This is a genomic window from Marinobacter lipolyticus SM19, assembly GCF_000397065.2.
Classification (GTDB): domain Bacteria; phylum Pseudomonadota; class Gammaproteobacteria; order Pseudomonadales; family Oleiphilaceae; genus Marinobacter; species Marinobacter lipolyticus.
Genome location: NZ_KE007317.1, coordinates 464,165 through 521,835, shown reverse-complemented (window position 1 = coordinate 521,835; position 57,671 = coordinate 464,165). Strand labels below are relative to the sequence as shown.

The 57,671-nt window shown below is 51.5% G+C and carries 41 protein-coding genes (2 of these 41 running past the window's edge); 22 read left to right on the top strand and 19 right to left on the bottom strand.

The window, feature by feature from the left end; genetic code table 11:
* The 14 genes from prpC to MARLIPOL_RS08640 form a co-directional block, all read left to right on the top strand.
* Window positions 1–1,056 carry the 3' portion of a bifunctional 2-methylcitrate synthase/citrate synthase gene (gene prpC, locus MARLIPOL_RS08705; RefSeq protein WP_012137689.1) on the top strand. Its footprint begins 75 nt before the window's first position, so only the last 1,056 of its 1,131 coding nucleotides appear in the window; its start codon lies off the left edge, out of view; it ends in the stop codon at window positions 1,054–1,056.
* Window positions 1,053–3,650 (top strand): Fe/S-dependent 2-methylisocitrate dehydratase AcnD, encoded by a 2,598-nt coding sequence (gene acnD / locus MARLIPOL_RS08700; protein WP_012137688.1) that lies wholly within the window; start codon window positions 1,053–1,055, stop codon window positions 3,648–3,650. The genes prpC and acnD overlap by 4 nt, the downstream gene beginning before the upstream one ends.
* 120 nt (window positions 3,651–3,770) lie before the next feature.
* Window positions 3,771–4,949, top strand: a complete 1,179-nt coding sequence (gene prpF, locus MARLIPOL_RS08695) for a 2-methylaconitate cis-trans isomerase PrpF (RefSeq protein WP_012137687.1) — start codon at window positions 3,771–3,773, stop codon at window positions 4,947–4,949.
* Between the two features lie 79 nt (window positions 4,950–5,028).
* Window positions 5,029–6,513, top strand: a complete 1,485-nt coding sequence (locus tag MARLIPOL_RS08690) for a bifunctional 2-methylcitrate dehydratase/aconitate hydratase (RefSeq protein ID WP_012137686.1) — start codon at window positions 5,029–5,031, stop codon at window positions 6,511–6,513.
* Between the two features lie 181 nt (window positions 6,514–6,694).
* On the top strand, window positions 6,695–8,107 hold the full coding sequence (locus MARLIPOL_RS08685; RefSeq protein ID WP_012137685.1) for a TIGR03013 family XrtA/PEP-CTERM system glycosyltransferase: 1,413 nt from the start codon (window positions 6,695–6,697) through the stop codon (window positions 8,105–8,107).
* Between the two features lie 62 nt (window positions 8,108–8,169).
* Window positions 8,170–8,814, top strand: a complete 645-nt coding sequence (locus MARLIPOL_RS08680; RefSeq protein ID WP_012137684.1) for an XrtA/PEP-CTERM system exopolysaccharide export protein — start codon at window positions 8,170–8,172, stop codon at window positions 8,812–8,814.
* Between the two features lie 35 nt (window positions 8,815–8,849).
* Window positions 8,850–10,379: an XrtA system polysaccharide chain length determinant gene (locus tag MARLIPOL_RS08675; protein ID WP_036190995.1), complete on the top strand. Its 1,530-nt coding sequence runs from the start codon at window positions 8,850–8,852 to the stop codon at window positions 10,377–10,379.
* Window positions 10,376–11,281, top strand: coding sequence for a P-loop NTPase family protein (locus MARLIPOL_RS08670; protein WP_012137682.1), 906 nt, complete (start codon window positions 10,376–10,378; stop codon window positions 11,279–11,281). The genes MARLIPOL_RS08675 and MARLIPOL_RS08670 overlap by 4 nt, the downstream gene beginning before the upstream one ends.
* Window positions 11,274–12,560, top strand: coding sequence for an outer membrane beta-barrel protein (locus MARLIPOL_RS08665; protein WP_012137681.1), 1,287 nt, complete (start codon window positions 11,274–11,276; stop codon window positions 12,558–12,560). The genes MARLIPOL_RS08670 and MARLIPOL_RS08665 overlap by 8 nt, the downstream gene beginning before the upstream one ends.
* A 40-nt stretch (window positions 12,561–12,600) precedes the next feature.
* Entirely contained in the window at window positions 12,601–13,470 is an 870-nt protein-coding gene (locus tag MARLIPOL_RS08660) for an XrtA system polysaccharide deacetylase (protein WP_012137680.1), read from the top strand.
* A 23-nt stretch (window positions 13,471–13,493) separates the two neighbouring features.
* Window positions 13,494–14,807: a FemAB family XrtA/PEP-CTERM system-associated protein gene (locus tag MARLIPOL_RS08655; RefSeq protein ID WP_012137679.1), complete on the top strand. Its 1,314-nt coding sequence runs from the start codon at window positions 13,494–13,496 to the stop codon at window positions 14,805–14,807.
* Window positions 14,807–15,784: a GNAT family N-acetyltransferase gene (locus MARLIPOL_RS08650; RefSeq protein WP_012137678.1), complete on the top strand. Its 978-nt coding sequence runs from the start codon at window positions 14,807–14,809 to the stop codon at window positions 15,782–15,784. Before MARLIPOL_RS08655 ends, MARLIPOL_RS08650 begins: the two co-directional genes overlap by 1 nt.
* A gap of 7 nt (window positions 15,785–15,791) precedes the next feature.
* Window positions 15,792–16,913, top strand: a complete 1,122-nt coding sequence (locus MARLIPOL_RS08645; protein ID WP_012137677.1) for a glycosyltransferase family 4 protein — start codon at window positions 15,792–15,794, stop codon at window positions 16,911–16,913.
* Window positions 16,914–16,970: 57 nt separating this feature from the next.
* Window positions 16,971–18,014 (top strand): polysaccharide deacetylase family protein, encoded by a 1,044-nt coding sequence (locus MARLIPOL_RS08640; RefSeq protein ID WP_012137676.1) that lies wholly within the window; start codon window positions 16,971–16,973, stop codon window positions 18,012–18,014.
* Window positions 18,015–18,021: 7 nt separating this feature from the next.
* Here MARLIPOL_RS08640 and MARLIPOL_RS08635 read toward each other — a convergent pair whose 3' ends face one another.
* Window positions 18,022–19,197 (bottom strand): carboxylate--amine ligase, encoded by a 1,176-nt coding sequence (locus MARLIPOL_RS08635; RefSeq protein WP_012137675.1) that lies wholly within the window; start codon window positions 19,195–19,197, stop codon window positions 18,022–18,024.
* Between the two features lie 340 nt (window positions 19,198–19,537).
* On the opposite strand from MARLIPOL_RS08635, the gene MARLIPOL_RS18985 reads away from it, so the two are divergent.
* Window positions 19,538–19,966 carry an arsenate-mycothiol transferase ArsC gene (locus MARLIPOL_RS18985; protein ID WP_012137674.1) on the top strand — a complete coding sequence of 143 codons (429 nt, stop codon included), beginning with the start codon at window positions 19,538–19,540 and terminating at the stop codon, window positions 19,964–19,966.
* 205 nt (window positions 19,967–20,171) lie between these two features.
* On the top strand, window positions 20,172–21,293 hold the full coding sequence (locus MARLIPOL_RS08630; protein ID WP_186008477.1) for an O-antigen ligase family protein: 1,122 nt from the start codon (window positions 20,172–20,174) through the stop codon (window positions 21,291–21,293).
* Window positions 21,294–21,302: 9 nt separating this feature from the next.
* Here MARLIPOL_RS08630 and MARLIPOL_RS08625 read toward each other — a convergent pair whose 3' ends face one another.
* Window positions 21,303–22,316, bottom strand: a complete 1,014-nt coding sequence (locus MARLIPOL_RS08625) for a glycosyltransferase family protein (RefSeq protein WP_012137672.1) — start codon at window positions 22,314–22,316, stop codon at window positions 21,303–21,305.
* A gap of 540 nt (window positions 22,317–22,856) precedes the next feature.
* Here MARLIPOL_RS08625 and MARLIPOL_RS08620 point away from each other — a divergent pair.
* From MARLIPOL_RS08620 to MARLIPOL_RS18540, 3 genes are all read left to right on the top strand, one after another.
* Entirely contained in the window at window positions 22,857–23,735 is an 879-nt protein-coding gene (locus MARLIPOL_RS08620) for a hypothetical protein (RefSeq protein WP_012137671.1), read from the top strand.
* Window positions 23,736–23,918: 183 nt separating this feature from the next.
* Window positions 23,919–24,602: an FkbM family methyltransferase gene (locus tag MARLIPOL_RS08615; RefSeq protein WP_012137670.1), complete on the top strand. Its 684-nt coding sequence runs from the start codon at window positions 23,919–23,921 to the stop codon at window positions 24,600–24,602.
* Window positions 24,603–24,758: 156 nt separating this feature from the next.
* Entirely contained in the window at window positions 24,759–25,418 is a 660-nt protein-coding gene (locus MARLIPOL_RS18540) for a hypothetical protein (protein ID WP_145768762.1), read from the top strand.
* A 35-nt stretch (window positions 25,419–25,453) separates the two neighbouring features.
* Here the strand turns inward: MARLIPOL_RS18540 and MARLIPOL_RS08605 are convergent, their stop codons facing one another.
* From MARLIPOL_RS08605 to MARLIPOL_RS08585, 5 genes are read right to left on the bottom strand one after another with little or no spacing between them, the layout of a single operon-like run.
* Window positions 25,454–26,926 (bottom strand): lipopolysaccharide biosynthesis protein, encoded by a 1,473-nt coding sequence (locus MARLIPOL_RS08605; protein WP_012137668.1) that lies wholly within the window; start codon window positions 26,924–26,926, stop codon window positions 25,454–25,456.
* The gene (locus MARLIPOL_RS08600; protein ID WP_012137667.1) at window positions 26,923–28,074 is read right to left on the bottom strand and encodes a glycosyltransferase family 4 protein; all 1,152 of its coding nucleotides are present in this window, start codon (window positions 28,072–28,074) and stop codon (window positions 26,923–26,925) included. The genes MARLIPOL_RS08605 and MARLIPOL_RS08600 overlap by 4 nt, the downstream gene beginning before the upstream one ends.
* Before the next feature lie 11 nt (window positions 28,075–28,085).
* Window positions 28,086–29,345, bottom strand: a complete 1,260-nt coding sequence (locus MARLIPOL_RS08595; RefSeq protein ID WP_012137666.1) for a polysaccharide pyruvyl transferase family protein — start codon at window positions 29,343–29,345, stop codon at window positions 28,086–28,088.
* Entirely contained in the window at window positions 29,332–30,453 is a 1,122-nt protein-coding gene (locus MARLIPOL_RS08590; RefSeq protein ID WP_012137665.1) for a glycosyltransferase, read from the bottom strand. The genes MARLIPOL_RS08595 and MARLIPOL_RS08590 overlap by 14 nt, the downstream gene beginning before the upstream one ends.
* A complete protein-coding gene (locus MARLIPOL_RS08585; RefSeq protein ID WP_012137664.1) occupies window positions 30,450–31,523 on the bottom strand; it encodes a polysaccharide deacetylase family protein in 1,074 nt (357 codons plus the stop codon). The genes MARLIPOL_RS08590 and MARLIPOL_RS08585 overlap by 4 nt, the downstream gene beginning before the upstream one ends.
* A gap of 78 nt (window positions 31,524–31,601) precedes the next feature.
* On the opposite strand from MARLIPOL_RS08585, the gene MARLIPOL_RS08580 reads away from it, so the two are divergent.
* A complete protein-coding gene (locus tag MARLIPOL_RS08580; protein ID WP_012137663.1) occupies window positions 31,602–32,741 on the top strand; it encodes a glycosyltransferase family 2 protein in 1,140 nt (379 codons plus the stop codon).
* Window positions 32,742–32,828: 87 nt separating this feature from the next.
* Complete coding sequence (locus tag MARLIPOL_RS08575; protein WP_036190984.1) at window positions 32,829–33,920, top strand: DegT/DnrJ/EryC1/StrS family aminotransferase; 1,092 nt, start codon at window positions 32,829–32,831, stop codon at window positions 33,918–33,920.
* 15 nt (window positions 33,921–33,935) lie between these two features.
* On the opposite strand, the gene MARLIPOL_RS08570 is transcribed toward MARLIPOL_RS08575, so the two are convergent.
* From MARLIPOL_RS08570 to MARLIPOL_RS08555, 4 genes are all read right to left on the bottom strand, one after another.
* Window positions 33,936–35,486, bottom strand: a complete 1,551-nt coding sequence (locus MARLIPOL_RS08570) for a golvesin C-terminal-like domain-containing protein (protein WP_012137661.1) — start codon at window positions 35,484–35,486, stop codon at window positions 33,936–33,938.
* A 317-nt stretch (window positions 35,487–35,803) separates the two neighbouring features.
* Window positions 35,804–36,724 carry a serine aminopeptidase domain-containing protein gene (locus MARLIPOL_RS08565; RefSeq protein WP_051123115.1) on the bottom strand — a complete coding sequence of 307 codons (921 nt, stop codon included), beginning with the start codon at window positions 36,722–36,724 and terminating at the stop codon, window positions 35,804–35,806.
* A gap of 16 nt (window positions 36,725–36,740) precedes the next feature.
* Window positions 36,741–37,526 carry an alpha/beta fold hydrolase gene (locus tag MARLIPOL_RS08560; RefSeq protein WP_082446101.1) on the bottom strand — a complete coding sequence of 262 codons (786 nt, stop codon included), beginning with the start codon at window positions 37,524–37,526 and terminating at the stop codon, window positions 36,741–36,743.
* Between the two features lie 74 nt (window positions 37,527–37,600).
* On the bottom strand, window positions 37,601–44,047 hold the full coding sequence (locus tag MARLIPOL_RS08555; protein ID WP_012137658.1) for a non-ribosomal peptide synthetase: 6,447 nt from the start codon (window positions 44,045–44,047) through the stop codon (window positions 37,601–37,603).
* Window positions 44,048–45,313: 1,266 nt separating this feature from the next.
* On the opposite strand from MARLIPOL_RS08555, the gene MARLIPOL_RS08545 reads away from it, so the two are divergent.
* Window positions 45,314–46,369, top strand: coding sequence for a carboxylate--amine ligase (locus MARLIPOL_RS08545; protein ID WP_186008476.1), 1,056 nt, complete (start codon window positions 45,314–45,316; stop codon window positions 46,367–46,369).
* Window positions 46,370–46,436: 67 nt separating this feature from the next.
* Here the strand turns inward: MARLIPOL_RS08545 and MARLIPOL_RS08540 are convergent, their stop codons facing one another.
* From MARLIPOL_RS08540 to MARLIPOL_RS08505, 8 genes are all read right to left on the bottom strand, one after another.
* Window positions 46,437–47,099 (bottom strand): 4'-phosphopantetheinyl transferase family protein, encoded by a 663-nt coding sequence (locus MARLIPOL_RS08540; RefSeq protein WP_012137655.1) that lies wholly within the window; start codon window positions 47,097–47,099, stop codon window positions 46,437–46,439.
* A gap of 179 nt (window positions 47,100–47,278) precedes the next feature.
* Window positions 47,279–48,778 (bottom strand): exosortase A, encoded by a 1,500-nt coding sequence (gene xrtA, locus MARLIPOL_RS08535; RefSeq protein ID WP_012137654.1) that lies wholly within the window; start codon window positions 48,776–48,778, stop codon window positions 47,279–47,281.
* Between the two features lie 55 nt (window positions 48,779–48,833).
* On the bottom strand, window positions 48,834–51,524 hold the full coding sequence (locus MARLIPOL_RS08530) for a tetratricopeptide repeat protein (RefSeq protein WP_012137653.1): 2,691 nt from the start codon (window positions 51,522–51,524) through the stop codon (window positions 48,834–48,836).
* Between the two features lie 49 nt (window positions 51,525–51,573).
* On the bottom strand, window positions 51,574–52,947 hold the full coding sequence (prsR, locus tag MARLIPOL_RS08525) for a PEP-CTERM-box response regulator transcription factor (RefSeq protein ID WP_036190982.1): 1,374 nt from the start codon (window positions 52,945–52,947) through the stop codon (window positions 51,574–51,576).
* A gap of 130 nt (window positions 52,948–53,077) precedes the next feature.
* Window positions 53,078–55,210, bottom strand: coding sequence for an XrtA/PEP-CTERM system histidine kinase PrsK (prsK, locus tag MARLIPOL_RS08520; RefSeq protein WP_012137651.1), 2,133 nt, complete (start codon window positions 55,208–55,210; stop codon window positions 53,078–53,080).
* 68 nt (window positions 55,211–55,278) lie between these two features.
* Window positions 55,279–56,226, bottom strand: coding sequence for an SDR family oxidoreductase (locus MARLIPOL_RS08515; protein WP_012137650.1), 948 nt, complete (start codon window positions 56,224–56,226; stop codon window positions 55,279–55,281).
* Window positions 56,226–57,041, bottom strand: a complete 816-nt coding sequence (locus MARLIPOL_RS08510; RefSeq protein WP_012137649.1) for a lysophospholipid acyltransferase family protein — start codon at window positions 57,039–57,041, stop codon at window positions 56,226–56,228. Before MARLIPOL_RS08510 ends, MARLIPOL_RS08515 begins: the two co-directional genes overlap by 1 nt.
* Window positions 57,042–57,057: 16 nt before the next feature.
* Window positions 57,058–57,671, bottom strand: the 3' portion of a protein-coding gene (locus MARLIPOL_RS08505; RefSeq protein ID WP_012137648.1) for a D-hexose-6-phosphate mutarotase. Its footprint extends 280 nt past the window's final position; only the last 614 of its 894 coding nucleotides appear in the window; its start codon lies beyond the right edge, outside the window — the gene reads right to left on this strand; it ends in the stop codon at window positions 57,058–57,060.

Here is a 57,671-nt window from a genome sequence, read left to right as displayed (position 1 = left end):
GGTAAAAGCGGCGCTGGTCTGACCTACCGTGGTTACGATATCGCCGATCTGGCGGAAAAGGCCCAGTTCGAGGAAATCGCTTACCTGTTGCTGCGCGGCAAGCTGCCTAACCAGCAGGAACTGGATGCGTACAAGCAAAAGCTTCAGAGCCTTCGTGGTCTGCCGGCTGCGCTGAAAACCGTGCTTGAGCAGATTCCGAAGGATGCGCACCCGATGGACGTGATGCGTACTGGCTGTTCTATGCTGGGTAATCTGGAAACTGAACAGGACTTCAGCGAGCAGGACGACAAGATCGATCGCATGCTGGCGGTATTCCCGTCTATCATCACTTACTGGTATCGCTTTGCTCACGAGGGCGTGCGCATCGAAACCGACAGCGATGTGGACTCCATCGGTGGTCACTTCCTTGAATTGTTGCACGGTAAGAAGCCCAGTGAACTTCATGAGAAAGTGATGAACGTCTCCCTGATTCTCTATGCGGAGCACGAATTCAACGCGTCTACCTTTACCGCCCGAGTGTGCGCTTCCACGCTGTCAGATATTCACAGCTGCGTGACGGGTGCCATTGGTTCGCTTCGGGGCCCTCTGCATGGTGGTGCCAACGAAGCTGCGATGGAGCTTATCCAGAAATTCCAGACCCCGGATGACGCTGAATCAGGCCTGATGGGCATGCTGGAGCGCAAGGAAAAGATCATGGGCTTTGGTCATGCGATCTATAAGGAATCTGACCCACGCAACGCCATCATCAAGCAGTGGTCGAAGAAGCTGGCGGAAGAAGTAGGTGACACTGTGCTGTACCCGGTTTCCGAGCGTTGTGAGGCCGTTATGTGGCGCGAGAAGAAGCTCTTCTGTAACGCTGATTTCTTCCATGCTTCCGCGTATCACTTCATGGGCATTCCGACCGAGCTGTTCACGCCGATCTTCGTAATGTCGCGGGTGTCCGGCTGGACGGCCCACGTTAAAGAGCAGCGCGAGAACAATCGGATTATCCGCCCGAGCGCCGATTACACTGGTCCTGCGGACGCCAAGTGGGTGCCAATTGAGGAGCGCAAATGAATACTGAATACCGCAAATCACTTCCGGGCACCGACCTGGATTATTTCGATACCCGTCAGGCCGTGGAAGACATTCAGGCTGGCGCGTACGACAAACTCCCGTACACGTCCAAAATTCTGGCGGAGCAGCTGGTTCGCCGCTGCGATCCGGAGATGCTGACGGATTCCCTGAAGCAGTTGATCGAGCGCAAGCGCGACCTGGACTTTCCCTGGTATCCGGCCCGCGTGGTCTGCCACGACATCCTCGGCCAGACTGCGCTGGTGGATCTGGCCGGGCTGCGTGATGCCATCAAGGAGAAGGGTGGGGACCCGGCCAAGGTTAACCCGGTCGTTCCTACCCAGCTGATCGTGGATCATTCCCTGGCCGTGGAAGCTCCGGGGTTTGACCCCGATGCGTTCGAGAAGAACCGTGCGATCGAAGATCGCCGCAACGATGACCGTTTCCATTTCATCAACTGGACCAAGACCGCGTTCAAGAACGTGGACGTGATTCCTCCGGGCAACGGCATCATGCACCAGATCAACCTGGAGAAGATGTCTCCGGTGGTTCAGAATCGCGAGGGTGTTGCCTACCCGGACACGTGCGTAGGCACTGACAGCCATACCCCGATGGTGGATGCGCTGGGTGTTATTTCCGTAGGCGTGGGTGGTCTGGAAGCCGAGAGCGTTATGCTTGGACGCGCTTCCATGATGCGCCTTCCGGATATCGTCGGCGTGGAGCTTACAGGCAAACTGCAGCCGGGCATTACCGGTACCGATATGGTTCTGGCGATCACTGAGTTCCTGCGTAAGGAGCGGGTCGTGGGTGCGTACCTTGAATTCTACGGCGAAGGTGCTGACAGCCTGACCGTGGGTGACCGTGCCACCATTTCCAATATGACACCGGAATACGGCGCTACCGCTGCCATGTTCTACATCGATGGCCAGACCATTGATTACCTCAAGCTGACCGGTCGTGAAGACGATCAGGTCGCACTGGTTGAGAAGTTCGCCAGGGAGACAGGTCTGTGGGCAGACAGCATGAAAAACGCCGAATACGAGCGTGTGCTGAAGTTCGACCTGTCTACTGTGACCCGCACGCTGGCTGGTCCTTCCAACCCTCATGCGCACCTGCCGACCTCCGAGCTGACCAAACGAGGCATTGCCGGAAAGTGGGACGAAGAAGAAGGCAAGATGCCGGACGGCGCATGTATCATCGCCGCCATCACCAGCTGCACCAATACCAGTAACCCCCGCAACATGGTGGCTGCCGGCCTGATCGCCCGCAACGCCAACAAGCTGGGGTTGACCCGCAAGCCGTGGGTTAAAACCTCGCTGGCTCCGGGGTCCAAGACGGTAAAAATGTACCTGGAAGAAGCCGAGTTGATGCCGGAGCTGGAAAAGCTCGGGTTCGGTGTGGTGGCCTTTGCCTGTACCACTTGTAACGGCATGAGCGGTGCCCTGGATCCGAAAATCCAGCAGGAGATCATCGACCGTGACCTGTACTCCACGGCGGTATTGTCCGGTAACCGGAACTTCGATGGCCGTATTCACCCCTACGCCAAGCAGGCATTCCTGGCGTCTCCGCCGCTGGTCGTGGCCTATGCGATTGCCGGAACCATTCGTTTCGACATTGAGAAGGATGCGCTGGGCTATGACAAGGACGGCAACCCCGTCACTTTGAAGGACATCTGGCCGGACGATGCGGAAATCGATGCCATTGTGAAATCCAGCGTGAAGCCGGAGCAGTTCCGCAGCACCTACATTCCGATGTTTGATATTACCCGGGATGCACAGGCCAACTCCAACCCGAACTACGACTGGCGCCCGCAAAGTACGTATATCCGTCGTCCCCCATACTGGGAAGGCGGCATGGTAGGTGAGAAAACCCTGAAGGGTATGCGTCCACTGGCGGTGCTGCCGGACAACATCACCACGGATCACCTGTCACCGTCCAATGCCATTCTGATGGACAGCGCCGCCGGGGAATATCTCCACAAGATGGGTGTGCCGGAGGAAGACTTTAACTCCTACGCGACTCATCGGGGTGATCACTTGACCGCGCAACGCGCAACGTTTGCCAACCCGAAACTCTTCAACGAAATGGTGCGGGACGAGAACGGCGACGTGAAGCAGGGCTCCCTGGCGCGGATCGAGCCGGAAGGCAAGGTCACCCGCATGTGGGAGGCTATCGAAACCTACATGGAGCGCAAACAGCCACTCATCATCATTGCCGGGGCTGACTACGGCCAGGGTTCTTCCCGTGACTGGGCCGCCAAAGGTGTGGCGCTGGCCGGTGTTGAAGCCATCGTCGCCGAAGGTTTTGAACGTATCCACCGTACCAACCTGGTTGGAATGGGCGTGATGCCTTTGCAGTTTGAGGAAGGCACTACCCGCAAGACCCTGGGTATTGACGGCACCGAAACCTTCGATGTGGAAGGCACACCGGAGCCCCGCGCGGTACTGACACTGATTATCCACCGGAAGAACGGCGACTCCGAGCGGGTTCCAGTGATCTGCCGCCTGGATACCGCTGAGGAAGTATCAATCTACAGTGCCGGTGGCGTATTGCAGCGCTTTGCCCAGGATTTCCTGGAGTCCGAAGGGGCTGCGTAATCCAGGGAATGTCGGATTACGGCCCTTCGGGCCTAATCCGACCTACGTCCAAGTTATCGCCGAGCCAATGTAGGTCGGATTAGCGAAGCGTAATCCGACAAGAAAGGTAAAAGGTACCCTATGCCTACCAACCCCCAAATCAGAATCCCCGCCACCTACATGCGCGGTGGCACCAGCAAAGGCGTGTTCTTCCGCCTGCAGGACCTTCCGGACGCCTGTCAGGTTCCCGGCGAAGCCCGGGACAAACTCCTGCTTCGGGTAATCGGTAGCCCCGACCCCTACCAGAAGCAGATTGACGGCATGGGCGGCGCGACGTCCAGCACCAGCAAAACCGTGATCCTGGCCGAACCCACGCAGCCGGATCACGATGTGGACTACCTGTTCGGCCAGGTCTCCATCGACAAACCGTTCGTTGACTGGAGCGGCAACTGCGGCAACTTGACCGCTGCCGTTGGGGCTTTTGCCATCAACAGTGGTTTCGTTGCAAAAGACCGTATCCCTGAAGATGGCATCTGTACGGTGCGCATCTGGCAGGCCAACATCCGCAAAACCATTGTGGCTCACGTGCCGATCACCAACGGTGACGTCCAGGAAACCGGCGATTTCGAGCTGGACGGGGTGACATTCCCGGCCGCCGAAGTTCAGGTGGAATTCATGGACCCGGCCGATGGCGAGGGTTCGATGTTTCCCACCGGTAATCTGGTGGACGATCTGGACGTGCCCGGTGTGGGCACCCTGAAAGCCACCATGATCAATGCCGGTATCCCGACCATCTTCGTCAATGCGGAAGACATCGGGTACAAGGGCGCCGAGCTGCAGGACGACATCAACAGCGATCCTGAAGCCCTGGCCATGTTTGAAACCATTCGTGCTCATGGTGCGGTGAAAATGGGGCTGATCCAAAACATTGAGGAAGCCGCCAACCGTCAACACACTCCAAAGGTTGCGTTTGTCGCCAAGCCGGTGGATTACGTGTCCTCCAGCGGCAAGAACATTGGGGCAGGGGATGTGGACGTGTTGGTGCGGGCTTTGTCCATGGGCAAACTTCACCACGCCATGATGGGCACTGCCGCGGTGGCGATTGCCACGGCATCCGCCGTTCCGGGAACCCTGGTGAACCTGGCTGCCGGCGGGGGCGACCGTACCCATGTGACCTTTGGACACCCGTCTGGCACCCTTCGGGTCGGCGCCGAGGCCAGGCAAGTGGACGGTCAGTGGACCGCGACCAAAGCCATCATGAGCCGCAGTGCGCGGATCCTCATGGAAGGTTGGGTTCGGGTGCCGCAAACCGCTCAGTAATGACCTAGACTTACCCTTACCGGGTAAGTCAGCCGTTATTCATGGCCATCCCTCATCCGTTTGGAAAAGGAAAGCGCCAATGAGCAGTAATGTAGACCAGAATGTTCGACCCGATTACGACGACGTCCTGCAGAAAATTGCGGACTACGTCCTGACCTACAAAGTCGACAGTGCAGAAGCCTGGAACACCGCCCGCAACTGCCTGATGGACACCCTGGGGTGTGGGTTGCTGGCATTGCGCTTCCCGGAATGCACCAAGCATTTGGGACCAATTGTTGAGGGGACTGTTGTTCCCCACGGTGCCAGGGTGCCTGGCACGTCCTTCCGGATGGATCCGGTGAAGGCTGCTTGGGATATTGGCTGCATTGTGCGCTGGCTGGATTACAACGATACCTGGCTGGCGGCGGAGTGGGGGCATCCATCGGATAACCTCGGCGGCATTCTGGCGGTCGCGGATCATGTCTCCCAGAAGCGGGTGGCCGGGGGCAAGGACGCCCTCACCATGCGAACCGTACTGGAAGCCATGATCATGGCCCATGAAATCCAGGGCGTGCTGGCGCTGGAGAACTCCTTTAATCGCGTGGGGCTGGACCATGTGGTCCTGGTCAAAGTGGCATCGACAGCGGTCACCGCCAAGCTCATGGGCGCTAGTCGGGAGCAACTGTTATCCGCGTTGTCCCATGCCTGGGTGGACGGCCAGTCCCTCAGAACCTATCGCCATGCGCCCAATGCCGGCTCCCGAAAATCCTGGGCGGCAGGCGACGCAACTTCCAGGGCGGTGCGTCTGGCGGATATCGCCATGCGTGGCGAGATGGGCATCCCGGGGGTGCTGACGGCGCCCCAGTGGGGCTTCTACGATGTGCTGTTCAGCAAGGCCAACAAAGACCAGAAACTGAAGCCGAAGGACAAGCAGCGGTTTTCCCTGCCGCAGGATTTTGGCTCCTATGTGATGGAAAATATTCTGTTCAAGATTTCCTTCCCGGCGGAGTTTCATGCCCAGACCGCTGCCGAGGCAGCCGTTACCCTGCACCCACAAGTGAGAGACCGGCTCGATGACATCGACCGGATTGTCATCACCACCCATGAGTCCGCCATTCGCATCATCTCCAAGGAAGGCAAGCTAGCCAACGCTGCGGATCGGGATCATTGTCTGCAGTATATGGCGGCAGTCCCCCTGATCTTCGGTAGCCTGATGGCCGAGCACTACGAAGATGACTTCCACGAGGCTAATCCCATCATCGACAAGATCCGATCCAGAATGGATATCGTGGAAGATGAGCGATATACCCGTGAGTACCTGGAGCCGGAGAAACGCTCCATTGCCAACGCCATCCAGGTATTCTTCAAGGACGGAAGCAGTACCGACAAGGTGGCGGTAGAGTATCCCATTGGCCATCGGCGCCGCAGGAAAGAGGGGATCCCGTTGCTGGAAGAGAAGTTCCGAAGCAATCTGGCGACCCGGTTTCCTGCTGAACGCTGCCGTCAGATCTTTGACTTATGCAAAGAGCAAAAGGCCCTTGAGAACATGTCAGCCCACGAATTCGTACAGCTTTTCGTGATCTGACACTATCTTGAGATGTAGACCCTGTGAGTGAACACGGTGTTATAACGGTTTTATGACAAGGTTACGCAGCTGTTCCAGTGGACCATTGCAGTATCATCAGAATGCAGTAAACTTTGCTTCTGTAAGTTCTGCAGCATTGGATGCGTAGACGCTTTTATTAAGAGCAGCAAAAGGAGTTGGCGTGGCCCACGTCAGATTGTTCAGGCACTATATTCACGTTCCTTTCGTTATACTGGGCCTTATTGACCTGGTCGTTCTTGCCGTAAGTTTTCTGATCGCTGTCTTTTTCCGCTATTTTGGCGAACTCTCTCTCTTCCTTGACAATATTGAGTTCCTGTTACCGTCTGCGTTCGCATTTGGCATCGTCAATCTCATCGTAATGGTCGCACTGGGTGTTCACCAGTCACGCCTTGAGGAAGGCATGTCCGGCATGATGTTACGGACAATCTTCTCGCTGATTATCGGTGTGCCGGCTTCCGGGTTGTTCTACATTTTCGGAAATGAATGGCTTTGGTATCTGGGCTTCTCCGACATACTTACATCTGCCTCTGTCTTTGGATTGTTTCTCCTGGGCATCTTTCGCCTGATCTTTTTTGCTGTTGCGGGAAAGGACGCGTTCAAACGGAAAGTTCTGGTTCTGGGAGCAGGGTACAGGGCACGGCAATTGCTCATGGATCTGAAAACACCGCTGAACCGTCAGGGGTTCGTTTTTACAGGTTTTGTCCCGCTACCGGATGAAGCGGTTGAAATTGGTGAGGAACACCTGATGCGATTGCCGGGCACTCTTTTGCAACACATCCGTAAATATCCGGTGAGCGAAATTGTAGTTGCCGTAGACGACCGCAGGAAAGGCTTGCCAATGGAGGATCTCCTGGAGTGCAAGATGTACGGGGTGCGGATCGTGGACGGTGCAACCTTTTATGAGCGGGAATCCAGGAAGGTCGCATTGGAAATGGTGACCCGGGGCTGGCTGGTGTTTTCTGACGGGTTCAAAGTGTCGTCAGTATTTGGGGTCGGCAAACGTTCACTGGACTTTCTCGCGGCAACCACCCTGTTATTGGTGGGTCTTCCATTAATGATTCTTACCGTTATTGCCATCAAGATCGAAGATGGACTCAAGGCACCAGTTTTGTATAGCCAGGAGCGCGTGGGATTAAACGGACGCATCTTCAGAGTTTACAAATTCCGCTCCATGGTCACCGACGCGGAAAAGAACGGGGCTGTCTGGGCCAGTCAGAATGATTCCCGGGTCACGAGAGTAGGGGAGTTTATTCGAAAGCTGCGTATTGATGAGTTACCACAGATTTTCAATGTGCTAACCGGTTCGATGGCATTTGTTGGCCCGCGGCCGGAGCGCCCGGTATTTGTCGAACAGTTGTCGGAAAAAATCCCCTTTTATAGTGAAAGACACCGAGTAAAACCAGGCCTGACTGGCTGGGCTCAGCTATGCTTTGCCTATGCAGACAACGAAGAAGATACCAGAGAGAAACTTCGTTACGATCTTTACTATATTAAGAACCAGAGTTTGTTGCTGGATTTGTTGATTATAATTCAAACAGTGGAAGTGGTATTGTTCAAAAAAGGGTCAAGGTAGTTTCGGGGTTGTGCTGTTCCCGAAACATGGAATGAAGCAAGGACTTGTAGAGAGGATTCAAAATGTCACGGAAGTACTCCCTTGCAGGGTTTGCCCTGCTCCTGGCTGCAGTAGCGCTAGCTGCTGGTTGTGCCGGCCCATCTCCCTCCTCCCCGGAGAAGATCCAGCGCGCCTTGCGCCTTAATACCTCTACCGGCGTAGACGAGTATGTACTCGGACCGACTGACGTGGTGCAGGTTTCAGTCTGGAGAAACGAGGATCTGAGCATTTCCGTTCCAGTCCGACCTGACGGCATGATTTCCGTGCCTCTTGTTGGCGACGTCCGGGCTGCTGGCCGGACACCGGCTAATCTTGCTGAGGTAATCGAGAGAAGCCTCGCACAGTATATCCGGGAACCACAAGTCAGCATCGTTGTGACGTCTATGGGCAGTCATGAATACAGCGATCGCGTGCGGGTGACCGGGGCCGTGCAGCAACCTTCCTCTGTTCCCCATCGCGCAGGTATGACGGTGCTTGACGTTGTTCTTGGAGCGGGTGGCGCTACCCCGTTTGCGGCACTGAACAAATCCATGCTGTACCGAAAGATGAACGGTGAGGTGGTCGCAATCCCCATTCGGCTTGAGGATATTCTCAACAATGGCGATGTCGAAACCAATTATGCGATACGCCCCGGGGATATTCTCAGTGTTCCAGAGCGGAGTTTTTGAGTTCCAGTTGCTAGATCTATTGTGAGTTTGTCGCTATGGCTTTACCTCTATCACAGGTACCCGTTGAGATCCTGAGGGAAGTGCGGGCGAGAAAATGGCTCGCTCTCCTGCTTTTTATCGTGGTCAGTTTTGGTGTGCTGGCAGCGGGTTTTCTCTGGCCCTACAAATACCAGTCAGAAACCATCATCTTTATTGATGACCGAAATATTATTCGCCCCCTGATGGAAGGTAGTGCGGTAGCTACTGAAATCAATGATCGCGCGTCTGCGGCGAAGGAGTTGCTCTGGAGCCGAAGTGTGATGGAACAGGTGGCGCTCGATAAGTCCATTTTCGGTGATGGGGCTGCAGACCTGGAGCGTTCACAACTTGAAGAACGAATTGGTGCATTGCGTAGTAATCTCTCCGTGCGCCCCCGAGGAGATAGCTACTTTGCCATTACCTACGAGTCTGAGTCCCCGATGAAGGCCTTCCAGATTGCCCAACGAATGGGGCAGTTGTTTATTGAAGAAACCAGCGAGCGCAAGCGTGCAGAAAGCCGTAACGCCTATGAGTTTATCAATAAGCAGGTCAAGAGCTATGAAAACCAGTTGGCGGAGGTTGAAGAGCAGCTCAAGCAGTTCTTGTCGGAAAACGTAGATGGGACTGAGAGCGAAGCTAACAACCGGATGGCCAACCTGAGAAACCAGCTTGAACTAGCGGAACTGGAGCGTGCGGAGCTGCAAACCCGGGCACGGTCGCTGTTAAATGAGCTAAACCGTGTGAACCCTACCGTTCGCGAAGGGCGGACCGTGGATGCTTATCAATCCAGGATCAATTCCCTTGAGGAAAAACTGGACAACCTTCGCCTGCAGTATCACGACAGTTATCCGGATATTGTCATTCTCAGGGAGCAATTGAGGGAATTACGCAGCCAGCGTGCCAGGGCATTGGCCAGTCAGGATAGTGAGGCACTTCCGGCAACCGGAGAGGTAGTATCCAATCCGGTCTATCAGGAAATCCAGTCCGAACTTTCGAGAACCAGGGCAAACATCCAGACCATTAATACCCGGATACGCTCGTTTGAGCAGTTGCTTGCCGAGCAGTCCAGGCGAATGGAGAGAATCCAGGAGAACAAGGCCCAGTATTCCGATCTCACCCGCGATATGGAAGTGAACAAGCAGATCTATGATGACCTGCTGAAGCGTCGGGAAAAGGCGCGTGTTTCCATGCATCTGGATGTAGAGGGGCAGGGCCTGAACTACAGAATCAACGAGAAGGCACAATTCCCGCTGGGAACGTCGGGCCCCAAATTCTCGACGTTTGCAGCGGCGGGTTTGTTCCTTGGATTGCTCGCACCGTTTGGTCTTGCAGCGGGGCTTCTGCAGATTGATCCCAGGGTGCGCACAAGATACCAACTAGAAGACGACAACGATTTACCGGTTCTGGTCGAACTTCCGCATGTGAGTACCCCGTTCGAGCAACGTCGTGACCGTAGGGGCACTATACTTGTGGGCGGCTGCGCAATCGTTGCTGTAGTCGCCTATGTCGCTATTGTCGTTGCTTCATTAATAGGAGTCATCGGATGACCGATCATAAGAATAAAATAGACGATCCTCCGAAAGGCACAGAGGCTTCGCCCACTGCCACCAATAAGAGCACCGGTGAAACACAGGGTGATGAGAGTTATTGGCTGAAAAAAAAGAATGAGTTGAACGGAGAAGGTGTCCCGTATTCCGAGTGGGATGACTCGAGGATGTTGGTCCCCAGTTCTCTGGAACTGGGGCCGGGCGCTGTTGACCGTTATGTCATCAGTAAGCAGATTGTGCGAATGCAGGAACCGCGCAGGCTTACTCGTGATGACATGGACGAGCGTCGCATTATTTATCCCGAATCGAAAAACCAGCGAATGGTAAACCGGTTCCGTGATTTGCGCACCCGATTACTGGAAACATCCGGAGGAAACAACTTCACAATGGTTGTTACCGGCGCCTCGGCGGGGGCTGGTTGCTCGTTTGTAGCGCTGAATCTTGCCGCTGCTTTTGCGTTCGATCAATCCAAAACGGCACTGATTATAGACTGTAATCTCAGAGAGCCCTCTCTGAACACAACCCTGGACATCCAGCCGGAATTCGGTCTGACGGATTTCCTTGATGATTCTGACTATGACATCGCACGGATTCTTTACCCAACGGGTATTCCCAGACTTCGCCTTATTCCAGCAGGAAGCCAACGGGAAATTCCGGCGGAGTTTTTTACCTCTTTTCGAATGAAGCAATTTCTCCAGGCAGTAAGACGACGTTACCCGGATCGTTTTATTATCCTGGACACCGCTCCCATCACCGAGTCACCCGATGCCCGTATTCTGGCGGAGTTGTGTGATTACGCTATGTTAGTGGTACCCCATGGTCGGGTTACACCGGATTTGGTGGAGCAGGCTGCGACAGCCTTTAATTCCGAAAAGTTTGTTGGAGCAGTCATTAATGGTTAACCGGAAAAGCGCAAGAGTTGTCTGCCCGTTTAGCGGGTTGTTGAGCAGTATCCTGGTGCTCACCCCTTTGTCACTTCAGGCTGCGCCAGCAGGGGTTACCGGTGAGGTGAACTCCAGGTATACCGACAATGCCGGTCAAACCAGCACCAACGAGGAATCTGATATTGAATCCCGGGTTTACCTCGGTGTCCGGCATACATCGGACCCCGGACAATGTAATTCGGACCTGGGCGCAAGGCTTGGTTATGGCTATTGGCTGGATGATACGTTCGATCCAGAAATCTATGCCAATCTGGATTTCGCCGGTGACTGCCGCATTGTTGACGGCCTGGTGTGGCAGGTCACTGATAATATGAGAGATATTGCCCAGGACAGCCGTGGTAATAATAACCCGAATAACCTAACCCGAAAGAACGTTTTTCGAACCGGGCCAGTATGGACCTTGAGGCTTAGCCCTGTTGACCAGATTTCGTTCGCTGCTGAGTATGAGAATACAGAGTTCAGTGAACCAGAGGAAAGAGACGGGGAACGTTATATAGGCACAATCGCGTTCAAGCATTTCTTCAGCGCCTCTTTCTACGGAGGTGTCACGGCGTCCCGGGATGAAGGGGAACTTGATACTGAAGAAGAAATTGATCGGGATACATTGAGTCTGACATTCGGCAAGGAGTGGGCGGCAACCAGCCTGAAAGGGTCTGCGGGGGGCAGTGAGATTGAAACCACCCTGAATAACACTACCCGCAGCACCGACGGATTTGTGGGAAATCTGGAAGTCATCCGTCAGGTAAATCCGACCACTGAAATGTCCCTTGAAGCCAGCCGGGAACTGACAGACGCAACCTCAGACTTTGACATCCGTTTTGGGGAGTTTGTGTTCCGCCAGGAGCAAACCGGTGCAGTGGAAGTCTCAGCGGTACGTTTCCGGGCGACCAAGGAGTTCAGTGCGGGCTCTACCTTCGCGTTGACTGCGTTTGCCAGCCGATCAGACTACATCGACCTCGGCACGGAGGAGGAAAGTTCTGGGTTTAACGCGACCTACCGCCGGCCCGTGACTGCCCAGGTCAGTGCAACGCTCGGGGGAGGATATAACTACCTGACGTACAGTGATGATGATACCGCGGATGTGTTATTTCGCGTCAATGCGGGGCTTGATTATCAGCTCAGTCGCAAGCTGAGTCTTTTGAGCAGGGTTGGGCATGATCAGCGTGATAGTAAAGTCCCAGTGCGGGAATTCAGGGAAAACTGGGTTTCAATCGGGTTGAATTATCAGTTCCTCTAGAGCGGGAAAGCTCAGGATTCGACAGGCAGGGATAAACGCCATGAAACCATCGATCACGAATGCCCTCACAGTTGATGTTGAGGACTACTTCCAGGTTGCGGCACTGGCGGAAGCGGTAAGTCGCGACGATTGGGCTTCCATGGAGTACCGCGTCGACAACAACACCGATCGCTTGTTGGCACTTTTTGACCACCGTAACGTCAGGGCAACTTTTTTTACCCTTGGTTGGGTTGCAGAGCGTTCTCCGGCGTTGGTTCGACGGATAAGGGACGCTGGCCACGAAATAGCCAGCCATGGTTACAGCCACCAGCTTATCTATAACCAATCGCCAGAGGTTTTTCGGGAAGAAACACGAAAATCAAAACAGATTCTGGAAGACATCATCGGGGAATCTGTCACAGGTTATCGAGCAGCTAGCTACTCCATTACAGCCCGATCCCGGTGGGCCCTGGATATTCTGTGTGAAGAAGGATTCACATGGGACTCCTCCATATTCCCTGTCCACCATGATCGCTATGGCATGCCCGGGACGCCATACGGACCTTACCTGCTTGAGGCCCCTAATGGTGGAACGCTCACAGAGTTCCCTTTATCTACCTGCCCGATCGGACAATACCGGTTGCCCATCGCGGGTGGCGGCTATTTCCGTCTCTACCCTTATTGGTTAAGCCGTTGGGGGCTCGGGAGAATCAACAGGGCAGGGCAGCCGTTTATTTTTTACCTGCACCCATGGGAAATTGATACGGAACAGCCGCGGTTGAAAGTCAAAGCCTTGTCTCGTTTCCGGCACTATAACAATCTTGATAAGTGCATGAGCCGTTTAGAGGGGTTACTTGGGGATTTCCGCTTTGGTTCTGTATCGGATGCCCTTTCAGGCGTCCATATATCCCCAAAGGCTGTGGCCGTTTAAGCGCTGTTTTTAAGGATAGTGAAATGGCAATGGAAGTACCTACCACCAGCCTGGAAAGCTCCAAAGCCCGGCTAGAACAGCTCAAAAGCATAAAGGGTCGACTCAGTCGCCAGGTGGGAAATGCTCGCAAGTGCGGAGAGAGCCCGGAAAACCTGATTACGGATTTGCGACAGGTATCTGCTGAAATCAAAAAACTCAGCAAGCAGCTCAAAAAACAGCTTAATGAATGCCAGGCTCCTGAGAAGTGGACGCCTTCACCCATCGAAATACCTCCCGCTATTGTTGATAAACAGGTCAGTGGTCCCGTCCGGGTTGAAGCTTGCACTGATGCTATGAAATCAGCTGCCGATGCCTATGTTGACCATCACGCCGGCGCTTCGATATGGCATAGACCTGTAATATCGGATTTTATTGAAAACACCTACGGCCACAGAACCCGCTACCTATGCGCGTTGGATGGTAATGCGCAAGTGGTGGGCGTGTTGCCGGTTATTCAACTCCGTAGTCGCTTCTTTGGTAACTTTCTCGTTTCCATGCCCTACTTTAACTACGGTGGCGTGTTGGCTGACAACGGGGATGTCGCCAACATGCTGATAAACGCCGCCGACCAATGGCGGGAAACTCTTGATAGCGAGCATCTGGAAATGCGGCTCGGTCGGGATTACGGTTTGGGGCTGCCCCAGAAAACAGACAAAGTTACCTTCTGGCTACCTTTGCCGGATGACACCGAGCAATTGTGGGGAAGCTTTCAACCAAAACTCCGCTCCCAAATCCGTCGGGGTGAACGGGAAATGACAGGGTTCGCTATCGGAGGCCCGGAGTTACTGGGCGAATTCTACCGGGTGTTCTCGGAGAACATGCGTGACCTGGGAACGCCTGTGTATGGCCGGGAGTTTTTTCAGAACCTGCTAAACAGCCTGAAGGGACACGCTTGGCTGGTGATTGCGCGAATTGATGGTCAGGCAGCCGGTTGCGCCTTCCTGACCAGTTATCGAGGCAGGATGGAAGTGCCCTGGGCGTCTACGTTGCGCCGGTATAACCACTCAGCCATCAACATGGTTATGTATTGGAGAATGCTGGAATATGCCATCCAGCAGAATTGTGACGTATTTGATTTCGGGCGTTGTAGTCGGGATGCCGGCACCTACCGTTTCAAACAGCAGTGGGGAGCACAACCGCTTAAACTGTACTGGGATTATGTGTTGCCCCAAGGAAAGAGCCTTCCGGCACTGAATCCGGACAACCCCAAGTTCAAGTTGCTGATCGCCGCCTGGCAGCGGTTACCGGTTTGGGTTGCCAACCTGATTGGTCCCCATGTTGTTAAGGTATTACCATAATGAGTCTTTTCCAGACGAAAGCCTGGCAAAGCGCCTGGTGGGAAACCTGGGGACAGCAAAAACAATTCCGGCTTATTCGCGAGTGGGACGGTGAAGTTTCCGGGTTGTATGAATCCAGATACCGTTGGAAAGGCCTGCTGCCGATCCGTTCACTGCAATTTGTCGGAACCAGCCATAGGGAGCTTAGAACGCCCAGAACCGAATATAACAGGTTTTTCGGTGATGACCTCAGTGGAGCATCGTTAATCGTTGCGATGGAACAGATATTGGAGGGGTACCCCTGGACAGAAGTAGTCTTCAGTGATTTGCTCTGTGGGTCAGAGGAATTATCTGCGCTGGTAACGATTGCCGCCACTCATCGCTGGGCATTTCGAATTAACGCATCGGATGATGGTTATGCTGTTACAACGACGGGGAGCTTCAAGGATTACCTTGCATCGCTGGGCGTGAATAGCCGGCTGCGCCTCTATAATCGCAGGAAACTTCTGGAATCCCTGGGGGAAGTGCATCTGGAGAACCTATGGCCGGGCAACCCGGAACTCTTTTTTCAGACACTGAATCGATTTCATAGAGTGAGGTGGGATAAAAACTGCGTTGCAGAAAAGAGCCTGGAATTTCATATGAAGTTCCTTTCAAGGATAGAGGAAGAAGAGGGAGAACCACTTCTATCAGTTCTGCAAAGCAACGGTAAAGTAGTGTCGGTTCTGTACAACGTTCGTTATTGCGGAGTGGTTTATAATATACAGGCGGGGTTTGAAGAAAATTTCCATAAGAAGCTGTCACTCGGATCGCTTCACTTGGGATATGCCATTGAGGAAGCTTTCCGTTGCCCTGTTACCCGAAGGTTCGATTTCCTCGCGGGAGAAGGTAAAAACGAGAATTATAAATCAAGATTTGCGACTGAAAGCTACCAGTTTATATCCGTGATGCTGGTAAAAAGTGTACTCTTCAGAGCCCTTTATTGGATGAGAGGGTAAGAAAAGCATGACAGGGACCGCCGGGAAAACCATTCTCCATCTTATTGATACCACCGGACCGGGTGGAGCAGAAACTGTTTTCATCAGTTTATTGAACAAACTGGAGGAAACGGAGTTTCGGAATGTTGTGGTATTGCGTGGAGAAGGCTGGGTGGCCGACCAGGTACGCAGCCTCGGTATTACTCCCCATACCATCGACTCCAAAGGCAGCTTTAACCTCGGGTACATCAGAACCTTGAGGCATATTCTCAAGAGCGAGCAGGTGGACCTGATTCACGCGCATCTCCTCGGGTCTAACGTCTATGGCGCACTGCTTGCACTCCTATGCCGAACCCCCATGATAGCCACGTTTCATGGGGCGGTGGACGTCGCTGCTGGCGAAAGGTTTCTTCGTGCAAAGTTTTCCATCATAGGCTGGGGGGCATCATCCATTGTCTGCGTTTCCAGACGGCTGCAGGATGAACTCGCGGATCGCAGCCCTTTACCGAAACATAAGCTAAAACTGATCTACAATGGTGTTAATCCGGAGCGATTCAGTCGTGGTTCGACCACGGCTTTGAGGGCTGAGCTGGGGCTGCCCAGGGACGCGACGCTTGTGGTTTCAGTCGGTAATATCCGTCCGGCCAAGGGGTACGAGTATCTCGTTGATGCGGCAGTGAAAATGGCAGAGGTGGATACAAATACACACTTTGTTGTGGTAGGCCATCAGCGGGAAGTGTTGTTCGATAAACTGAAAGCCCGGATTGCTGCGGCCCCCCGGCAGCCAAACATTCACTGGCTCGGGTTTCGAAAGGATGTGGCCGATGTCCTCAAGCAGGCTGACATTTTTCTTTTACCGTCGGTATCGGAGGGCTTCTCCATCTCCACTGTGGAGGCCATGATGGCGGGCGTGCCAGTGATTGCAACGCGGAGCGGCGGGCCAGAAGAGATCATCGTGGATGGAGAGACCGGTCTTCTCATTCCAATAAAGGACCCTGATGCAATTGTGACTGCAATACTGAATCTTAAAAGAACTGTCTTGCAAAAGGAGGTTACGGAGAGAGCCCGTAAAGCAGCTTATGACCGGTTTAGTCTGGCGACTATGCTTCAGGCCTACTTCGGGCTCTACCAGAGTTTAACGACGCGTTAAGCTGTCAGTATCGGCAGCAAGAGGGAACTCTTCGACATTTCCGATCAGGGAGGCGGGATGGTGAAGTCTGTTCTGGTTAAGTTGGCAAACCTTTTGGGTGAAACCGGTCTGTACCGTTTTCTCTGCCCGGAACGTTTGCCTGTTTTTATGCTTCACCGGGTCATGGAAGGTAAATCCGACCTCGCGGGCGCACTGCCTGCGGATACTTTGCGGAGCTATTTAGATTACCTTGCCAGCCGCGATTATCACGTGCTCTCGATGGATGATCTATGGCGGGTGCTCGACGAGGGGGATGAGATCCCGTCCAAGTCAGTTATGTTCACCATTGATGACGGTTTTTATGATCATCACGATGTGGCTGCCAGCGTATTTGACGAGTTTCGTTTCCCCTTGAACTTCTTTGTTATTACCGGCTTGTTGGATCGGGAACTCTGGCCCTGGGACGACCAGATCACCTACGCACTCCATCATACGGGTATCCGTCACGCCGATATCCGGCTTCCCTCTGGCGAGATGTATTCAGTCAACCTGTCGGCCGATACCGTGAGACAGAAGGCCCGAGAAGTCAGAAATGCCCTGAAATCCGAACACCAGGAACATATTTATGACTGGCTCAGGACAGAGCTGTACAAAAAGCTGGGCGTTGAGTTCCCTACCGACATACCTCCAGAGTATCGACCGATGTCCTGGGACGAAGCGAGGTCCTTACGCGCAAGGGGGCATGGTGTTTACCCTCATACCTGTTCACACCGGATTCTTGCAACGCTTTCTACGCAAGAAAAGCATCATGAGATTAATGAATCCCTCAGACGAACCAAAAGCGAACTGGGGTATCTGCCAGATGTATTTGCCTACCCAACGGGACGTCTTTCAGATTACGACAGTGTAGATATAGAGGAACTCAAAAAAGCAGGGTTCAAAATGGCGTTCAATACGGTTTCCGATTATGTCCGGCGCGGGCAGGACCACTACGAGCTTGCGCGATTTTCTCTGCCAGGGAATACGGACAAATTCCTGCAAATCGTCAATCGATTCGAAGCACTGAATGATTGGAGAACCCATCATTCCCCATTGCCAGTCAGTTCTTTTCCATCCCGTTGAGTGAACGTCAACGCCTGAGCGCAAGTATGTATTGCTTCAGTTCGAACCAGAACGGTCTGAGGTCATGCCATCGGTTAACTTCATGTCGGGTTCTTGGGCCTGGTGTCATAAAGCGCAGGATTTCTATGAGTTTCTCGGTCATCGAGTAGGTAGAGGCTGGCGCCTTCAGCACAAGGTACAGCCTGTCCAGATCACCCAGCAGCCAGCGCATTCGCCGATGCTGCCAGCCCGTTTGAGGAACCGATTTTCCGATACTGATTAAGTAAAGCAACCAGGGGAAATCGATACCGGAATCGATAGCCAGCTGTAATGACCCCCAGAACCTGGGATTTACTTCCATCAGATAGCCAGTGCCATCCGCAGCCACCCGAAACTCGACCATAGCCACACCATGCCATCGGACGGATCGAAGAAGCTTATCCGCAGAATCCTTGAGCTGTTGATTTACAGGAGCCGATTCGCTCAACACGCTCACGCCACCACCGGGTGGTTTTTCCCTGAGCCTTTTGTGGGCGAAGTAACACACCGGTTCGCCATGATCAAACAAGGCGAAGATACCTTGGCCACTTCCCTCTATGAACGACTGCAGGGTGAATGGGAAATCAAAGTAGGGGTATTTCGCCAAAACGGCTTTTGCTTCTTCCCTGGACCGGACAACCGACACTTGTGTTGACAGAATGGAATCCTGCTGCAAAATTTTAGACTTATAAGGCTTTAAAACCAGCGGGTAGCTATCAATGTTATCCAGCGCCTTTAACCCATCATCGAGGGAGAGACAGAATATTGTCTCAGGTACGGGTACATTCAGCTCCTTTGCCAGCTTGAACAACTCATTCTTGTTCGCGAACTGCTCAACAGTCTGGCCATCGGGGAAGGGGAGGATCACCTGTTCAGGAAGCTCATCACGATACCGTAAGAGGACATAAGTAGTGGCTTCAGTGATGGGAAGGAGAAAGGAAATTCCAAGCTCCAGAATTTGTTGCCGGAGCTCCTCAAAAAACAACCTGGGAGAGCTGAAGGGATCTGGATAGGTAAGGGTGGTTCTGCAGAATCGGGAAACACCGGCAAGAGACGCTTCTGAACTTTCGCCAACTGCGACCCAGAGGCCTTTGGATCCGAGAGATCGCACTGCTGCGAGTGATGCACGCTGGTTTCCGTCCAGCACCAGAATTCTGGGTTCCATGGGTGGCAACATCCTGCGCCTGTCGCAACTTTAATAATGGTGACTCGATTATCGTGCATAACCAGAGTAAATTCTATCGCAGTGATCTAGAATCACAAGAGCGTATTGCCTGAGGAGTAATGGAAGAATGCCTCGGGAGCGTGACCACTCACCCAGATGAGAGGCACATGGCATGACAGATGGCACCAAAATTGATCAGGGTGGACATTGCCAGTAATAGGGAGATTATTCTTTGAACCGGTTGGTATATGAGCGGTTTGGATCAAAAAATGGATTTGTCCGATTTCTCGGCCACTCGTTTCTGGCGCAAATTGGAGCCTATCGGCGATTTTCCAATGTGATGCCGGAGAACTTTCAGCGGCTGGTTTTCATCTGTAGTGGAAATATTTGCCGCAGCCCTTTGGCAGAGGTGTACGCCCGTAGCCTTGGCAAACAAGCCGCTTCCTGTGGGTTAAATTGTGGTGACGGTTTTCCTGCGGATCCCAGAGCAATCCAGTTTGCCAGAGCGCATGGGCTCACGCTCGATAGACATAGAACTGTGAATGTACGTAATTTCGAATTCCGGGACACTGATTTCATTGTTGTTATGGAACCATCCCATATATCTTCCTTCCGTGGGAAAGTGGACCGCAATTTCCCCGTCCTACTTGCAGGTAGTTATTGCAGGACCCCCATTCCCTATATTCATGACCCATTCAATTGTTGTGATGAGTTTTTCACTCGTTGCGAAGGTAAGGTGATGGAAGCCGTTCGGGGGATTTGTGGTTAGATATAGAAAAGATTTTTCAATCCAGACATTCTACCATTTAAATATCTCCAGTATGTGGCGTTACTTCAGGTCGGAAACGCTTGCCTTTTGGATGATTTGTTTTTATTTTTTTCTTGAATACGTACGTCCACAATCCATATATCCGATACTAGATTTTCTTCCTTGGGCACAGATAGCGCTATTAGGGGCGTTGTTTGGGTGCTTCATGGACAAAAGCGTACGCTGGGTTGCAGCGAAATTTAACGTTTGGTTGGTTTTGTTTTTTTCTCTAATATTAATTTCAAGCATTTTTGCGTACTCTCCATCGATTTCTTATAACAATTTAGAGAATTTTTATAGCTGGCTGATAATTTATTTTTTGATAATAAATATTGTAAATACAGAAAAAAGGTTGTTTATATTTCTTTGTATATTCTTTATTGCAAGCTTTAAGCTATCCCTGTCGTTATCGATTACTTGGGCACAGCGTGGCTTTTCTTTCACAGGCTGGGGCCTGATGGGGCCGCCCGGCTTCTTCCAAAATTCTGGCGAACTGTCTATACAGATGCTTGTTTTCTGGCCTATGGCATGGGCTTTTTTTAAAGGATTAAAATCCAATCTTAACAAAATACAATATTTCATTCTGCTCTTAATGCCTGTGACGGCTATTATGGTTATTCTAGGTGCAAGTTCCCGGGGGGCCCAGTTGGCGTTGTTGGTACAATTGATACTGTTAAATGCATCCTCTATATTCAGACCAAAGATTATCGTGTCGTGTATTATTGCGTTCACCATTCTTTGGACGCTTCTTCCACAGGAACAAAAAGATAGATTCCAGATTGCTGGTGATGACCAAACATCGATACAAAGGCTGCTTTATTGGGAAAACGGCGTGGAGATGTTAAATGACCATCCAGGGTTAGGGGTCGGTTATTTTAATTACATACCTTATTATGAAAGGTTCTACAGAGAAGATATCCTATACGGTAGAGCGCAACTGCCCCACAATATATTTGTCCAGGTTGGTGCTGATCTTGGTTATCCGGCATTGATAATTTACGTGATCCTTATTTTATATGCTGCGTATAAAACCTACTATATCCGAAAATTAACGTTGCATGAAGAAAAGTATGAGTTTATCGGAAATATAGTGAGGTATCTCAATATCTCACTAATCGGTTTTGTTGTTGCGGGCCAGTTTGTGTCTGTTGTGTATTATCCGTTCCTGTGGATTCATTTGGCATTTTTGGTGTGTTGTCAAAATATAGTTTCCAAGTCGAATAATATAAATGAGAAAAAGTCACTAAGGGTACCCCTGAAGTTTAAGCCGAAAACTAGCAGGGTTTAATTTAATATTTTAGTTGTGTGATTTTTTGGACTTCAGATTTTTTATTTGGCGAAGTATGATGCTTTTGTTGTTTTCTTCTCTCTGCAAGATTTCGGATCTCAGTGCTTCAGCCTCTTTTTTTAACTGTTTATGATTAGCTGCCATTATTTTTATCGCATTCGATATTCCGATGCTTGTATTGTCGCAAAATACTGCGCCCTTTGAAAAATAATGTTTTTGAACGTCTGTGTTGGATAGTATAATCGGCTTTTCCGCCGAAATGCTCTCATAAGCGCCGCAAACCATGCAGTCGGAGCGGTCTGTTAAATCTATACAGAAGTCCGATGTGTATAAATGATGAAAAAAGTCTTTTTCATCAATAAATCCCAAAAGCTTTATATTATCCTGAAGGGTTTTTGGGATTTCATCCTTAACTTTACGATAATTCCCGGAAAAATAGAAATCAATATCTTGTTTAAAATTCGAGGCAGCTTCCAATAGGTTGAGGAATGGCTCGTCCATACTCCAGGATGTTATGCAGAGAACCTTTAATTTATTATGATTAGCAAACCCTGCTTCAAAGTTCAGGCATGTGCTGAGTTGGGGTAATGGGTCTGGTAGAACAATGGGAGTGCCACCTATGCTGTATACATAACTTGCGAGGTGTGAGTTGGTCACAATCACAGCATCTGCCTTTTTTATTATAAATTTATTTATTTTTGTAATTAAACTATTTCCGTTTTCGGGTCCATGAATCCCAGAGTTATGCGCATCAACAATAACAGTTGTGCGAGATAGTGATTTAAGGAATATAGCCAAAACCCCAAGAACTACAGAAGGATTTTGAACAAAAAGGAAGCGAGGGCGTTTTTTAAAGAATATGGATACGGTTTTTAGCGAGCATATGAAATACCGATAAATTCTTGTTGATCTTGAGTGATCGATTTCAAAGAGGGGGATGTCTAGATACGAACTGGCAGACCTGTTGCGCGTCTGTCGTTCCCAGGTGATCCAAACGCTCTGGTCCTTCAGGTTGTCTTCCATTTTTGATCCTTATTATCAATAGATGAAGCTGAGAAATCTCGTCAAAGTCCCTCTATTCTTGAAGTGGATTTCCCGCAGCATAATCCAGGCCACGTACAACGAGAGAATGCGAAACGTTTCGATATTTACTAATCTGTTGATTCTAAGAGGCCTGTTCTATTGGTCATAATTTTAGTTTCCATTCGTGAGTACCAAAAGGTCATGGATAGATGGTTTGCTGCTGATGGTTTTCATTATAGCGGATCCTGTTTTGCATTGGCTATGGAATATAGGTGTGATGACCTGGCAGCATCTCGGAAACTCTAATCAACGTCTTAAAACTTCACTCAGGAACCTCAGGTTATCGTTCTTCCTGCTAACTACTAATTTCTATAAAGATCTATTTGGCAATACAATCAGAAGCCTACTGAATGTCGAAGGTGTGAGGCCGAAATTTACCGCTCGCATTGTAGAATTATCATGTATAATGACAAGGTAACATCCATCCGCTGTTTTTGGATCAGGCGCGTACTTCAAGTCCGTCAGCGTGGAGATTGCTTTATGAAACCCTCAGCCATTGCTGTTCGCTCTGCACTCCTTGTCCTTTTGTTGTTTGCCTCATCTTCTGCTGTGTCCTGGACGCGATCGTTGACCTTCGAAAATGGCTCGGTCGGAGCGAAGACCCAGAGCAGTAGTAGCGAGGATTTCGATGATGCCGCAGGTGGAACCTATTTTACGGATGAACAGATCCTGTCAGGGAATTTAGCGGCCAAACTGACGGTGACAGCAGGGGATACCGCGTTTGGGAGATGGGGTGGCATCATTAACTTCCCGGAAGTTCTAAAGAAGGGTGATGAAATCTGGTTCCGTGTTAACACGTTTTTCCCCGACGGGTTCAACTGGGATTCAACCAGCAGTGGCAATCTGCTCAAATTCCTTCGGGTTCATGTTCAGACCAGTAGCGGTGCAAATTCCGGGTACAATGACTGGTACCTTACCCCCGAAGCGACCACTATTCCCCACCAATTCATATACGAGGGACAGCAACAGTGGTTCCGGTTTGGTGCGGCTTCAGATGAGATTCAGAGGGGCAGGTGGGAAACCTACGAAATGTACATTAAGCTGGACAACATTCCAGTTGACCAGGGAGGAACAGCCAGGGTCAGAGTCTGGAAAGATGGAAGGCTCTTGAGTGAGATCACCGGCGCAGAAACGTTGAACAGTGCTACGGATACCTCCGACCGGGCACATCTCTTTACTTATTGGAACGGCGGAGCTCCAAAAACTCAACACATGTATGTAGACGATATTGTCGTAACATCAGACACTCCGGCTAACCGCGACGCTAATGGCAATCCTATGGTCGGTACTTCTACCAGTAGCGGTTCCGGATCAGATTCAACCAGTCGCCCGGCGCCACCGGTGTTGAATGTGGATTAAGTTTAAATACTAGAAGGTACTGCATAGTAAACAGGTATTATTGTTCTTATTGCCGTGTTTAAGGCCGAATTTATTTGATGCTTACCGTCCAAAATAGAACACTTTAAAAGCCAATAGTCATACAACTAATCGGGCGCTATATCAGACATATAGCGCCTTTATCTTGGATAAAGGAGTATTAGTATGAATGTGATTAAAAGGTTTGCTGCTCGATTGCCGCATAGTTGGCAAGTTGAGTTAAAACGTATCCATTATGGAGGACAGATCAAGAAAGGGAATTTTTTGACGGACGAGCCTGAATATAAAATACTCCACCAACTGATAAGTCCTGGTGATTGGGTCATCGATATCGGTGCAAACGTGGGGCATTACACCAAGAAATTTTCGGAGCTGGTTGGAGAGCAGGGTAGGGTTATAGCCTTTGAGCCTGTACCTACAACTTTTTCGCTTCTTTCTGCGAACGTCCAGAAATTCAAGCAACCCAATGTTTCTTTAATTAATGCTGGCGTTTCCGACAAGTTGGATGTTGCCGGTATTTCTATTCCATTGTTCTCGACAGGTTTGGACAATTACTACCAGGCACATATTTCAGCCTCCGCAGGAAGTGAGCTATCCGTACTTACCCTACCTTTGGATGCCCTTAAGCTGCCCAAAAAGGTTGCTTTAATCAAGATTGATGCAGAAGGCCACGAAGCATTTGTTTTAAGGGGGATGCGAGAACTCATCAAGAGTTCGCTCCCTACGCTTATAATTGAGACCAGTTCTGAAGAGATCATTAAAGAACTGGCTTCATTGGGCTACGTCCACGAGCAATTGCAAAATTCTCCGAACTTATTGTTCAAATTTGAGGCTAAGGAGCAGGTCTAGCCCAAGGGAAGGCTGCTAAAACTCTATTCTTTTCAAGTTAAAGTGTCAGGGTTTTTTACAGGTTTTTTGCGATACTCCCTTAAGTTGTTGAAAATTTGATGTTGGTATAATCTATGCTGGTTTTAAATTCTATATCCAGAGAAAAGGCCGACTGAAATGCGTACGCTTGTTCTGGTGCTAATCTTTTTTATAAGTCCTATATCGATGGCAACCCCTATTGAATATAGTTTTGAGGGGTATACCAGTTCTATAACTTTAAATACCGGCGATCATGATCCGAATTCACCTTTAGTCAGAGATGATGGTGTAGTGATTACCAATGGCGACTCTTTTATGAGTGGCCACATTGTATTTGATCCCGACGCAACAAGAAGTGGTGCGGGAGGGTCTGGCTTGGGCGAGATTCTGAACTGGACATTTTCCACACAAGGACTCACGTACTATGGCGAAGGTGGTGACTTTCACTTTTTGAATTTTGATGATAGTTCTTTTCAATATCTTGATGAAGTTCCCAGTGGAGGGTATGGGCCAGATGTAGTGTATTTGGATTTCAATTTCAGCGGCGAGCCTTTTGCACAAGGTCCAAATAACTTTCCAGTTTCTGACTTTATAGATGGTCATTTTTCCACGGCTATTGATCTTTCCTGGATAAATGATGACCTAACGATGTGGGGGCTTGAGGGAAAATTAACAGATTTAAAAATTAAGGAATGGACTGTTCCCAGCCCCTCGTCATTATCAATAATGATAATTGGATTATTCGTTATATGGCTATATTCTTTAGTAAGACCAAAAAAATTCACTTGGTCTTACTAAAGACTTAATTCTGACTATTTGAATTGTAGTCGGATTCAGTGTCTTCTTCTATTCTGTTTTCCTAATGTATTAGAAACAAGAATTCTGAATTTTCTACGTTCCGAACTACTGCTTAAGTAAAATGCAACAGCGATAGATGCAACAAAAATAATGAGTGACTTTTCAAAAAAAACTTTGATTGATAACTCCGGGCTTATTAAGATCCTGTCAAATAACGTAGACATGAGAAGTATTAGTATGGAAACTACCAACGGCATTTGTCGTATTTTTAATGGATATAACTTATTTCCATTGTATATAGCATATGAATACTGAGCAACGCATCCCAAAGAAAATGCAATTGAGGCGCCAACGAATCCGTACCAAGGTATCAACAAAAAGTAAAAAATAGAAATGGCGATGGCTGTTACTGCATTATTTTTGGTTACTTCCAAGGTTCGGTCGGTGTACATAAAACTGAAATTATTGAATATGGTCAGGCTTTGAAATATTCCAGCGACTACCAGGAAAGGTACTGCGTTTGCGGCAGGATGAAAGGGCGGGGCAGACATAATATTGATAGCTGCGCCCGAAAAAATACTTACACCTATGCCTGCTATTACGAGCAATGCTGTTATCATTCGAAACGCGAGGGAGTAGTCCGGGTATGGATTGCTTGATTTGGCAATCTCGAAGCGCTCAGTCTGCCAATACTGGGAAAATGGTAACCAGATTAGTAATGGGGCAATTGATCCAAATTTTGCTGCGAGTTCGAAAAGACCGACCTCACCAAGTGACGAAAATAGCCTGATAAAGTACCTATTTGATGACCCTATATATAGTCCGATTACCCCCGATATCCAGAGTGGCCAACTGAATTTCAATATATTTAATGCTATATTCTTTCTTAAAAGTAATCCGGTCTTGTATACTGTGTAAATTGATAATGCTGATGCGATTAATACGGATGAGATCAAACTGCTTAGTGCTAATCCCATCAGTCCCCAGTCAAGAATAACAATGGTCAAAATATTTAAGCCAAGCTGTAGTGCCAGCTTTACCATGTTGAAGTTGAAGTATGTCCAAGGCTTCTTTACTATCCTTAGATAGGTCAGCCCATATTGTTCCAGAGCGTGGGTAAGTATTAATGCGGAAAAAATGACGATGTATATGCTATATTCCCGACCCCCGAAGATCACTTCCGCTAAAGGGTCGGAGAAGCTGGCCATCAGGATGCAGGCCACACCACTGGAAATTGATGTCACCAGGAGTGCGGTTGTCACCACCGAATTTTTCAGTAATTTGGTTTCTTCCTGATGATAAAACTTGGGAACGGCCTGGAACATATGCCCACCCAGGATAATCTCAAACAGGCTTACCAGAAAAATAAGAAGACCTATAACTCCATAGTCAGCTGGTGTTAAATAGTGGGTATAGACAGGCAGCATTATAAAGCCAACTAACTGTCTTGATATGTTGCCTGCTGCATATATGGATGAGTGTTTTACCATTTGCTGTGCCTGGGTCACAGCGAAAACTCCACTTGCTTTTCCAGTTCCTCGAAAATATTAATCAACCCTTTTGCCTGAGCCGTTCGTGAGTAATAATCAATGACGCGGTCACGGCCTTTTTCTCCCATTGTTTTCAGGTAGTCTGGTGTATCCAGGAGTTCGTGTAACATCTTTGCAGCAGATTCGTAGTTGTTTACCGGGAAAGCACGGCCGGTTTCAGAGGTAATAGCTTCGTTGAGTCCCGGGAGGTCTGAAACCAAAATAGGGAGCCCTGTTGCTGCCATTTCCAGTGAGGACATTGGGAATGAATCCCACTCGGTAGAAGCTATCATGCCGATGGAACAACTTTTCAGAAGGGTGGGTACGTCACTGCGGTAACCGCCGAATGTGATGTGCTTGTTCACCTCCGGGTCCTTTAGGTAATCGGAAAAGTTGTCTTTTTCACCGTCGCGGTTTCCCAGAATGAGGAACTGCACATTCGTTCGTTTAAGGTCCTGAACGAGTACCCTGGCCGTCTGTAAAATGACGTGCACGCCTTTCCTTCGCTCCATGTGACCAGAAAAAACCACAATGCTCCTTTCCTTCGGGATGTTGAAGCACTCGTGGGCATAGTGTTTTTGTTCCGGGTCCGGGGCATATTTCATGGTATCGATGCCAGTCTTCACAACTGACGTCTTCGATCGCGGGATCCCGCGACCATTCACTGCGGTGTTGCGCATCCCTTCTGATTGAAAGACATAATGGTCTGGCCCGAAACGCCTGGCGGATACCTCCAGCTTTTTGAGTAGAAGCTTTACCCCGTTGTTGACCGAACTCATAGGAGCCCCCCAATAGGATACAAAGGTGTTGATACCTCCTCTCCTTAGCGCTCGATACATGGGGGCTGACACAGGCTGGTCGAATCCGAGCAGGCGGGTGATCTTGTTATCCCTGACGTAATCCTCCACTTCCTGTAATTTCTCGGGGTCTGAACACTGTGTTCTCAATTGAAGAATGTTCGTGAGGTTGTCCGGTAGGGAAGGCGTCATGCCATTGTCGAGGTTGGCATACGCGTAATGGATGTTCCTGACATCACCGGTGAAGTGCTTCGCCACCTCCAGGAATGTGTGCTCGTGGCTGGAGGCTGCATAACCTGGATTGGATTCGCAATGAAACAACACCATCATCCCTGTCACAGTCAAACGTCCTCTGTTACTTCTCTGTGTGGTTGTATAGCCGTCGATTCGGGCATGCCCGCAAGCAGGTTGTAAGGGCGCTCGCTTTGCTGTCTTGCCTCTTGCTGTATCATTTTTGCCGCAGCGATAAAGTCAGCTCGCGACCTCAACGCCTCTTCTATCAGAGGCTCAAGACCTGTCTCTATGTCCGAAATGGAGGTAACAAGCGGCTTGAGCCCCAATGCTTCGAATGATCCTCGCAGTTTCGCCTGGGTGTATTCATCAACGTAGACACCAACCGCTGGCACACCGGTAGACAATGCAAAAATCAATTGATGATAGCGCATTGATATGACAAGCTGACTATCAGCTGTCAATGCTTTTAATGTTGATGCTAGTGGAATCGGGTTAACGAGTTCGAAGGGCTCATTTTGCCAAAGGTGCTTGATCTGGTTGGCTAGCTTAATATCTCCCTCGGTTCCCTTGGGTGCATGATGAGGGATAAACACTGTACCAAGATTCTGCGTCCGAACGGCGCGTTCAATAACTTCGGCAACTCTGATCACAGCCTGGTCATCCATTCCACCAAACTTCCTCATCGAGACGCAGGCGAAAGGCTGGTGCCTTGAGCTGAGTTCACGAGTCATATCATTGTGTTTTTTCTCCAGATAACAGGCATCATCCAGTGCAAAATGCACGGGCGCGCTGACCTGGGTTTGGGAGAAATGAACGTCCCTGACGCCGATCCATTTGGCTTTCGGCAATATGGCGTCCACCTTTTTCCGATGATCTTCGGTGTACGGCCCAATGGTTTGACTAACAAGGTAAACATCTTTTCGGAAAAGGTTAGCGATTTTCAGCAGCCGGAGGCGCGCTTCAAGAACACCGGGCCATACGCTTGTCATGTTACCGCCCCCGCAAATAACGATCTTGTCACAGCGTAATACCTGATAGACGTTGGTGGCGATTGCCTTTAAATAGGATAAAGGCTTTCTCCGGAGCAAACGGCTGAGCTGTTCATCCGGTATATGGTAAAACGCAAAAGCATTGATTCCATAGGTTTCAGGAACTTTGGCAGGATCGGCGCAGCCCAGTATGAGATTGTGCTTCCCGACCCGCTTACCGAGGCGCTCAATAGCGACTTCAGCCATTGCTTCGTCACCCACGTGGTACTCCGGCCCCAGCCCTGTGATATCAGACAGCATGAGAATTCTAGGCATTTTCATTTTTCTCTTGGCCAATGTGCGATCCAGTGATTGAAATTCCTTTTCAGGCTGAGCCATTGCTATATAACGTTAGGTATTCCTTGGTATTTTTGTGAATCCCGAACGTGTCGCGGACATGGGACAATCCCGCCAGTTGTTTTTGGTTCCTGGCGGTGCCTGTTTCTAATATTGTAGTTGTTATTGAGGCATAGCTATCGGGAGTTTGCTGGTCAACCAGCCATCCACAGTTCCCGTTGTCGAGCACTTCCGGAATTCCGCCAACTCGATGTGCCGCAACAGGTATTTCCAGGGCCAGTGCTTCAAGTAAACTCATCGGCAGCCCCTCGTGGTCTGAGGTCATCAGGAGTAAATCCAACTTTCTCAATTCTTCGAGTGCGGGGTTCACAAAGCCTTTAAAGTCGATATTTTCGGAGATGTTTGCATCCTCCGCTAATTTACGGAGTTCACCTTCCATGGGGCCTGAGCCGATAATGACTCCGGTGCAGGCAACACCTTGTTGATTCAGCCGTGCAATGGTTTCGATGAAGATGTCCATCCTTTTCACCGCAACCAGCCGTCCGACGATCCCGATTCTAAGTGGGTTTTGCGGTGATTTTTGGGGCACAAGCCATTGTTCACGGATATCGTCGACATCGATGAAATTGAAGATCTTATGCACCTTCCCCGGAAATATGGGCCTGAGCTTTTCCTCCAGTTGGGTGGATACCGCGATGATAGCCTGCTGACGGAAACGGCCGAGGAGAATATCCAGCTGTTTAACGAGCCATTTAACTGGCCGCCCGATAGTGAGCGCTGTTTCCGGATTGCCGTGGATGGTGCGAACAGAGTAGGGCACCCGTGCGAGGTCCTTGCCAATAATACCCAGGATGTTTTCCTTGAAACCGTGGGTATGAACAACGCGGGATTTGTGCTTTTGGCAGTGATTTCTGATCGTAAGGATTATCTGTAAAGAGGAGAGGTTGGTTTCATCGGCTATGTCTACCGGGATGCCGAGTTCCCGGAGTTTGCTGCTGAGGATGCCATCGTTAAATACAACGGCTGTAGGACTAACGGCACCGGACATTTTCAAGGCCTTGCACAGTTGGTACACCTGTACCTCGGCTCCCGCCCAAAGGTCACCGGAAACGATATGGGTAACAACAGGAAGCGGTTCAGGAGCGCTCATAGAATGCCGCGACCTATGGTTGCCAGAAGTGTGCGGAAGCTATAGCTGTTGCCGTCGTGCAGATTGAAACGATGAAGGTCAAATGGATCCTGATTCACTTTATTCCACCCTGTTCGTGTGGTGCAGGCGGCTTCGTAGTGTTCCGCAACGAGTCTTTCACCATCTTTGGTGATGTTGCCGTTGGGATAACAGAAAATCGGCACAACGCCCTTGTCCAGCTTTTTCAGGTCATCCAGGCAATCGACGATTTCACGCTTCAGCTGCGAAGCATCGGAAATCCGATTCAGCCGATAATGGTGCTGGGTGTGTCCCCCATACCGGATCAGGCCGTTGGTGGCCATTTTAACGAGCTCCGGAGTGTTCAATATGGATCGTATGTTTGCTGTGTCTTCCGGCAAGTGCCCTTGGCCAGGAATTGCCTTGAGGTGATTGAGTATGGATTGATCATCAAGGGCTTTTAGTCTACTTATTACTTCATCAGCTTCTTTTAAAGTCAGTGGTTTTTCCGTCGCTTTTTGATTGGGCAAAAAAGGAATCAACCACTGGAAATCGGGGACGGAATCTGGAATTGCTCTGGTTGTTAGCAGTGTCAGAACCTGCTCCGGCCAGAAGGTCTGGTTTGTATCCAGCAGTTGAGTGACCAGGAATATCGTTGCAGGGATGTTTTCAGCTGTTAGCACCGGGTAGGCGTACTGGTAGTTATCTCTCCAGCCGTCATCGAAAGTTAAAGCGAATGACAGGTCAGGAAGTGGCTCGTTACCGGATCGTTTTTCGAGCCATTCATTCAGGTGAAGCGGGGCAGCTCCCAGTGATTTCATGTGGCGAATATGTGCCTGCAGTACTTCGGGGGCAGTCACCATTCCGGGCTGTTCATGCTTACGGTCCGGGTGATCTGTGGGCAATATTCTGTGGTAAGTGAGAATGATCAGAGTTGGCCTGGACGTGAACCGAACTTTCACCCAGCCAACCAGCGCAAACATTGTCAACGCAATGAACTTGAGACCAGTTCGCAAATAGGCCAATTCCGTGCCTCCTTGGGCGTAGCCAATGGTTTTGGCTTTACTGTCCATGTATAGTCTGTTACCACAACAATTCTGCCAGTCACAAGCGGAATTGTCATTAATGCCGGTTCACATGGATGGAGAGCTATGCTGGTATTTCTCTTCTGGTTGTCCCTGCTGGGATCCGTATTCAGTTACCTGATCTATCCCCTTGTATTAATGTGTTTACCCAAAAGGAAACAGGCGGCCCTGTCCGATCCGGTAAAAGAGGGAAGCTGGCCGAAGGTTTCCCTGATCGTAACGGCGCATAACGAAGAAAGTCGTATCCGGGAAAAAATTGAGAATTGCCTTGAGTTAGACTATCCGGACCTGGAAATACTGGTTGCTTCCGACTGCTCGACGGATGGAACCGATACCATCGTTGAGGATTATCGCCGGGACAATGTTCTTCTCGCCCGTGCAGAAGAGAGGAAAGGCAAGGAGCACGCTCAGTATCAGGCAATCCTGAGGTCTTCCGGAGAGATCCTGGTGTTTTCCGATGTGGCCACAGCCATTCCGGAAGATGCCATTCGCAAGCTGGTGCGTTATTTTGCCGATCCGTCGGTTGGAGCTGTCTCCAGTGAGGACCGGTTTGTCAGCCGTGATGGTGGTGTTGTGGGCGAGGGCGCCTACGTGCGTTACGAGATGTGGCTGCGTGGGCTGGAATCGGCACGGTCAGGGGTTGTTGGCTTAAGCGGTTCCTTTTTTGCAGCCCGCAGAAGCGTGTGTGTTGATAATTGGGATATCTACTCTCCCAGTGACTTCAATACGGCTCTGAATAGTGCCAGGGCAGGGCTGGTGGCCGTTACAGCGCCCGATGTACTTGGTTTCTATCAGGATGTTGCCGATGCGTCGAAAGAATTCCAGAGGAAGGTTCGAACCGTTATCAGAGGCGTGACGGCTTTGAGTCGACATCCGGAAGTTCTGAATCCGTTTCAATTCGGCATGTTTGCGTTTCAGGTGTTCGCTCATAAGCTCATGCGTTGGGCAGCTCCCTGGTTCCAGATTATTTTCTTGTTTTCGTCTTTGTTGCTCGCGGGCAAGGGGGGCATCTATCTTCTGGCGCTTATTGCTCAACTGGCGTTTTATGGCCTGGTACTGGCCGGCCACCTATACCCGACTCTACGGGACCATTCAGCCGTAAAAATTCCATATTTTTTCGTTCAGGTTAACGTCGCTACTGTAAATGCCACGGTAAGTTTCTTGTTGGGTCGGAGGATGACCGTATGGACACCTTCAAAGCGGTGATCGGAATTCGGGTCTCAGTGAATGCTTGGTAAACTGAGGCCTGTCGGTAGTCGAGTACCGCGCCCTGGTTGCTCTGCCGGTGTTAAATTGAGTTGGGAAGATCACTACCGGACCGAATTTACAGGCTCTGGCACAGAGGCGCTTTCAATTGCCGTGGCCATTGCGATGGCTCATAGACCTGAAGTGCGGGAACCCGAGGTGATCATTCCCGCTTATGGGTGCCCGGACCTGATTTCAGCAATTCTCGCACAAGGAGCGAAGCCGGTTTTGGTGGACCTTCTGCCGGAATCCCCGTGTATGAATGACGCTCAGGTCCGGGATGTGATCACTACCGAAACCGTTGCCGTGGTGGGCGTGGATTTTCTGGGTATCTCAGAGCGTCTCGATGTGTTGTCGCAAGTGTGTCGCGATAGGAATCTGTTTCTTATTGAAGATTCCGCACAGAGTTTCCCGCCGGCAAGCTCGGATAGGCCTTTGGCCGATCTGGTCGTATTGAGTTTTGGTCGTGGTAAGCCGATCAATCTCATGGGGGGAGGGGCGTTACTCATCCGCAGGGAGATTGTTGATCGATCTCTTGCGGTTCTTGGTCGCTATCCTTTGTCGGAAGTTGTAACTGGACTCTCCTGGAAGCTCAAAAGGTCTGTGTTTAATCTTCTCATGGCCCGACTTCCCTTTTTCATCCTGGAAAAAATGCCATTTTTGGGAATTGGTGAAACCCGATTTCGTAAACTCAAGACAATTTCCAGGCTTGAGCTTCCCGAAGCGTTACTGTCCTCAGCGATTTTTGAATTTGGTGCGAGGCCATTGATTCATAAGCTATATGACAGGGAGCTGCAATCCATTGAGGTATTTGGCTGGAAACTTCTGGGAAAGCGGAAAAGTGAAAGCACCGGCGGTGATCCGGATACGCCAAGACTACGATACGCTGTATTGGCGCCTGATAAAGAGTTGCGTGATCAGGCTCTGAGGTCACTCAATCGCTCAGGCATAGCGGCCAGTGCTTTTTACGATAAAACCCTCCCACATATTGAAGGTGTTGAAGAAGCTTTGAAAGAGAAACCGTTTCCCTGTGCCGACGATTTCGCGTCGAGGCTCATGACGCTACCTTGTCATGAAGATGTAAAAGAGTCTGATATTAGCCTTATAGCCAATATAATCAGAGGTATCGCCCAAAATTAATATTTGGCTTCCTGTTTACTCAATTGTTCTCACGCCAATTTCCGAGTATTCCCCTTCAACACCATCTGTGTCTATGGCTCTTATCCTGAACTGCCATTCCCCTGTTCCAAGGTTATGGATGACATGGCTATTGTATGGTGTCGGTTCCAGGAGAACGGTTTGCTCTTCACCGCCGGCTCCATCCAACTTGATTGCATCTGCAACGACGTAACCGTCGGCATCATTATTGATTTCAACAACAAGGGATGTGTCACTGGTTTCAAAGGTGCCAAGGGGTTGCCACGTGCCTCCATTGCTCCTCTGGTCAACGGTAGCGGTTGCAGTCACCTGTTTCCCGTTACTGTCAATGTAGGTGTAGCGATACGTTGCGTTCGAGGCTCGTAATCCACTGGATACCCAATGGCCAGATAACTGATAGGACGTTTGCGGTGAGAGTTCATAAACCTGCCATTGTGCGGTAGCTTCACCGGATCCGGGTTCCATGATGAAGTAATCATCGCCAATGAACCCGCCATATCCCGTAGAGGTGCGACCACCGCCATATGAGTTAAATGCTGTGGAGCTGTTATCTATGATGCGTTCTTCAGAGGTGGAGACTTGCCCGTAAGCGATTTCGTACTGTGCAATTTCGCTTTCTGCAAGAGCACTTCCGTCGGTTCTTTGAGTGGGCGCCTGCCAGGTCAGCAACACCGAGTTACTGGGCAATGTGCTGTTGCTGTCATTTGGATCTGTGTCAGCCTGGTATTCCTGATAGTTGGAAAGTCCATCTCCGTCAGAGTCTGTTCCAGCATCATCGATTGTCGGATCCAGTCCGTAAGACACCTCAAAGCCATCTGGTATAAAATCACCATCTGTATCGGCAGTCGTCGGATTTGTCAGGAAGAGATGTTCGTCCCCGTTGGAAAGTCCGTCACCATCGGGATCCAGTTCAGCATCTGACGGATCATTCGGATTAAGCCCATATTGGACCTCCCATGCATCAGGAATTCCGTCACCGTCAGTATCGTCTGTTGGGGTGACAACTTCTTCGTCCGGTGCTGTTACGCCGGTTTCCCGGAACAGGACAGCATCCGCAACAACCCATCCATCAGCATCATTGCTGACGGTGACACGCCCTGTGAGTGTTGACATTCGGTAGGTGCCGAGTTTGAACCACTGACCCCCGGTTTCTCTTTGATCAACAGTCACGGTTTCAGTGACAAGGTTGTTGTTGTTATCCAGATGGTGAACGATAAACTTGACGTTAGAGCCCCTGCGTTGCGTAGATGTCCACTTTGCGAAGACATCGAAGGTCCTGATAATGTTCAGATTCCAGGTCGCAACATTCTCGCCGGTTCCGGGTTTTGAGATGAGATAATCCTGTCCTTCGAAACCGTCTATCGAGGAGGAGACTCTCCAGTCGCCTGTTGAATAAAAACCAATGTTATCCCTGTCGATGGTGTGTTCTGACGTACTCCCTGCAGCCGTTGGAGGCAGATCTCTAATATCAAGTGGTGCGCGGGATGCACATCCCGCAATAAGGGAGCTTGCTATAGACAGAAGTACCACCGTGTTGGCCCTAACCATGACAGCACCCTCTGCGACAATTGGTTTTGAGGTGTTTGTTTCGAATTTACCTTCTGTAAGCATGGCATATAAGGACAATATTCAAAGGCGAAGGCTAGTTTTTGTGATTATATCTGTTCGTTTTTTATTCAATAAGTGAGAGCGGGAGTTAATGGCCTAAAGCTTTTGTGCCTGGGCTGGTCATCTCCGCGAGCCTGATGAAGCATCTCGTTGCACCTTACTACGCCATAGTGGAGCTCGTCGGGCTTAACGGCGAACAAAAGGTGGTGCTGCGAAAATCGCAGCAATGCCTCTGAGGGAGGTGGGGGCTCGGGCGGCTAGTTTGGGGCTTCGTTGCTGGCGCTTAGGGAGACCCTGTGCCCCGTCTCGCTGCCATTGCGGTCGGGTTGTTGAGTGTGTTTAATCAGGTCCTGAGCCCAGTCTGAAATGGACTCGACAACAGCCTTTCTTTCTTCAGGCTCTGACAGAATATGCGTAGCGTGTGGATGGTGAATCACCGTCAGGTTGTCGCCGAAGACAACGGGCTTGAAGCAGTCCTCAAACTGATCCTGATATTTGTAGTATTCATTCCCAAAGAACACATAGAGCATGCTCAAACCACGTTCATTCAGTTCTCGCAGCCCCTTTGTCACTTCTTGCCGGGGTGGATAGCCCGCAAAATTCGGGACTTCAAAGTAGCGCTCCTCAATACCTGAGACCTCCGCACCCTTTTTAAACTTAACCAAACCCAGCTTGCGTAAAACAAACTGGACCCAGCGAGATGGAGAGAGAATCCTTGGTGCGTAGTGCAGTATGGAGCTCTTCCAGGTTTGGTAGCAGTACCCGTCAAGCTGCACTGTGCCGATGACCCTTCCGTCGCAGAGGGCTGTGCGGTATGACGCGAAGGCTCCTGAACACAATCCATAGAGTATGAAGCGGTCAAACTGCTTCCATTGATTCAGGTGGTCCATGACCTCCTGCACCTCCTCTACCGCTGCCTGAGCAGCGGTTAACGTGCCTCGGCGAGCTTCGCTGTCCCCAATGCCGGAGAAGTCGAATCGAAAAGTGGCGAGCCCTGCACGTTCGGACAGGTTACGAGCCAGCGTGACTGACAGCCTGCAGGAGCCCACGCGATGTATGACACCTGAATTCAGCAGGATGACAGCAGTATCTGGTGCTGAATTTTTATCGGGGTCGGGTTCACTGAGCACTCCAACCAGAGGCAGGTCATCTCCGACCATGACTACTTGCTCCTGCATGGTCACTCCTTATGTATCAAAAAGCCCGTTGATCGAAATACGCTTCAATGGCATCAATCACTGGTTTGGGCCAGAGGATACCGCCAACATGGTCTACGTAATTCCAGTCATGAGGTGCCGGCGCCAGTTCGTAGTAGAAGTCAGACCGTTCGGATAGCTGTTGGCTCAAGTTGGTAAAAGCTTCGGTTTCATGGGAAACAATTTGAGCGATCGGCGCTGATACAGTTGTAGCCAGATCATCCAGTCGCAGGTTCGAGAGGTTTTCCTGGAATGGTAGCGGCATGGAAAAACCGTTGAAATGGAGAGTGCCGTCCGCTTTAAGGATTCGTGAACGGCTACCCTGATTCTGGGCTTCCAGAACAGTGGATATGATATCGTGCAGGTAAGATGATCCATCCGCTATCGGATCCCACATCACCAGACGGGATACCTGATTGTTATTCTTAGCGGCTTTTGCTGCCACTAAAGCACCCAGACGCAGGCCTATTAATGCGACTTTGGGTACGGCCGCCATATCGACAGCCTCCTGAATCGCATGTTCAATGTCTTCGACCCAGTGGTCAGCGGTTACCCCTGTCAGATCCCCGGCTGAGTCACCGGTACCCCGATAGTCGAATCTGAGGACTGAATATCCGAGTTTGGATAGATTGATCGCCAGTCTGCGCATGGATTTGTGGGCCCGCAGATACTCCTGTCCAAAAGGGTTACACAGGACGACAGCTTCATTCCGGCTAGTGCTTTGCCGGGGATGGAAAACCCCAAGCAAATAGCTTTCAGATGGTCCAAAGTAAAACGCTTCCACTCGTTACCCGCTCCTAGAACTTCCACGGTCCAGCTGTCGATGTTAGCCCAATCCTTGAATGCTCAAGCTGTCGGCTATGGGGAACCAAAAAGCCGTTTGAAAATGCTTCTCCGGGGAGCTTTGTTTATGTTTTCTGGCGCCATATCGTGATCGCCGCTCGGCAGCGGTCGCTCCTGATCAATGAGTTTCGCTAGTTGCTCCAGGGTATTGACCCACAAATCCTGGGGCATAAGCCTTACTCCTAACGCTTTTTCAACGTCGACAATGACTTTGAGTGCAAGCAGGGAGTGCCCTCCGACGTCCAGGAATTGATCTTCCAGCGTCACATCGTCGCGTTTGAGCATCGCTTTCCAAATAGACATCAACTGAGCTTCACTCTCCGTTGGTGCACGGTGGGAAACCCGATTGGGCGCTGGTGCGCTGCCTGATAGTGCGAGCAACTTGCGATTCACTTTGCCTGAGGGAAGCAACGGTAGTTCGTCCTGCGTGGCAAAGTGCTGGGGAATCATATAGTCCGGTAAGTAGCGGCGCAGGTACTTGCGCAGTTCACTACTGGTGGGCCGCGTCTGCCCGGAGTACACAATATTGGCTGTCAGTCTCTGGTCATCTGGGCCGAAATTTTGCACAACTACTGCAGTATCGGCAATTGCAGGGTGGGTGCGCAGATGGATTTCGATATCCTCAAGCTCGATTCTATAACCGCGAATCTTGACCTGATTATCGATACGGTCGCCAAACTCAACTTGTCCATCGAATGTCCAGCGAGCCCAATCTCCGGTGCGATACAGACGTTGATTGTTGGAACGTTCGATGAAACGCTCGGTCGTCTGCTCGGGATTGCGCCGGTAGCCGTTGGCGAGGCCGGCCCCACTAATACAGAGTTCTCCGTAGACACCGAGCGGCAGAGTATTGCCCTGTGCGTCCAGAATGTGCAGCTGGGTGTTGGCCAGTGGCCGTCCTATCAGAATTCGCGGCAGCGCCCCTTCGGTGCCGGCGGTGACATGATAGCAGCTGGTCCAGACAGTCGCTTCTGTCGGGCCATACATGTTCCATAGTTCGACACCCTTGTTTATGAGCTGTTCGGCAAGGTCGGCAGGTAATTTTTCGCCTCCGACCAATCCCTTGAGTGATGGTTCGGCATCAAACCCGCTATTCACCAGAAGCCGCCAGGTCGCAGGGGTGCCCTGAAAAGTTGTGATGCTGTGTCGTTGAATTAGTGAACAAAGCTGGTACGGGTCGCTGGCCTGAGCGGACGACGCGATGACCAAGGTAGCCCCAACGGTCAGCGGCAAAAACAGTTCCAGCAAGGAGATATCAAATGCCAACGTCGTGATGGCCAGCAACCGATCATCTTCCTTGAGTCCCGGTTTCTCGGACACGGCTTTGAGAAAGTTGTGCAGTGCTCCCTGACTAATTTCAACGCCCTTTGGGACGCCGGTGGAGCCGGAGGTGAATATAACATAGGCCAGTTGGTCTGGATGCATCGATATTGTGACGTCGCTGGGGTCGAGGTCGGCTATAGTCCGGGAATCCGCATCCATGAAGACTGTGATGCCATCATGTGCGGGCAGGGTGTCTTGGTAGGTTGAATACGATATCAAATGTCTCGCCTGAGCGACGCCCATAATGGCTTTGATACGTTCTTGTGGGTAGGAGGGATCAAGAGGAACATAGGCCGCACCCAACTTCCAGAGTCCGATGATGGTTGCAGGAAGGTCGACGTTACGTTCAAGCATGAGCGCTACGATGTCGCCACTCTGAACCCCTTTGTCGGCGAAGTACCGTGCCAGCTGATTGGCTCGCTGAAGCAACTGACTATAGCTGTAAATAGCCTCGCCCGAGTGACAGGCTGATTTGTCTGGATGTCTGGTGACCTGACTTTGGAACTCCGAGAGAAAGCCGTGCCCGAAAGGCCAATCATGTGAGGTGCTGTTCCAAGTGGTTATTTTATCCAGTTCTTCCTCGCTTGCGGTTACCAACTCTTTGATATTGATTGCATCCTGTTTTTCAGTAAGCACTTGGATACTGTCTTTGAAACTTGCAACGAAAGCATCAATGGTTTTCCGCTGGAATAACGCTACAGGGTACTCGAAACCGGCTTCGATACCCTGGGCTTTTCTTTCGAACCAGACGTCCAGGTCGGTTTCCACTCCCGAACGATCCAGGTTGATCTTGGATCGTTGAATACCGTCCATCTGATCCTGACGGTTACGCACATCCTGATAGTTGAATAACGTCTGGGCAATGGGGTTTCTGGAGGGGTCTCGTGGAGGGTTGATCTCCCGCACGAGTGTGCCGAAGGGGATATCCTGATGATCCATGCCCGCCAGAACCGTTTTCTTGACATGCTGAACCAGGTCGCCAAATGACTGGTCTGGCGTCAGCTTGAAGCGGCAAACCAGAACGTTGATTAACGGTCCCATCAGGCCGCTCAGTTCTTCCTGGTGTCTTGCGTAAACCGGCACGTTCACAATCAGGTCTGATTGGCGGCTGAAGCGATGAAGCATCAGCACGTACAAAGCCATCAACACCATAAAAAAGGTGGTCTGATGACGTAGCGCAAGAGATTCCAGTGCATCCACGGCGGTTTGGCTGATATGGAACTGAACACCTTTTGAGCGGTGAGGCTGAGCGTAAGGCCGCTCAAAATCAAGTGGCAAGTTCAGAATGGGCAGGTCACCGCTCAATGTTTCATTCCAATAGGCTAAATGGCTGTCCATGGCCTGACTCTGGAGCCAGTCATGTTGCCAGAACGCGTAATCCTGGAACTGCACCGGCAGAGGAGCCAGCGGGTTCTCCAGGCCTTTGGAATAGGCGTTGTAGAGCGTACACATCTCTTTCAGTAGCAGGTCAAATGACCAGCCATCAAACACCAGATGGTGAATCAGAAAAAACAGAATGTGGTCGTTGTCATCGGCCCGGATCAAGCGGACTTTGAAGAGCGGCTCGGATTCAATATCAAAGCCGGTAGCGACGTCGGCCAGAAGTGCGGTCTCAAGAGGCCCGATATCACTGGTCCCATAATCCGACATCGGTTGCGGCGCCAGACTTATGGACCGAGCATCATCAACCAGGATTTGTATTTGGCCATCAATATTGACAAAGTTGGCACGTAAGATCTCGTGACGTCTCAGGATAGTCCGCAAGGCCTTTTCCAGGGCGGAAATATCCAGGTCGCCCTCGAAGCGGAATACGGCCGGCAGATTGAAAGCAAAAGCGTCGGGCGAGATTTTTTCGTACAGGTACCAGACTTGCTGCTGCGGCGTTGCATAAACCACGGCGTCTTTTGGTCGGCGCGGGATCGTGGGGGAGCGTTCCTCCCTTTCGGTTGATCGTGTGATCAGCTCTGCCATGGTGCGAACCGTGGGTGCCTCGAACAGCTTGCCCAGGCCGAGAGTAACGCCATACCGGCTTTTGATCTGTGCCAGCATCTGGGCCCCAAGAAGAGAATGCCCGCCCAAATCAAAGAAGTCAGCGGTGACACTGACCTTTAGTACTCCGAGAACATCGGACCAGACCTGACTCAGTTCCGATTCCAGTTGGGTCTCAGGGGGGGCGTAGTCAGGGCCGGTAATAGCCGTCAGATCGGGAGCGGGGAGGGCTTTACGGTCCACCTTTCCACTGGAGATCAGGGGCAGGGTAGTCAGTTGAATAAAGTGCTGGGGCATCATGTAGTCGGGCAGAGTTTGGCCAATATGCGTTTTCAGGTCGGCCAGCCAGCTTGTCAATTCTGTATCGGCAACGATATAGGCGACCAGTCGCTGGTCCTTGTCCCGGTCTTCCCTGACAAGTACCGCACACTGCGTGATGCCTGGATAACGCAGTATGATGGATTCAATTTCCCCCAGTTCAATTCGCAAGCCTCTTACTTTCACCTGAAAGTCGTTCCTGCCGATATATTCCAGAACGTCATCAGACCGCATTCTTACCAGGTCCCCTGTGTGATAGGCCTTGAATGGTTCTTCTGAAAAAGGGTCATCCACAAATCTTTCGGCGGTCAGTTCCGGGCGATTGATATACCCTCTTGCAACCTGTACGCCGCCGATTAACAGCTCACCGACCAGTCCTGGTGGAACCAGGTTCATCCGGCTGTCGACTACATAAAGCCGGGTATTCGGCAGAGCGCTTCCTATTGGCACCGTATGCTCAGATTTTTCCTGCCCACACAGCCAACTGCTGGCGTGAACGGCTGCCTCCGTTGGACCGTAAAGATTCCAGCATTCGGCTTCTGGAAAGCTTTCTTTGAAGCGGTTTTCCAGTTCGGTACTGACGGCCTCTCCGGTCAGCAGAAAGCGGCGAATGCTGGGACATTGAGTATGGTTGCAGGCATTCAGGAAGAGGTAAGCCAGGGACGGAACAAAATGAATCTGTGTGATTTGATGCTGGTTGATAAGACCAATCAGATAATCAGGATCTTTATGCCCACCGGGCCGGGCAATCACGAGTTGACTTCCGGTCATTAATGGTAAAAACAGCTCGCAGAGTGACACGTCAAAGGTATAGGGCGTTTTCAGCATGACGGCGTCGGAGCCATCGAGTGGGAAGGTCTCCAGCATCCACAACATGTGATTGCAGATGGACCGGTGTTCCAGCATGACGCCCTTGGGTTGTCCGGTGGAGCCGGATGTATACATTACATAGGCGAGCTGATCCGGCGAGAAGACAATGTCTGGTCGCGTGTTGCTGTACTGGCCGAGGACCATACCATTTCCGTCAATGGAGATGGCTTTGCCATTTCTTGGTACCCGATCCTGTAGAGTTGACTGGGTCAGTACGACGCCGGCCTGTACTTCGTCGATAATAAAGGCCAGGCGATCGTATGGGTGCTCGGGGTCCAGAGGTAGATAGGCGCCGCCGGCTTTCAGAACACCGTTGATGGCAATCAGCATTTCCATCGACCGATCCATCAGAATCGGAACAATTGTTTCAGCCCTCACGCCCTGTTCAATCAACCAGTGTGCAAGCTGGTTGGCCTGTGAGTCCAGCTCGCGGTAGCTGAGCTGATTTCCTTCAAATACCAGGGCAGTGTTATCAGGGAATTGATCCACGGCTGATTCGATCAGCCCATGGAGACTTTTGGTGTTCAATTCATAAGGCCGAATAACGGCATTCCATTCTGCGCGATATTGCGCCAGATCACTGTCACGTATCAGTTTGAATTGGGGTAATTCGCAATCGGGATCTTCCAGGACGCCCTGTATGAGCAGCAACAGCTCATCCATACGGCGATCCATGGTGTCCGTATTCCAGAGCTGGAGGTTGTGCGTACACTCCATCTCAGCTGACTGTTCCTGCAGAGTGATATTGAGATTCAGATCAAAACGTTCGAGTACCCGGGGATTGGGTTTAATGCGCACATCCAGTCCAGCGAACCGGAAATCAGTTTCAATGGACTGATCCACCCTGAACAGAACCGAGACCGGTGATGGTTTTGACGGATCAGGGGATACCCCCAGAGTCCGCATTATAGTGCTTAAGGTGACATGCTGGTGCTCGACGGCCTCTAGTACGCATTGGTGTGTGCGCTGAAGCAGTGATTTGAAAGTGTCCTGTTCCTCGACGGAAATATGGAGTGGAATAACGTTGACACAGTGCCCTACCAGACTGGGCTCTCCTTTTGCTATTTGGCGGGCAAAAGGAATAGCCAGAACAATGTCCGTGCAGCCAGAAATCCGGTTGAGATAGGCAGCAAAAGAAGCAATCAGGATTGTGGTAATCGGGATGTTGTTTTCGGCGGACAGTCTCCTGAGCTCGGATACAAGGCTGGAGGGCAGCTCCTTGTCCAGGTGGTTGGCTTCGAAAATCCGGTGCAATGGCTGAGGCCTGTCGTACGGTAAGTCAAGGGTTGGAATGCCGTTGGAAAGGCGCTCGACCCAATAGTTCAGGCTCTGCTCCCGAAGTGGCCGGAGCTCCTCGCTGCGCTCCCACTCGGTGTAATCGATGAACGAGGGTGGCGGTTCCAGTGGTGCTGACGTTGACGGGGCACATGCAGATGAGTACAGATCACCCAGTTCACTTGCCAGTCTATAAAGTGACCAGTGATCGCACACAGAGTGATGCAAGGTCAGAAGTATGCGAGTGTCGGTTTCGTCATACCGGATGACATCGAATCTGGCGAGGGGACCATTAAGAAGATCGAATGCCTCGACGACCACCTCGTGAGCCAAAGCTTCAAGTTGTCCCTGTTTAGTGTCTGATGCCAGCGGCACGTAGTCATGAACCTGAAGGGGGGCAGGGCGTTCCTTGTAGACGATCATTTCCCGGCCATCGTCGCTGAAGCAACCACGTATCGCCTGGTGGCGATTCCAAAGCGTTTCCAGCGACGACATCAGCGCCGTCTGATTCACTTCGCCGTGGAGTTTAACGAACATTGACTCATTGAACGCCGCATTGGCGTCTTCACTGAATTGTGCAGCCAGCCAGATTTGCCGCTGGGCCTCGGTGGTCTCAGCGGTACACTCCAGTTCACCGAACTGGAGTGGAGCATGGTGGTTAAGGTCGGTCAGTGAGGTGGTTTTCATAAGGGGCTAACCTGTCGAGAGCTCAAACTGGTTATTGTTACTTTTCGAGCGGACATGCCAAGCGGGCTTACGGGTTTCTTCCCCGCCCGGACGAGCGCCTCCGGTGGGCGACTTGTGAACTGGACTGGCGGATGTTTCAGTCTTTTATTGGTTGTCCTGGACAGCACCATCGCAACGGGCGTGTCGTTTTCCGGACCGGTAGAAACGGTAATCCGAAACACGTTGGGAAAGACTGGTTGACCGGGAGAAGGCTTGCTGACATTCATCTCATTGGCTTCCTTGTTAGAGATTCATGCGAGGAATCGGCAGGGATTATCGCCGGCCCCCGTCAGCTTATGGCTAGCAGAGTGCTAACAAGATGTTACATTATGTAAGCTAGCATAGGAGGGGACGTTGTGCTAGGAGCCCGCGCCGCAACTCACGGTTCGAGCCTCGGATCATGTCTCCCTAGCGACGGGCATTGGTGAAGCCATATTGCGTTTGTGGTTCAAACTGTAAGCTCCTTAGCCCGTCATTTTCTCCAATTTTCCGGTGGAAATATTCCCAGAACTTCGCTTGCGCCTTTCCTGGGCATGGAATACTTTTAATGAACAGCAATTGTTTTAATCGTTTGGAAAACTAGGATCACCCGCAAGGAATCTGCGTCGGGCAACTGCAAATCATTCAGGGAGGAGCCAGGATGCGCATGTCTACATTAACCGGAAAGGGAACTCTGGGGATATGTCCCTCCCTTATCATCCTTTCAGCGTTTGCACCTTTCGTTGGTCGCCAACGCTCCTTCCTGCTGCCCCTCTTCTTGGATGGCATCAAGGAAGCACAGTTGTTCGCCCGAGGCTGCACAAAGGGCTCTTTCAGGGACGCGCTGTATTCCGAAGGCGCACAACTCAAGGATAGGCCAGGGGTGAAAATATGAAAAAGCTAAAAACCCATTTCTCCACGGACGGCCCAGTCGAACGTGTTCAGCGCCAGGGCCTCGGGGAAAGCCCTACAAGTGAACCGGTGAATGACCAGCCCCGCAGCTCATACCAGAATGCCCGTGCAGGAATGAGTCGACTGGGAGGCTTGAGGGCGAGCCGGCGTAAATACCCGCAGCCAGTGCCTGTCGTTCTTACAGAAATGGATGTTCCGGGGCTTACTCTGGCTCGTCACCTCGGGCGCCGTGGCGTGCCGGTTGTGGGACTCGATAGTTGGCGTACCCGCTGGACTCATTCCACGCGTTACGCCACGATTACAGCTTCCCCAAGGCTCGCATCCGAGTCTCAGTTGTTGGCTGAGCTTGAAAGACTGGCGGATAGTCTGAATGAACGCCCGATTCTGGTTCCGCTCCACGATGATCATGTGCTGTTCCTATCAAAGAACCGCCAAACGCTCGCCCACCGGTTCCGTTTTGTCCTTCCGCCTGAAGATGTGGTGAATTCAGTCGTCGACAAGGCCAAGTTTGCGTCATGGTGTCGTGAGCACGATGTCGCTACCCCCGCAACATGGTATCCAGACGGCAACGATGCGCTCCGTGAGGCCGCCGAATCAATACGCTATCCGGCGATCTTGAAGCCGGTTGAGTCGCGTAGCTGGCAGGATCCTAAGATCGGCCCGGCGGTCGGCTGGCAAAAGGCCATCTTGGTAAGGGATGCCGCCCACCTGTGCAGCGAGTTCGAACGCCTCAGTGAAATCGATGAGCATATGATTCTCCAAGAGGTTGTGCCTGGTCCCGACGCCAACTTGCACTATGTCGTGGCTTACGTCGCTCAGGACGGCACTTGGTGCGGTGGCTTTGTCGGACGAAAGCTACGAACGGCTCCACTCCACTTTGGCCGCGGGTGCTACGTTGAAAGTGTCGATGATCCTAATCTCCTCTCGCACGCTCGGGGCATCATCGAGAAGCTCGGATATCGCGGCAACCTCGGTTTGGAATTCAAGTGGGACGACCGTGATAGTGACTGGAAGCTTTTGGAGATCAACGCTCGGTATGGGCTGTGGGATGGTTTCGCAGCCGACTGCGGTCTCGATTTGGTTGGCGCCGCGTACGAAGATGCTCTTGGGCACACGCCCCAGCTCCGAAGCGGATACGTGGTTGGGCGACGCTGGGTCAATCTCCCCGACGATTTCTTCGCGGCTGTTGACTATGTGCGGCAGGGTGAGCTGCAGCCGGCCGCCTGGGTCGGCTCCGTGTTACGGCCTCACGCATCGCCAAACTTTGCGCTGGACGATCCGCGCCCGGGGATCATCCGGCTTGCCGGCTTCGTAAGGGAGGTCACGCGCAGCGGTGTGCGTGTGTTCTTGAGGAACCTGCTCCGTCTCGCCCGAAGGGTAGTTCGAACATGAGGTCGTCGCCAACAAAGTTGGCCTCAGCCTGGGTGTCACGGGGCGAGTGATCTGTGAGGCTTGGAGATCAATCCGTTCGGGGGTAAAAGCTGCTGGTAACGAGCCCAACTTGCGTTTGCAGCACCATGCAGGGGAGGTCGCAAGGGAGACCGTTGACGCGGGCATTCAGTCCTTGGCTGGTGCAGTCCAGTCGTATATCAAGAAGGTCCATGTAACGCCCAACAAGAGCCGAAGAGGCTTTTACTACCGATTCTTTGACACTGAAGGCAACACTGACAGGTGATAGGTCCGGGTAAAGTGAGCGCAAAAGGGTCTGTTCATCAGGGAACATAATCAGGTTGATCAGATCTTCGGTAACCTGGTCGGGGTCTTCTATCAAGTCGAGACCGAGCCCCTTCAGTTCGCTATCGAACCCGACAACCGCAGCACCATGGGTGCGGTCATGTGTTATCGAGCCGACGATAGAGTCTGGCCATATCGGGTTTCCTAGGGGGCCACGCGGCACGCAGGTCGATGAAATTCCCGCACGACGCAAAGCTATGCGGGCCAGATGCCGCCCTGAGTAGAATTCCCTTTTCCGCTTTGAGAGGGAATATTGCATCACCTGCCGTTCTTGCTCGTAGCAGGAGTCGGATTCTGTCAGCCTGCCTGCGGCAAAGTATACAGGCGTCCGGGTGAACTGACGCAGGTGGTGTTCAATGGCTTCATATTGCAGATGGTTGTGGGGCATGGGGCTGCGGTACCGAACGTAAATACGGTTGGTGATGGTTGTTTGGGGCCCCCTGAGCGTCCCCTACACTGAGATACAATGGACTGTAACCGATATTGAGACTTGAAAACACTACGGCGATGGATTGTGGAATCAAGTGGAACCTGTAGATCGGAATCATTGAACCGCTGCATGGCGACTCACTCAGTGTTGGCAAGGAAACGATTAAAGACAGCTCTTTGTTGTTCACAGTCTGAGTCATTGTCTCCGTCACAGCGCCCTGCAAGCACCCATAATGCGCCTCGGCTGTCACCTAAAATTTTGTTCAACGCTCCTGTAATCTTTGCTTCGATCTTCGAATCCGTCAGAACACCTCCAACGTCGTACCAGGACCACAGAATGACTTGAGAGTCGTCACTCAGATGTCGAATGATGGTTTCGTTGACCCTCTTGGGAGCCGCTGCATAGCGGTGCACCAGGTGTCGCTTGGTTGTCGATACCAGCTGCCACTCCTTCTGGTTGAAAAGTTTATTGCCGAATTGAACCAATTCTTTGTTCTGGGTTTGGCTACGGTAGCCTGTGATGTGCAACTGAACTTGCCTCAAATCACTAGACACGTATAGACCACTTAGCTCGATATCAAAGTTCTGGTATTCCGGCTGCCAGATGTTTGCATGTCGTAAAGGTCCTCTCCAATCCGAATTAGCTTCAACAAGGGTGGGGTGCCATGACTCAGATACGCGTTTGGTTTTGGCATCGACTACCAGCGGTACCAGTGGTGGCCATAGAATCAAAAGCGAGGAAATTACTGGCCAGGTGGCAGAGGTGTAACGAGGCTGTGGCAGTTCCTGAAATGCTTTCGCGTTCCCTTCCTCATTGCGAAAATGGTTCTCGAGCTTCGAGGAAATGAAGAAAAGCGGAATGAGTGTGAAGAAAATAAAAATGACCCAACCAAAAACTTCATGGTTTTCAATGAGGGAGGTTTCCATATTTGTATAATGGCCTGCGGCAATAACACCGAAGACGCGCAGCCAGTTAGCCAACATGGAAAGTATACCGGCGATAATAACCAGTAGCAGGGTCAGAAGGTGGGAGCGGTAATACAGTTGTCCGTAAAAAGTGGCCAGAAAAAGTCCAACCATAAGGTAACGGACCCCACTACACCCCCCGGCGACATAGAAAGTTCCCACGTCGAGAACAATGAAGAATTCCTTTATTGTGGCTTGAATATCGACGAATTGAAGGAGGATGTCGTTAACATAAACGGTAATGTGTTGTAGTAGTGGGGAAAGATCATCCCAAATGGGGGCGGCATAAAGCAGCAGCATGATGGGGCCGCCGGCGACCCTGGGAAAAGCTCGCCCCCATATTGACCAGCCCCACAAGACGATGAGTACGGGAACAAGTATGAGCCGAACAAATCTCACATCAGCCGCTTGAGCAAACAGCAACACAACGCTGGCGCCAGCCAGAAGAAATAGCGCCAGTGGGGATCCCTTGATGGTCAGGTTAGCCAGGCCCTGTCTTCTGGAATATAACAAAAACAGGATACCAGCCAGCACCAGAAAACCGTGGCTGTATATGATCGAATCGTGCCAAAGGAGCACAAAATCTTGCCATTCGGCCCAAAATCCGAAGATAAGCAGGGGAACAGACAATAACCAGAAATATTGGCTGATTAACCTGGAAGCGGAGCCCATAACGTCCTTTTATTTCAGTTCCTGTTGTAGCTAAAGCAGTTTAGCATTCCAGGAACTAACCTTGACCACCAAATTTTTCCAGAATTCTTTCCGCTTCGGGGTTCTTGCCAACGGCACGGTAGGCCTCTGCAAGGTGTAACGCGATTTCTTTCGAATCAGGCTGGAGTTCATAGGCTTTTTCGAGGATGGCGATACTTTCCTGATGGTTGCCTGATTGAAGCATTATCCAGCCGTAGGTGTCCGCTATGGAGGCGTTATCGGGGTTGAGTTCATAGGCTTTCTGAGCCAGGGGGAGAGCTCTTTCATCGCCGGTTTGATGGTAGAGCCAAGCCAGGTTGTTCAGCGCGACGGTATTGTCAGGCGTTGCGTCGAGCAACTTTTTATAATTCAATTCAGCTCTTTCAAGTGCACCTTTGGACTGTTGCAGGATTGCCATATCGAGAAGCAAATGAGGGTTTTCTGGATAGGTGTCACTCACAGATTCCAGAAAGGAGAGCGCTTCGTCTCTCTGGCCGGATCTTTGCAGGTTTTTCGAGTATCGGTTTGCAATATTGGCATTTGGCTGTTTATCGAAGGCAAGCCGGTATAGCTCAGCGGCCTGACGGTAATCGCCCTGTTGCTCAAAATACAGTGCTTCTACAGTGTACGGTCTGTTGGAATCAGGGTGTTTTTTCTTAGCCTCCTGAAGTAATTCCCGTGCCTTTTGGGGCTCACCGTCTGCAAACGCTGCGGCGGCCGACTGAAGCATAATCCCTTCATGTTCCGGGAACAACGCGCGCGCCCGTTGAAGGACTGTTTCAGACTGGGCTTTCTTATCCATCTGCCTGAGTCGGTCCGCCACCGCATGATAGATGTTGGCGACAAGGGGCTCGGCTCGGGCAGGCGTATTCTCTTCGGTTCGTTCCAATAACGCTGCAGTGAACTCGTCTGCTTCCTGATTGTTGCCCTCAGTTAGTGCGGCCTCAAGCAATAAAAGCTTGGGACCTGTAGCTTCGGGATGCTCTTTCAGAATCGTGCGCATATAAGCACGGGTTTCCGCCGGCTCGGAGATTTCGACAAGGCTTTGTAAGGCCTGGCGGTTGTCGGGGGCAAGGTTAACAGCGTTGCGGAAATGTGTTTTAGCCTGTTCCAGTTTCTGCTGGCTAACGGCCAGGTTGCCCAGGGCCATTTCCGGGGCCGGCTGATCGGGTGCTTTGCTCTGTGCCTTCTGGAAGTAGCTTCTGGCCTCATCCGCCTCTCCGGTCCGGGCGGAGACATTGCCGCGTGCGATCAGGGCGGCCGGGCTATCTGGTCGGGCTTTGATCCACGTGTCAGCCGTTGCTATAGCCCTGTCTGTGTCTCCTGAAGCCATATAAGCTTCGATGGTGACGAGTTTCGCCTGGTCATGAAGGTTCGAGTTTTCAGGAATCCGGGCGACTTCGCTTATGGCTTTATCAAACTGACCGCGTTGGATAAGAAAGCCTGCGTAACGAAGGCGAAGCTCATGGTTGTCTGGTGCGAGAGACAAGGCGGTTTCTATCAGGGGTTCCCCGGTTTCAAGATCCCCTGTGGATAACGACGCAATACCCAGAAGCGCCAGTGTCTCCGGATCAGTCTCCTTATCTGAGAGCTGCTCCAGAATGGCGCGAGCCTCTTTCGGGTCCCTCAATTGAATGCGTGCGGCGGCAAGAAGTTTACTGGCCGCTTCGGATTCGCCAAATTCGGCAATGGGCCGCAGTAGACGTTCGGCCTCTTCAACCTTGCCCTGGCGGAAGCGAATCATGCCCAGCATCAGAGTACTTTGTTCGTGATTGGGGGCATGCTTCAGGGCTTCTTCAAGATACTTGGCGGCCGAATCGAGGTCTCCCTGCTCAAAGGCATCGCGAGCAGCGGCAATATTGCTTTTAATGGTGCCAGGGCCCGATTTTGCGAGGATCTCCTCGTAGACGAATGCTTCCGCGGCTTTACCCTGGGCCCTCAGCACCTGGATCAGAGCCGATATGGTTTCGTACTTGCGGAACGTCATGATGTCGTATTGCCCGATGTCCTCCAGGGCGCGGATGTAAGCCTCCTCTGCAAGCTGCCATTGTTCGTTCTCATGGGCAAGCTGCGCCTTCCAAAGCCAGAGCTCGGCATTCTCGCCATCAACCTGTTCGGCAGCTTCAATGTAATCCTGTACCGCCTCTTGGTTGCCCGCAGCGTAGGCAACACGGGATAGGCCAACGAGAGGCTGAGCGTCGCTTTTACTGATCGTGTGGACACGTTCGTAGGCCTTTAGGGCTTCGTCCAGGCGGTTTGAGGCAAGTAAAATCCGGCCCCTCAATAGATCCGCTTCAATCTCCAGCGCTCGATCCTCCGAGGATACCTCCGTCAGGTTACTCAGGGCCTCATTGAAATTGCCCTGTATCAGGTTTGCCTCAGCGCGGATCAACCGGGCACGGTTTTGCGTTCCACTGTCCAGTGTCTGCTCGGAAATGCCCTCCATGAGACGATTGAGCTGGCGTTCTGCGTTGATGGCATCGCCCGCTGTCAGCAAGTTGTTGATGATGACAAAATAGGGATCGGGGTTGTTTGGCTGAAGTTCAATGGCACTCCGGGCCTCGAGTGTGCTCGCTTTCAGTTCGCCCTGGCGCTGGAAAAATCGGGACTGATCCAGGTGACTCAAATACTGAATCTCTTCCTGGCTCATTTCATTGTCGTTACCGCACCCCGAGAGCCCTATGGCGACTGAGAGAAGAATGGCGCGTACTGCAATCACTACGTTCATGCCCTGTTCCTTTTCCTTAGATTCCTGTTCTGGCGTCCTAGCCTCTGCGTCAGGCTCCTGACGTCGTTTCAGGAGCCCCAATTCGGTATTTGTCCGTGAGGTTATACAGTGTCGGGCGGGTAACCCCCAGTAATCTGGATGCCTGTGCCATATTAAAATTACAGCTTTGAAGTGCCTGGAGGATCGCCTGGCGTTCGGCCGTTTCCCGGACTTGTCGCAGATTGAGCTGGTTGTCATCTACCAGTGAGTCCTGTTTCAGCTCAAGATCCAGCGCGGTCACCCTTTTGCCATCCGCCATGATGGTAGCTCGCTTTACCTTGTTGATCATCTCGCGAACATTACCCGGCCAGTGGTATGAACTGATGGCACATATCGCGTCCTCGGTATAGGAGAGGTTGGGGCGATCCATCTGCCTGCCCAGGCTCTTCAACAAGGACTGGGCAATGACCAGAGCATCGCCGTCCCGCTCCCTCAGTGCGGGCACATCCAGCGTTATTTCACTGATCCGATAGTAGAGATCTTCTCGAAAAGTCCCCTGGTCAATGAGTTGGCGAACATCCTGATGGGTGGCGCAGACAACGCGGACATCAACGGGAATAGGCTTTAGCGAACCTACACGATCGACGACACGCTCTTGCAGGAATCTGAGGAGCTTGGCCTGAAGTGACATCGGCATATCACCAATCTCATCCAGGAACAGGGTGCCGCCATTCGCATTCTCAATTTTTCCTTTCTTGCTTTGGGTGGCGCCGGTAAACGAGCCCTTTTCGAATCCGAACAGTTCGCTTTCCAGGAGGTTTTCGGGAATGGCGGCACAGTTGATGGCCGCAAAGGGTTTGGCCCTTCTGTGACCGAGGTCATGGAGTGCTCTGGCCAGTAATTCCTTACCGGTACCGGTCTCGCCTATTATCAGCGTCGTTACATCTGTCGGGGCGACTTTCTCCAACGTCCTGCAGATGGCCAGCATTTGGGGACTGGCGGCAACAATCCCCTTGATGCTGGTCCCATTGCGATGTTGGGAAAGTTCCCGATTTTCCTTTTCGAGTTCAGCAATCCGGAAGGCACGATTGACCACAAAGGTGAGGATGTCGGCATCAAGGGGCTTCTGATAGAAATCGCACGCCCCCATCCCAATGGCCTTGACGGCATTCTCCTTATCTTCACGTCCCGTCACGACAATGACCTTGCTTTGGGGTGACAGTCGGAGAATATCTTCCAGCAGACTGAAACCTTCGGATGCGCCACCGGGATCCGGCGGTAATCCGAGATCAAGGGTAACGACATCAGGTTCCATCCGCCTGAGGGCCGTTAGTGCGGACTCCCGGTCCGCTGCCTGGGCCACTTCAAGGTCATCGCTGAAACACCAGCGCATTTGGCTTTGAAGGCCCGGGTCGTCCTCTACAATTAACAGTCGTCTACTCACAACAGCTCTAAATCCCTTTCTGTATCGTGACTGTGTTGGTGCAAATTTGATCAATTCATCCTTATATTGATTTTTAACTTAATATTGACACTTTGCAATCTCTGTTTGCCTGAGATTTTGAATTAGTCATTTATTTGGCGCTCTGAGTTGGTTTAATCTGTTCGATAATTGGTCTATCCGGTTCCACTTCTGTTTGTGGCTGTTCGTATATGATCAGGGGGAAGCGAACGGAGAAGCAGGATCCGACACCGGGTTCACTGGTGACATCAATATTTCCTCCTACCTTGTGGACATACTCCCTTGCCTGGTAGGCACCGATTCCCATACCAGTAAGTCCCTTTGTGCTTTCAAACGGTTTGAACAGTTGGGACCGGATAAAGTCCTCCGTCATACCTGTCCCCGTGTCCTGAATAAACAACACAACGTTGTCTCTGGCGATCTTCAGGGTCAGGGTGATTTCACCTTCCGGTGGTGTTGCATCCTGGGCGTTCTGGATCAGGTGGCCCAGCACGCTGCGCAGTTGTTCGCGGTCAGCTCTGATCGGTGCCGGTGAAGGGGTCCCCGCTATGTGAGGGGCGGGGGCACGACGGCTGTAATGATCGGCCAGTTGGCGGACGATCTCTCGGAGATCCAGAATTTCGGCCGACTCCACGTCTTCAGCCGGTTTTCGAATATGATCGACAAGGTTGGCCATTTTTCGTACAGCGTGATCGGTGGTGGTGATCATGTCGTCAATGAAGGCCGGGTTATCGCGATGTCGCGGTGCATTCTTGACCAGCAATGCCTGTTGAGCTATCAGAGTTTTCAGGTCGTGGACCATGAATGCTGAGGCCTTGCTGACGGCTTCGAACTGCATGGCCCTGGAAAGCCGGTTTTGGGCATCGGCCTGGGCGAGTAAGTTGCAAGACTGGCGGGCAACGACTTTTATCAAGTCAAAGTTTTCCCAGTTCAGCTCTACGGGAGCATAGGGGTTGCCAATCAGTGCGATACCATAAAGATCGTTTCCGAGGTAAAGGGGAATGATCAGCCAGCTGTCGGGGATACGGGTGATTGCGTCAGGAATTTCCAGCAGGTTATAGCAGGTAGGATCCTCGCGGTATTCATGGAGATCAACAATCCATTCCCGATCCTTGAAGAAACGGCAGAGTTCTCCGTCACGATCAATGGTGGTAAATCGTGGTGTGCCCAGGTTGACGGCTGTTTTGAGCACGTAAGCGCCTTGTTCATCGCGAAGCCAGATGGCTCCGGCATTGCTTTCCACCAGGCCTGACAGGATTCGAATGACTCTCTCTGGCAAGGGCGGTTCATCACTCAGGTTGGCGAGCTCCCGGGTCATTTTGAGCCATTCTTCGCGATAGTCGTACTTGTAGTCGAAAAAATTCTGGCTGATAAACACCATGAGCCTGGATCGGACCCTCCGGGATGTCATAAGGGTGGCCAGGAAGGCGAGGGCAATGGTGAAAAACAGCACCTGGAGTGCTTCTCCCCAGGCGCCACCCAGGACCCGGACATAGTAGCCACCGATTGCCAGAAACAGAAGATAGGCGCCGGCAAACATGAAGGTGCCGGCGTGGAACACGGCGGACCGCGACAACTGAAACTCCACCGGTTGTTTGCGGGTATTGAGGGTATTAATGGCTAACAGTGGCACCATGGCTGCGTTTATCAGTCCACGGGCATTCCAGAACGAATCGGAGATCTGGCCGAACAGCAGGGCGTCGGCGTACATGAAAAAATCGAATCCGAACATCGTGGCCACTGCGATGCAGATGTACTTCATGCTCGAGCGGCCAAACGAAACCGAGTTACGCCAGATCTGCTCCACCAGCGATAACCCCATCAGGGACAAGGCAATCTGGCCAACGATTTTTGTTTTTCCGTTAAGTAAATCCAGGCTGAAGGTGTATTCAAGCGCTCCAAACACGAGGAGGAAGACAAGTAGGGCCACGGTGGCAATGGCCAGCGTCCTGCGAAGTCGCCCCACAATGGCTGTTGCCCGGAAAGAGTTCCGTAGCAGGGCAAACAACAGGGTGATCCAGGCAGCGTCGCGCAACAACTCCAGAAAATAGCGAATGAAGAAAGAGGGTTGCCCCCACAGGGGCTGAGCCACAAGTGCGCCAGCCCAGATGACTGACACAAAGGCAGCCAGAAGCAGGACGCGATCAATATCCCGCCGCAGATAATGGGACGCGACAAGCACCCCGAGCAGCCCGAACGATAGGGCCGCAGCGGCGTGGCTTATAAGGCTCAGGTTGTTCAACATACAGCGCGTCCTGCGTTGTTATGCCCTCAATCCGTGACGGCATCCACCTGCTTTGGGGGGTTACGCCGTCATACCGGCTTTTTGTTCTCCCGATAGAATCGGAAGATTTCCTTCAGTGGTCGTCGGGGCTTGAATCCAAATTCCCTGGCAAAAGCTCTGCCGTCAATGACGACAGGATACTTGAAAAAGTGCATCAGATACGACGGAAAACTTCTAAGATTCAGTGTGCTCAGTATCAGTTTAGGCAATACTGGTGGTATTGATGGAATCAGCAGACGATTGCATCCACACAGTCTCAGCGCATGCTGATAGGCGACCCAGTCTTCCGGCGCTACGTTAAACACGCCCCGCTTGGGTTTGTTATAGGCCAGAACAATCGCATCCGCCATATCGTCAATGTGGATGAACTGCATCATTGGGGAAAAACCTGCCAATACCGGAGCCCGTTCGCTGGCGAGCAGAGTGCTTATGGAGTTTCTGACGCCGGGACCGACAATGTTGCAGGGCCTGATAATGGTGATGTTCAGTTCGGGATAACGCCATAAATAGATATTGGCGAGGTTTTCCAGTTCCACCGAGTCGACCAGGTCCGCACTCAGCCCTACGCCCTTTAACGGTGCTTCTTCGTCAATCAGTGCAGGGTTATAGGCGACAGCTCCGTATACGTGGAAGGTGGAAAGCACCACCACTCGTTTAATGCCGTACTTGTGGCTGAGGTCCAGTAGTTTTTGGGTGCCCAGAACGTTGGCATTGTACCGGCGCATACGGGTGAGTTGGCTCGACATGATTCGCCCGAGGTGAATAACACCGTCAAACCTGTAGCGTCGGAACAGGTCCTCAAAAACCCGCTTGTTAAAATCAATACAGTAGCTGGGGATGTCGTCCCCCAGGTAGACCTGTTCCCGGAAATCCACAGCCACCAGGTCGCAGTGATCCCGGAGTCTGTCAATCACCTGCTGAGCCAGCGCCCCTGCTGCGCCGGTCACGAGTATGCGTGGTCTGTGTTGCTCGTTCATCAGAACAGCCTTTTCCTTTCACTCAGTCCCTTGTCAATCAGCTTGCTGATCTCGGCTTTGACCTGCTCAACCCGGTCAGTCACTTTCTCTTCCGGGATTTCCAGATCGTCAAAATACATGGGGTCGCCAATATTCAGATGAACCTTCGCGGGCAACACGACTGGCAGGGCAACTGGAGCATAGGGAACGCCCAAAGCCTTGGCCAGCGGTTTGATATTTGCAATGGCAGGAATGGTCTCTTCGCAACCCACTACGCCCACCGGCACAACGGGTGCCTTGTATTTCATGGCCAGGTGCATGAAGCCGTTGCCGAAACGTTTCAGCTGATAGCGATCCTGATACAGCTTTCCTGAGCCTCGTACACCTTCCGGAAACACGATAACTGCCTCGCCGTTGGCCAGCATTTTGGCGCAATTGACCGGATCGCCCAGAACCGCGCCCACTTCGTTCAGCAAGTTGCCCAGGTAGGGCACTGTCGGGAAGAAGCGTTCGATCATGGCCCGGGGAATCCTGGGATTCTCTTTTCGGGCTGCCAGGGCGTATCCGATGAGCAGGCCGTCAATCGGTAATTGGCCACTGTGATTGGCAATAATCAGCACGGGCCCATCCGCTGGAATTTTTTCTATACCGCTTGCCTGTACCCGGAAGTATTTTTCGTAAATCTGCTTGGTGAGCGAGAGGCCATACTTTATGGCTTCATTGTTATAGCCCCAGGGGTCATACCCGAGACTGCCGATGGGCTTGCGGATACGATCAATCTGTTCACTGAGTTCCGCAGGAACCAGTTTCGATTTGATAATTGATGCCAGGCTCATTGTGGTTCCCTGTTAATTACACCCGTCCAATCATTACCCCGAGGGTATGACTTTGTCCTTCATTCAACACCCGGTAGTCACTGAGTGCATTGGCGGTTTCGACACAAAGCATGTCTTTCCAGCCAGTGTCGGGAAAGTCGGAAAGTGCCTTTGCTTTGCGAGGTCCGGGGTTCCAGACCACAGTGGAGTCACTGCCAATGGCCACCAGTGAACGACGTCTCCCGGGTGTGGCGACAACAAGGGGGCTGCCGGATTCGTAAATTCTATCGGTTTCTCCGTGAAACGTAATAACCCCTTTTTGCTGTCGATAGCTCCAGTCGTCCAGAGTATCTACATAATCGCTGCCGTCCAGCCCTTCAATTCCGGTGAGTTCAATGTCAGACGTTGGCAGGTAAGTATGCAGTGCTTGTGTGAAGGCCAGTGGTGAATCATTGAGATTGGTTGTGGTCAGCGCGATCTGACAACCTTTGACTGAAAAGTTAAAGGTGGCCAGCAATAATGCATGGCCTGTCCAGACGTCTGCGAAATCCTCATTGGCCGCCAGTGACAGGCTGACTTCAACCTCGTGGGCGGATTCCCGCACATCCTCCAGCTTCCACAGCGCGGTCCGGGCGAAACCGTGGGAATCGC

Coding starts and splice junctions, on each gene's coding strand:
- MARLIPOL_RS08570 (WP_012137661.1), bottom strand. CDS start 35,486: ATGGTTAGGGCCAACACGGTGGTACTTCTGTCTATAGCAAGCTCCCTT.
- MARLIPOL_RS08615 (WP_012137670.1), top strand. CDS start 23,919: ATGAATGTGATTAAAAGGTTTGCTGCTCGATTGCCGCATAGTTGGCAA.
- MARLIPOL_RS08630 (WP_186008477.1), top strand. CDS start 20,172: ATGGACAAAAGCGTACGCTGGGTTGCAGCGAAATTTAACGTTTGGTTG.
- MARLIPOL_RS08590 (WP_012137665.1), bottom strand. CDS start 30,453: ATGAGCGCTCCTGAACCGCTTCCTGTTGTTACCCATATCGTTTCCGGT.
- MARLIPOL_RS08530 (WP_012137653.1), bottom strand. CDS start 51,524: ATGAACGTAGTGATTGCAGTACGCGCCATTCTTCTCTCAGTCGCCATA.
- MARLIPOL_RS08635 (WP_012137675.1), bottom strand. CDS start 19,197: ATGGAACCCAGAATTCTGGTGCTGGACGGAAACCAGCGTGCATCACTC.
- MARLIPOL_RS08640 (WP_012137676.1), top strand. CDS start 16,971: ATGGTGAAGTCTGTTCTGGTTAAGTTGGCAAACCTTTTGGGTGAAACC.
- MARLIPOL_RS08655 (WP_012137679.1), top strand. CDS start 13,494: ATGGCAATGGAAGTACCTACCACCAGCCTGGAAAGCTCCAAAGCCCGG.
- xrtA (WP_012137654.1), bottom strand. CDS start 48,778: ATGGGCTCCGCTTCCAGGTTAATCAGCCAATATTTCTGGTTATTGTCT.
- MARLIPOL_RS18540 (WP_145768762.1), top strand. CDS start 24,759: ATGCGTACGCTTGTTCTGGTGCTAATCTTTTTTATAAGTCCTATATCG.
- MARLIPOL_RS08540 (WP_012137655.1), bottom strand. CDS start 47,099: ATGCCCCACAACCATCTGCAATATGAAGCCATTGAACACCACCTGCGT.
- MARLIPOL_RS08600 (WP_012137667.1), bottom strand. CDS start 28,074: ATGATGGTGTTGTTTCATTGCGAATCCAATCCAGGTTATGCAGCCTCC.
- MARLIPOL_RS08680 (WP_012137684.1), top strand. CDS start 8,170: ATGTCACGGAAGTACTCCCTTGCAGGGTTTGCCCTGCTCCTGGCTGCA.
- MARLIPOL_RS08515 (WP_012137650.1), bottom strand. CDS start 56,226: ATGAACGAGCAACACAGACCACGCATACTCGTGACCGGCGCAGCAGGG.
- MARLIPOL_RS08620 (WP_012137671.1), top strand. CDS start 22,857: ATGAAACCCTCAGCCATTGCTGTTCGCTCTGCACTCCTTGTCCTTTTG.
- MARLIPOL_RS08625 (WP_012137672.1), bottom strand. CDS start 22,316: ATGGAAGACAACCTGAAGGACCAGAGCGTTTGGATCACCTGGGAACGA.
- MARLIPOL_RS08565 (WP_051123115.1), bottom strand. CDS start 36,724: ATGCAGGAGCAAGTAGTCATGGTCGGAGATGACCTGCCTCTGGTTGGA.
- MARLIPOL_RS08660 (WP_012137680.1), top strand. CDS start 12,601: ATGAAACCATCGATCACGAATGCCCTCACAGTTGATGTTGAGGACTAC.
- MARLIPOL_RS08585 (WP_012137664.1), bottom strand. CDS start 31,523: ATGGACAGTAAAGCCAAAACCATTGGCTACGCCCAAGGAGGCACGGAA.
- MARLIPOL_RS18985 (WP_012137674.1), top strand. CDS start 19,538: ATGCCGGAGAACTTTCAGCGGCTGGTTTTCATCTGTAGTGGAAATATT.
- MARLIPOL_RS08675 (WP_036190995.1), top strand. CDS start 8,850: ATGGCTTTACCTCTATCACAGGTACCCGTTGAGATCCTGAGGGAAGTG.
- MARLIPOL_RS08555 (WP_012137658.1), bottom strand. CDS start 44,047: ATGAAAACCACCTCACTGACCGACCTTAACCACCATGCTCCACTCCAG.
- MARLIPOL_RS08670 (WP_012137682.1), top strand. CDS start 10,376: ATGACCGATCATAAGAATAAAATAGACGATCCTCCGAAAGGCACAGAG.
- MARLIPOL_RS08645 (WP_012137677.1), top strand. CDS start 15,792: ATGACAGGGACCGCCGGGAAAACCATTCTCCATCTTATTGATACCACC.
- prsK (WP_012137651.1), bottom strand. CDS start 55,210: ATGTTGAACAACCTGAGCCTTATAAGCCACGCCGCTGCGGCCCTATCG.
- MARLIPOL_RS08580 (WP_012137663.1), top strand. CDS start 31,602: ATGCTGGTATTTCTCTTCTGGTTGTCCCTGCTGGGATCCGTATTCAGT.
- MARLIPOL_RS08510 (WP_012137649.1), bottom strand. CDS start 57,041: ATGAGCCTGGCATCAATTATCAAATCGAAACTGGTTCCTGCGGAACTC.
- prpF (WP_012137687.1), top strand. CDS start 3,771: ATGCCTACCAACCCCCAAATCAGAATCCCCGCCACCTACATGCGCGGT.
- MARLIPOL_RS08690 (WP_012137686.1), top strand. CDS start 5,029: ATGAGCAGTAATGTAGACCAGAATGTTCGACCCGATTACGACGACGTC.
- MARLIPOL_RS08595 (WP_012137666.1), bottom strand. CDS start 29,345: ATGGCTCAGCCTGAAAAGGAATTTCAATCACTGGATCGCACATTGGCC.
- MARLIPOL_RS08650 (WP_012137678.1), top strand. CDS start 14,807: ATGAGTCTTTTCCAGACGAAAGCCTGGCAAAGCGCCTGGTGGGAAACC.
- acnD (WP_012137688.1), top strand. CDS start 1,053: ATGAATACTGAATACCGCAAATCACTTCCGGGCACCGACCTGGATTAT.
- MARLIPOL_RS08665 (WP_012137681.1), top strand. CDS start 11,274: ATGGTTAACCGGAAAAGCGCAAGAGTTGTCTGCCCGTTTAGCGGGTTG.